Origin of the sequence: Empedobacter sp. UBA1574, from assembly GCF_002322895.1 — a bacterium.
GTDB lineage: Bacteria > Bacteroidota > Bacteroidia > Flavobacteriales > Weeksellaceae > Empedobacter > Empedobacter falsenii_B.
Genome location: NZ_DCOI01000005.1, coordinates 1 through 57,671, shown reverse-complemented (window position 1 = coordinate 57,671; position 57,671 = coordinate 1). Strand labels below are relative to the sequence as shown.

Annotated in this window: 49 protein-coding genes (1 of these 49 running past the window's edge); 27 read left to right on the top strand and 22 right to left on the bottom strand. The window is 31.0% G+C overall.

Features of this window, described 5'->3' with window-relative positions; translation table 11 throughout:
* Window positions 1–134, bottom strand: the 5' portion of a protein-coding gene (locus B3578_RS01595) for a hypothetical protein (RefSeq protein ID WP_291046641.1). 106 nt of this gene lie to the left of the window's left edge; 134 of the gene's 240 nt are visible here — the first part of the coding sequence; the start codon lies at window positions 132–134; its stop codon lies off the left edge, out of view.
* 346 nt (window positions 135–480) lie between these two features.
* On the opposite strand from B3578_RS01595, the gene B3578_RS01590 reads away from it, so the two are divergent.
* The 3 genes from B3578_RS01590 to B3578_RS01580 all read left to right on the top strand — a co-directional run bounded on the left by B3578_RS01590 (window position 481) and on the right by B3578_RS01580 (window position 5,954).
* Window positions 481–2,118 carry a helix-turn-helix domain-containing protein gene (locus B3578_RS01590; RefSeq protein WP_291046638.1) on the top strand — a complete coding sequence of 546 codons (1,638 nt, stop codon included), beginning with the start codon at window positions 481–483 and terminating at the stop codon, window positions 2,116–2,118.
* Window positions 2,119–4,385: 2,267 nt separating this feature from the next.
* Window positions 4,386–4,778, top strand: coding sequence for a DoxX family protein (locus B3578_RS01585; protein ID WP_038330750.1), 393 nt, complete (start codon window positions 4,386–4,388; stop codon window positions 4,776–4,778).
* A gap of 183 nt (window positions 4,779–4,961) precedes the next feature.
* Window positions 4,962–5,954, top strand: a complete 993-nt coding sequence (locus B3578_RS01580) for an OmpA family protein (RefSeq protein ID WP_291046633.1) — start codon at window positions 4,962–4,964, stop codon at window positions 5,952–5,954.
* 209 nt (window positions 5,955–6,163) lie between these two features.
* Here the strand turns inward: B3578_RS01580 and B3578_RS01575 are convergent, their stop codons facing one another.
* Both B3578_RS01575 and B3578_RS01570 read right to left on the bottom strand, forming a co-directional pair.
* Window positions 6,164–8,359: a B12-binding domain-containing radical SAM protein gene (locus B3578_RS01575; RefSeq protein ID WP_291046630.1), complete on the bottom strand. Its 2,196-nt coding sequence runs from the start codon at window positions 8,357–8,359 to the stop codon at window positions 6,164–6,166.
* Window positions 8,360–8,418: 59 nt separating this feature from the next.
* Window positions 8,419–9,369, bottom strand: coding sequence for a M20/M25/M40 family metallo-hydrolase (locus tag B3578_RS01570; protein WP_291046627.1), 951 nt, complete (start codon window positions 9,367–9,369; stop codon window positions 8,419–8,421).
* 176 nt (window positions 9,370–9,545) lie between these two features.
* On the opposite strand from B3578_RS01570, the gene B3578_RS01565 reads away from it, so the two are divergent.
* The 5 genes from B3578_RS01565 (at window position 9,546) to B3578_RS01545 (ending at window position 13,089) form a co-directional block, all read left to right on the top strand.
* A complete protein-coding gene (locus B3578_RS01565) occupies window positions 9,546–10,154 on the top strand; it encodes an RNA polymerase sigma factor (RefSeq protein ID WP_038330645.1) in 609 nt (202 codons plus the stop codon).
* Window positions 10,147–10,974, top strand: coding sequence for a hypothetical protein (locus B3578_RS01560; protein ID WP_219034596.1), 828 nt, complete (start codon window positions 10,147–10,149; stop codon window positions 10,972–10,974). The genes B3578_RS01565 and B3578_RS01560 overlap by 8 nt, the downstream gene beginning before the upstream one ends.
* A 22-nt stretch (window positions 10,975–10,996) precedes the next feature.
* Window positions 10,997–11,806, top strand: coding sequence for a hypothetical protein (locus tag B3578_RS01555; protein ID WP_038330640.1), 810 nt, complete (start codon window positions 10,997–10,999; stop codon window positions 11,804–11,806).
* Entirely contained in the window at window positions 11,803–12,528 is a 726-nt protein-coding gene (locus B3578_RS01550) for a hypothetical protein (RefSeq protein WP_291046617.1), read from the top strand. Before B3578_RS01555 ends, B3578_RS01550 begins: the two co-directional genes overlap by 4 nt.
* A 96-nt stretch (window positions 12,529–12,624) precedes the next feature.
* Window positions 12,625–13,089 carry an OsmC family protein gene (locus B3578_RS01545; protein WP_291046614.1) on the top strand — a complete coding sequence of 155 codons (465 nt, stop codon included), beginning with the start codon at window positions 12,625–12,627 and terminating at the stop codon, window positions 13,087–13,089.
* A 41-nt stretch (window positions 13,090–13,130) separates the two neighbouring features.
* On the opposite strand, the gene uvrA is transcribed toward B3578_RS01545, so the two are convergent.
* On the bottom strand, window positions 13,131–15,932 hold the full coding sequence (uvrA, locus tag B3578_RS01540) for an excinuclease ABC subunit UvrA (RefSeq protein WP_291046611.1): 2,802 nt from the start codon (window positions 15,930–15,932) through the stop codon (window positions 13,131–13,133).
* 151 nt (window positions 15,933–16,083) lie between these two features.
* On the bottom strand, window positions 16,084–16,422 hold the full coding sequence (locus B3578_RS01535; RefSeq protein WP_291046608.1) for a hypothetical protein: 339 nt from the start codon (window positions 16,420–16,422) through the stop codon (window positions 16,084–16,086).
* A 158-nt stretch (window positions 16,423–16,580) separates the two neighbouring features.
* Between B3578_RS01535 and B3578_RS01530 the strand changes: the two genes are divergently transcribed.
* Both B3578_RS01530 and B3578_RS01525 read left to right on the top strand, forming a co-directional pair.
* Window positions 16,581–17,555: a bile acid:sodium symporter family protein gene (locus tag B3578_RS01530; protein WP_291046605.1), complete on the top strand. Its 975-nt coding sequence runs from the start codon at window positions 16,581–16,583 to the stop codon at window positions 17,553–17,555.
* Window positions 17,536–18,627 (top strand): DUF3810 family protein, encoded by a 1,092-nt coding sequence (locus B3578_RS01525; RefSeq protein WP_291046602.1) that lies wholly within the window; start codon window positions 17,536–17,538, stop codon window positions 18,625–18,627. The genes B3578_RS01530 and B3578_RS01525 overlap by 20 nt, the downstream gene beginning before the upstream one ends.
* A 32-nt stretch (window positions 18,628–18,659) precedes the next feature.
* On the opposite strand, the gene B3578_RS01520 is transcribed toward B3578_RS01525, so the two are convergent.
* A complete protein-coding gene (locus B3578_RS01520; RefSeq protein ID WP_280061376.1) occupies window positions 18,660–19,328 on the bottom strand; it encodes a head GIN domain-containing protein in 669 nt (222 codons plus the stop codon).
* Between the two features lie 87 nt (window positions 19,329–19,415).
* Window positions 19,416–20,657 (bottom strand): peptidase T, encoded by a 1,242-nt coding sequence (gene pepT, locus B3578_RS01515; protein ID WP_291046595.1) that lies wholly within the window; start codon window positions 20,655–20,657, stop codon window positions 19,416–19,418.
* 64 nt (window positions 20,658–20,721) lie between these two features.
* Here pepT and B3578_RS01510 point away from each other — a divergent pair, with 64 nt between their 5' ends.
* On the top strand, window positions 20,722–21,588 hold the full coding sequence (locus B3578_RS01510; protein WP_125350348.1) for a hydroxymethylglutaryl-CoA lyase: 867 nt from the start codon (window positions 20,722–20,724) through the stop codon (window positions 21,586–21,588).
* A 136-nt stretch (window positions 21,589–21,724) separates the two neighbouring features.
* Window positions 21,725–23,095 carry a peptidylprolyl isomerase gene (locus B3578_RS01505; protein ID WP_291046591.1) on the top strand — a complete coding sequence of 457 codons (1,371 nt, stop codon included), beginning with the start codon at window positions 21,725–21,727 and terminating at the stop codon, window positions 23,093–23,095.
* Window positions 23,096–23,155: 60 nt separating this feature from the next.
* On the opposite strand, the gene B3578_RS01500 is transcribed toward B3578_RS01505, so the two are convergent.
* Window positions 23,156–23,698, bottom strand: coding sequence for a lipocalin family protein (locus B3578_RS01500; protein WP_291046588.1), 543 nt, complete (start codon window positions 23,696–23,698; stop codon window positions 23,156–23,158).
* Window positions 23,699–23,823: 125 nt separating this feature from the next.
* Between B3578_RS01500 and B3578_RS01495 the strand changes: the two genes are divergently transcribed.
* The 4 genes from B3578_RS01495 to B3578_RS01480 are packed head-to-tail and all read left to right on the top strand — an operon-like array spanning window position 23,824 to window position 26,068.
* Window positions 23,824–24,096 (top strand): DUF2089 family protein, encoded by a 273-nt coding sequence (locus B3578_RS01495; RefSeq protein WP_038331614.1) that lies wholly within the window; start codon window positions 23,824–23,826, stop codon window positions 24,094–24,096.
* Window positions 24,089–24,568 carry a PH domain-containing protein gene (locus B3578_RS01490; RefSeq protein ID WP_291046578.1) on the top strand — a complete coding sequence of 160 codons (480 nt, stop codon included), beginning with the start codon at window positions 24,089–24,091 and terminating at the stop codon, window positions 24,566–24,568. The genes B3578_RS01495 and B3578_RS01490 overlap by 8 nt, the downstream gene beginning before the upstream one ends.
* Window positions 24,549–25,145, top strand: coding sequence for a hypothetical protein (locus B3578_RS01485; RefSeq protein WP_291046575.1), 597 nt, complete (start codon window positions 24,549–24,551; stop codon window positions 25,143–25,145). The genes B3578_RS01490 and B3578_RS01485 overlap by 20 nt, the downstream gene beginning before the upstream one ends.
* Window positions 25,142–26,068, top strand: coding sequence for an alpha/beta hydrolase (locus tag B3578_RS01480; RefSeq protein ID WP_291046572.1), 927 nt, complete (start codon window positions 25,142–25,144; stop codon window positions 26,066–26,068). Before B3578_RS01485 ends, B3578_RS01480 begins: the two co-directional genes overlap by 4 nt.
* 373 nt (window positions 26,069–26,441) lie before the next feature.
* On the opposite strand, the gene B3578_RS01475 is transcribed toward B3578_RS01480, so the two are convergent.
* The 10 genes from B3578_RS01475 to lipB form a co-directional block, all read right to left on the bottom strand.
* Complete coding sequence (locus B3578_RS01475; RefSeq protein ID WP_219034585.1) at window positions 26,442–27,293, bottom strand: carboxylesterase family protein; 852 nt, start codon at window positions 27,291–27,293, stop codon at window positions 26,442–26,444.
* A gap of 103 nt (window positions 27,294–27,396) precedes the next feature.
* Entirely contained in the window at window positions 27,397–28,851 is a 1,455-nt protein-coding gene (locus B3578_RS01470) for a glycoside hydrolase family 30 protein (protein ID WP_219034584.1), read from the bottom strand.
* Between the two features lie 5 nt (window positions 28,852–28,856).
* Window positions 28,857–29,213 (bottom strand): endonuclease/exonuclease/phosphatase family protein, encoded by a 357-nt coding sequence (locus tag B3578_RS01465; protein ID WP_349676192.1) that lies wholly within the window; start codon window positions 29,211–29,213, stop codon window positions 28,857–28,859.
* A gap of 29 nt (window positions 29,214–29,242) precedes the next feature.
* A complete protein-coding gene (locus B3578_RS01460; protein WP_219034582.1) occupies window positions 29,243–29,695 on the bottom strand; it encodes an endonuclease/exonuclease/phosphatase family protein in 453 nt (150 codons plus the stop codon).
* Window positions 29,696–29,788: 93 nt separating this feature from the next.
* Entirely contained in the window at window positions 29,789–32,035 is a 2,247-nt protein-coding gene (locus B3578_RS01455) for a glycoside hydrolase family 3 N-terminal domain-containing protein (protein WP_291046564.1), read from the bottom strand.
* Window positions 32,036–32,045: 10 nt separating this feature from the next.
* Window positions 32,046–33,386, bottom strand: a complete 1,341-nt coding sequence (locus B3578_RS01450) for a glucoamylase family protein (protein ID WP_221855170.1) — start codon at window positions 33,384–33,386, stop codon at window positions 32,046–32,048.
* Complete coding sequence (locus tag B3578_RS01445; protein ID WP_286495499.1) at window positions 33,386–34,819, bottom strand: RagB/SusD family nutrient uptake outer membrane protein; 1,434 nt, start codon at window positions 34,817–34,819, stop codon at window positions 33,386–33,388. The genes B3578_RS01450 and B3578_RS01445 overlap by 1 nt, the downstream gene beginning before the upstream one ends.
* Window positions 34,820–34,838: 19 nt before the next feature.
* Window positions 34,839–37,769, bottom strand: coding sequence for a SusC/RagA family TonB-linked outer membrane protein (locus B3578_RS01440; protein WP_291046557.1), 2,931 nt, complete (start codon window positions 37,767–37,769; stop codon window positions 34,839–34,841).
* 178 nt (window positions 37,770–37,947) lie between these two features.
* Window positions 37,948–40,665, bottom strand: a complete 2,718-nt coding sequence (locus B3578_RS01435) for a helix-turn-helix and ligand-binding sensor domain-containing protein (RefSeq protein WP_291046554.1) — start codon at window positions 40,663–40,665, stop codon at window positions 37,948–37,950.
* A 60-nt stretch (window positions 40,666–40,725) separates the two neighbouring features.
* On the bottom strand, window positions 40,726–41,439 hold the full coding sequence (gene lipB / locus B3578_RS01430) for a lipoyl(octanoyl) transferase LipB (protein WP_125350693.1): 714 nt from the start codon (window positions 41,437–41,439) through the stop codon (window positions 40,726–40,728).
* Window positions 41,440–41,586: 147 nt separating this feature from the next.
* Here lipB and B3578_RS01425 point away from each other — a divergent pair, with 147 nt between their 5' ends.
* From B3578_RS01425 to B3578_RS01410, 4 genes are all read left to right on the top strand, one after another.
* Entirely contained in the window at window positions 41,587–42,207 is a 621-nt protein-coding gene (locus B3578_RS01425) for a hypothetical protein (protein WP_125350692.1), read from the top strand.
* 196 nt (window positions 42,208–42,403) lie between these two features.
* Window positions 42,404–44,572 (top strand): S46 family peptidase, encoded by a 2,169-nt coding sequence (locus B3578_RS01420; RefSeq protein ID WP_181816304.1) that lies wholly within the window; start codon window positions 42,404–42,406, stop codon window positions 44,570–44,572.
* A gap of 145 nt (window positions 44,573–44,717) precedes the next feature.
* Window positions 44,718–45,866: an AI-2E family transporter gene (locus B3578_RS01415; protein ID WP_291046547.1), complete on the top strand. Its 1,149-nt coding sequence runs from the start codon at window positions 44,718–44,720 to the stop codon at window positions 45,864–45,866.
* 33 nt (window positions 45,867–45,899) lie between these two features.
* Complete coding sequence (locus B3578_RS01410; protein WP_219034573.1) at window positions 45,900–46,331, top strand: hypothetical protein; 432 nt, start codon at window positions 45,900–45,902, stop codon at window positions 46,329–46,331.
* A gap of 108 nt (window positions 46,332–46,439) precedes the next feature.
* On the opposite strand, the gene B3578_RS01405 is transcribed toward B3578_RS01410, so the two are convergent.
* From B3578_RS01405 to B3578_RS01390, 4 genes are all read right to left on the bottom strand, one after another.
* Window positions 46,440–47,015 carry a phosphatase PAP2 family protein gene (locus tag B3578_RS01405; RefSeq protein WP_125350689.1) on the bottom strand — a complete coding sequence of 192 codons (576 nt, stop codon included), beginning with the start codon at window positions 47,013–47,015 and terminating at the stop codon, window positions 46,440–46,442.
* A complete protein-coding gene (locus B3578_RS01400) occupies window positions 47,015–47,569 on the bottom strand; it encodes a twin-arginine translocase TatA/TatE family subunit (RefSeq protein WP_236688155.1) in 555 nt (184 codons plus the stop codon). The genes B3578_RS01405 and B3578_RS01400 overlap by 1 nt, the downstream gene beginning before the upstream one ends.
* A gap of 92 nt (window positions 47,570–47,661) precedes the next feature.
* Entirely contained in the window at window positions 47,662–50,577 is a 2,916-nt protein-coding gene (secD, locus tag B3578_RS01395) for a protein translocase subunit SecD (RefSeq protein ID WP_280051391.1), read from the bottom strand.
* Between the two features lie 121 nt (window positions 50,578–50,698).
* The gene (locus B3578_RS01390; RefSeq protein WP_291046538.1) at window positions 50,699–51,547 is read right to left on the bottom strand and encodes a DUF6929 family protein; all 849 of its coding nucleotides are present in this window, start codon (window positions 51,545–51,547) and stop codon (window positions 50,699–50,701) included.
* A 123-nt stretch (window positions 51,548–51,670) separates the two neighbouring features.
* Here B3578_RS01390 and B3578_RS01385 point away from each other — a divergent pair, with 123 nt between their 5' ends.
* From B3578_RS01385 to B3578_RS01355, 7 genes are all read left to right on the top strand, one after another.
* Window positions 51,671–52,888 carry an MDR family MFS transporter gene (locus B3578_RS01385; RefSeq protein ID WP_219034569.1) on the top strand — a complete coding sequence of 406 codons (1,218 nt, stop codon included), beginning with the start codon at window positions 51,671–51,673 and terminating at the stop codon, window positions 52,886–52,888.
* Between the two features lie 37 nt (window positions 52,889–52,925).
* A complete protein-coding gene (locus B3578_RS01380) occupies window positions 52,926–53,492 on the top strand; it encodes a cob(I)yrinic acid a,c-diamide adenosyltransferase (RefSeq protein WP_125350685.1) in 567 nt (188 codons plus the stop codon).
* Complete coding sequence (locus B3578_RS01375) at window positions 53,485–54,117, top strand: thiamine diphosphokinase (RefSeq protein WP_280049982.1); 633 nt, start codon at window positions 53,485–53,487, stop codon at window positions 54,115–54,117. The genes B3578_RS01380 and B3578_RS01375 overlap by 8 nt, the downstream gene beginning before the upstream one ends.
* 65 nt (window positions 54,118–54,182) lie before the next feature.
* Window positions 54,183–54,917, top strand: coding sequence for an SIMPL domain-containing protein (locus B3578_RS01370; RefSeq protein ID WP_115000467.1), 735 nt, complete (start codon window positions 54,183–54,185; stop codon window positions 54,915–54,917).
* 461 nt (window positions 54,918–55,378) lie between these two features.
* Window positions 55,379–56,776, top strand: coding sequence for a tRNA uridine-5-carboxymethylaminomethyl(34) synthesis GTPase MnmE (gene mnmE / locus B3578_RS01365; protein ID WP_291046529.1), 1,398 nt, complete (start codon window positions 55,379–55,381; stop codon window positions 56,774–56,776).
* Window positions 56,777–57,044: 268 nt separating this feature from the next.
* Window positions 57,045–57,425, top strand: a complete 381-nt coding sequence (locus tag B3578_RS01360; RefSeq protein ID WP_291046526.1) for a helix-turn-helix domain-containing protein — start codon at window positions 57,045–57,047, stop codon at window positions 57,423–57,425.
* Between the two features lie 44 nt (window positions 57,426–57,469).
* A partial coding sequence (locus B3578_RS01355; RefSeq protein WP_291046522.1) for an Arm DNA-binding domain-containing protein occupies window positions 57,470–57,671 on the top strand: 202 nt, incomplete at its 3' end.

Below are 57,671 nucleotides of genomic sequence, written 5' to 3'. Positions count from 1 at the left end.
TGTAAATCTGATTCGCGTTTTTGTTCTACAACAGATAAACCATCTGATCTTAATTGTTCTTTTTCTTCCTGTTCTATACATTGATAAAATAGGAAACTAATGATGCTAATGAATAAATAAGTTTTTGTTTTCATAGTCGTGTTTTTTAGGATTATTTATATTCTTAGCTTAAAATTAGAAGGCATAATGATTAAAACAATAAAGAAGCACGTCAAAAACATAAACACTATGTTGATTTTATAAAAGTGTTACTTGTAATCGTTTATATTATTAATAATTAGCAAATTACCAAATGTTAATTTTTTAATTTACTATGAAAATAATATCCTACAACGCTGTATAAATGTGTGAAATTTATAAATTCATACATTTCATGGTGTAATCGATTAGTGATTTGTGGTAATTTACAAGCCTTATTCGATTAAAATAAGTAACTTACATGGAAATCTACTACTGTTTTCATCTAAAAAAACAATGCTTATGAAAACATCTGTACCCCTTCTAATTGGATTTTTATGGCTTATTTTCAACATCGAAAATGTCTATGCAATTGATCAACTAAGCACAGAAACAAATGATTTTCTGGTTCAGAGAATTGATTCATTTCAAACCGATAAGAACAATTCCGAAGTTTGGAAGTACATTAATGCTTATATCTTAAAGGCTAAGATTAGCAATGATGGCGAAACTTTATTCTATGGCTATAAAGAAGCTATTTACTATTCACAGGATTATTCAACCAAATTAAAATATGCTGATAGTGCAATAGTTGTTGCTCAACAGACAAGGAATAATGATTTGATTGTTCAAAGTTTTCTTTCGAAAGGATTGGTTCATTATCAGTTCAAGAAATTTCAACCAGCCTTAAAAAATTATTTATTAGCTGAAAAGAAATTGAATAAGAAATCATCCAACTACTTAACATATAAAGTCCTTTTTAATGTTGCTTTAATTAAATTTCAATTAAAACAGTTTGAGGAGTCTCATGATCTATTTGCGAAATGCTCTTCTTATTTTGAAAAAAATAGTTCGGATATCAATCACCAAGCTTATTATTTAAATAGCCTTTATTATTCCGTTCAAATCTTACAGGCTCAACATAAATACAAAGAAGCTAATCAGCTTAATAATAAAGGCTTGAAATTGAGTCAAGATTCGCAAAACGACTATTTTATTCATTATTTTACTTATTTAAAAGGAATTCAGTTCTATTTAGAAAAAGAGTATCAACAGTCTATAACCACGCTAAAAAATGAATTAGATCATTTGAAAAGTCACCACGATTCTAATACACTGAGTTTGGCTTATTTTTATATTGGTAAAACTTACGAGGCAATAAATGAAGTACAAAAAGCAATTATATATTTTGAAAAAATAGATCAACTTTTTAATGAATATGATTTTTTGGATAGCGATGTTCGTGCTGCTTACGATGCCTTAATCCATAATTCTGAAAATAATCGTAATTACCCAAATCAATTGTATTATATCAATCAGTTACTAAAACTAGATCATTTGACTCAGCAAAATACAGTAAAGCTATCTCCCGTTCTCCAAAAAGAATATGATGAAAAAGAACTATTGAAGTTGAAGAAAAATGTTGAATTCAAAATCATCTTCTACCCTATTTTGATAGGTTTTGTGATCATTTTATGTTCAATCGGGGTATTGTATAGTTACAAACGTTTTTTCAAACAGCTTACGATAGATAAAAAGAAAGTAAAAGAACCTCCTGTTATTGAGATTCCGACTGAAGTTGTAAATCATATTTTGAATCAGTTGAATGATTTTGAAATGAATCACTTATTTGTACAGAAAACTTTAACCTTGGCTCAATTAGCAAAATCATTTAAAACCAATTCTGCATATTTATCAAAGATTATTAACTCAGAAAAAGGAACTAATTTTTCAAATTACATCAATCAACTTCGAATAAATTATGTTCTTCATCTCCTAAAGGATTCAGATCAGTTTCATCAACATTCAATTGGTGATTTAGCAGAATTAGTAGGTTTTTCATCTTCTCGTCAATTTTCGAATGTATTCTTTCAAGTGACTTCATTTCGCCCTTATGAATATATAAAACAATTGAAATTCAATCTAAACAAAAACAATTAAAAAGAAAAGACATCTCGATACTTCGGTAGACTCTCAAACCGAGGTTCATTGCCCCTATTCAAAAAGATAGTAAATACCGTCACTTCGAGTGATTTTCAAAATGTAATGTAGAAAATTGTATCGAGAAGTTAGACGTTTTAAAACAATTTTCGTCTTATTCTTCGACATAATCAATGTGACAAAATTCCTTATCAAAAGTGAATTTGAATATTGAAAAAGGATGAAAAAACCGACGATTTAGAATCGAAATGATAACGAATTTTAATAATGAAAAAGGGCGTAGAAACTGGCATTAAAACTCACACGTTAAGAAAATGGTTGAATGCAACGTTAAAAAGATTTTAGCCCGTAGGGTTTGTAAAATCTTTAGTGGAATGAAAACATTTTTAGTAGAGAGGTTTACGGCCTTGACTTTTTGGTTACTTTTTAGTCAAGTAAAAAGTGACATCAAAGAAAATGAATACCTGAGCCACTCCGTGGCTCCTCCTCTTAATATCAAATTTTTAATTTCAAATGTTTTTTTGGATGAGTTTCCCCGAAGGACATATGAATACCAATAATTAAAATAAACAGGAAATGAATAAAAAAATGAAAGGAAGATATGACAAAAAAGAATATTCACCACATAGGTACATAGAACTGACATAGAAAAGACATTTCGATACAATTTTCTTTTTTTATGAAACGAAAATTTACTCAATGTGACAACAAGAAAGAAAAAAACGTAAAACGTTAACCGTAGAACATTGACAATTCCAAATGGCAGGATACTCCCAACATCAAGGCAAGATGAAGGCAACATAGTTGCAGTAGAATGTATGTAAACGATTTTAGAATTACAATTTTAGAATTGAGATATGAGAATTGTAGTATGTAAAAAGTAGTATGTATTTAAGATTAAGAATGAGGTTCTGATCATAATTTACGATAATAAGAAGATAATTATTTTATTACGTTCATTTTTATTCATGAGTTATTATTGTTTTCAAATGAATTCATATGCCCTTCGGGGAAGTCTTGACACAAAAACGAACCAAAAAAGTCAAGACCGCGATTTTCGACGTTCAATTACCATCTCACGCACTAAAAAGATTAAATGATTCGCATACGCTCACTAATCTTTTTTACGCTTGTTTCAATGGATTGAAGCTCGTCTGCAAATCGTATGTCGACTTTAATACTCTTATTTACAACAATCTCGACTTTTCAGCAATGACGATTTATAAATTCATTGTAAAAAAAGGATTTTGAATATTGAAAAAGGATGAAGAAACCGGCATTAAAACTCTCACGTTAAGAAAATGTTTGAATGCAGCGTTAAAAAGATTTTAGCCCGTAGGGTTTGTAAAATCTTTAGTGGAATGATAACATTTTTAGTAGAGAGTTTTACAGCCAAGCGTTTTTTGTTTCGTTTTTTGCGCTTAAAAAATGAAAGAATGATAATGATTTAAAACATTGAATGGCTGAAACTAATTTTGACCGTCGAAAATCAAAGACAAGTCTTGCTTTTGCTGAGCCTGCCGAAGTATTCGTTAGTTTTTTTGATTGTTCCCCGAAGGGCATATGTATACCGATAATTAAAATATATAAGCTATGAATAAAAAAGTGACAAAAGATTTCTCGATACCTCGAAATGACAGATAGAAATTGTCATTCAGAATGTAGCTTTAGCGAAATGAAGAATCTCTTAACCCTTCTCATCCAATAGATTGAAGCTCGTCTGCAAATCGTATGTCGACTTTTCAGCAATGACGATTTATAAATTCATTGTAAAAAAAGGATTTTGAATATTGAAAAAGGAGTTAAAAATCCGACGATTTAGAATCGAAATGTTTTAATCATAGTAAATAAATCGATATTTTTCAGTTTACTGAACTATACAATTTCTAAAATAAAAAAAACTATGTTTCTATTGTGGTTAGAAAATTAGAGGATTCGGTTCGACACTTCGACACTTCGTAAACTCAGTAACAAGTTTCAATACTCACATCAAATACCGTCACTTCGAGTGATTTTCGAAATGTAATGTAGAAAATTATATCAAGAAGTTAAACGTTTTAAAACAATTTTCATCTTATTCTTCAACATAATAAATGTGACAGCAAGAAAGAAAAAAACGTAAAAAGTTAAGCGTAAAACATAATAAATTAATTCCCTATAAATTTCAAATAAAAAATCTTGATTTTTCACCTATTCAAAACCCATTAAGTGTTAGTTGTACGATTTTTGATTCATTATTGAATAATAACATTCTAAAAATGAATACCATGAAAAATAACACGACACAAAACATCGCACGATATACCTTAGGAGCTTTTTTGATTGGAGCAGGAATTGCTCACTTAACTATAGCTAGAAAAGAATTCAAGGCACAAGTACCAAATTGGGTTCCTTTACCCAAAGATGACACAGTTGTGTATTCGGGAATTGCAGAAATAGCCTTGGGTAGTACGATTGTTTTAGCTCCAGATAGTAAAAAAGAAATAGTTGGAAAAATAGCAGCTTGTTTTTTTGGGGCTGTTTTTCCTGGAAACTGGGCTCAATATAAAAACAAAAGAGATGGTTTTGGATTGGATACAGATCAAAAAAGATTAGCACGATTATTCATGCAACCTTTACTAATTATATGGGCTTTGAAATCGACTAAAAATACTAAATAACTTGTTTGAAGTAACCAACTTACGACAATTGAATTATATTAAACAAATTTGAATGAAAGAGGATGACTTTTAATAAAGATCTAAATAAAAGATTAAAAAAATTACGCAAATAAATAACTGTATGATAATAATTTATAGTATTTTTATCTCAAATAATACTATAAAATTAATATTTGAACAGCGATGAATAAACTATTTATTGTAGCGATTGCAGCTACTTTGATTGTTTCTTGTAACAACAAAACAGAAGAAAAGAAAACGGATAATGTTATAGTAGATACTAATCAAAAACAAGAAAATACGGTTGCTGATAATGGATTTGACATCAGCAAAATTCCATTTTCAACAGCTGACATTGGAGATTTTCCTTTCATAAATCTTCCGCAAGGTTTAAAAGAAATGAACAAACCTTTGGTAAAACAATTTGACATATGTTTTTTTCCTATTAACGGTGTTATGACACCTTTTGAAGGAAAGTTGTATAAAACTTTTGTTTCACCTAAACAAGGAGAAAAATTTTCGCAACATTTCTTTGAAAAAAGTATGGCTGATTATTTACAATCTATCGGGGCTGTTAAAGTGTTTGATGGTGAAATAACCAAAGAAGAATATGAGCGTTACAATAAACAAGATCCGAATAAAGGAGGCGAAGGTGATATGGGATACGCTGGACAAAATATGAAGTTTTGGGTATTACGTACAAAAGATAAAGGAAATGTATATATACAATACCTTTCTAACAATGCTGGTGCTTCGCTTAATGTACTACAAGAAACAGACTTTAAGCAAACTATCACCAAAGTAACAGCAGACGAAATTGCTGAGGATTTGACTAAGAATGGAAAATCTATTTTATATATTAATTTTGATGTTGATCAAGCAAAAATCACGCAAGAAGGTGATGAGATTGTGACTGAAATTGCAAATGCCTTAAAGAAAGATAACACATTAAAAATATCAATTGAAGGGCATACTGATAATTCTGGCGACGCTAAGCATAACAAAAAACTATCTAATGATCGTGCAAATGCTGTAATGCAAAAACTAATTGCTTTAGGTATTGATAAAACACGTTTATCTGCTATAGGATACGGAGCTGAAAAACCATTGGTAGCAAATGATACAGAAGAAAATAAAGCTAAAAATAGACGTGTAGAGTTGGTTAAAGTAAAGTAAAATCTATATATGTTTTAATTTTATTAAACATGAAAAATATTGATACTAATCCGTAGTACATTATTAAAAAAAGTTGCTCCAAACATTATAGAAACTAAAGAACTAGATTCTATACTAAAGAATGTTTAATTCTGATGGTTCTTTAAAATCATTAAATACAAATTCATATCTACCAAAAAAACCTTGAATAATTCAAGTTTTTTTTATGTTTAAACAATCAGTAAAACTGTTTCTTTTAATTTTTCGGCTTGTTTTGAATAAATAAAAATCTCAAAATCGGTTTGTATTTTTTCTTCAAAACTTTGTTTCATTTGTTGATAAGAAACTGCTTTTGGACTTTCTTTCAAGTATTGAACAAAATCAACCAACCATTCACCAATCTCTTTGTCTACAATAATTTCAAGATAATCTTGTTTGGTATGAAATTGTAAAACAGCATTCTCAAAAATCTTCCCTTTTTTGGTTTTCGTAACAAATTCTATTTGCGGCTTCTCTCCTAACCAAACTACTTTTTGCGTTGGTTTATGCGTTAAGAAAGTTTCATTATTCAAAACTGTTTCGATATAATTTGGTTGAATTGACGTTCTCGGAACTTTAAAATCAAACCATTCATTCAGTGATAATTCAAAACCAACACCGTGCATATAATTAAACAATGACTTCTTTAATCCATACGAAAACTGTTCATGAATTAAGCCTGATTTTTCTTCGTGAATCATATCATTATTCGCAAAAGTTCCTAATTCGGTGCTATGATTAATCACTTGATACTTCTCTGGATTCAACCCAACTGGACTATGTGCAGTCATCGCAAATTGATGCCAAAATCCTGATTGAAGAATTCCCAATTCGAACATTTGACGCACCATTTCCAAACTATCAATCGTTTCTTGCTTTGTTTGTGTCGGAAAACCATACATCAAATATGCATGCACCATAATTCCAGCTTCGGTAAAATTTCGATTTACAACGGCAACTTGCTCCACTGTTACACCTTTATCAATCAATTTCAACAATCGATCCGAAGCCACTTCCAAACCTCCAGAAACCGCAATACAGCCCGAAGCTTTCAATAATCGACACAAATCGTATGTAAAACTTTTCTCGAATCTTATATTTGTCCACCATGTTACAGTTAATTTTCTTCGAAGAATTTCTAACGCAACTTCTCGCATTAATGCTGGCGGAGCAGCTTCGTCCACAAAATGAAAACCTGTATTTTGAGTTGTTTCAATCAACTCTTCCATTCGGTCAACAATTTGTTTCGCCGCAATTGGTTCATAAATTTTGATATAATCTAACGAAATATCACAAAACGTACATTTTCCCCAATAACAACCATGCGCCATCGTTAATTTATTCCAACGCCCATCACTCCACAAACGATGCATTGGATTAACCACTTCGATGACAGAAATATATTGATCTAATTTGATATCCGTATAATCTGGTGTTCCCACTTCACTAAATTTATAATCGCGAACAGTTTGATTATTGATATAAGAAACTTGATTATTTTGAAGAGCAAAAGTTCTTTTTAACTCAGAAACTTCAACTTCATTGTTGATATATTTTAACAATTGCTCAGTTGGTGCTTCACCATCATCTAATGTAATAAAATCGAAGAACTCAAATACTCGTGAATCGCTTAAAGAGCGTAATTCTGTATTTGGAAAACCTCCACCCATGTCCACAACAATTTCAGGATAATTTGCTTTAATATATTGCGCACAACGGAAAGCCGAATATAAATTTCCTGGAAAAGGAACCGAAAAACCAATCATTTTTGGATTCGTTTTCTGAATTAATTTCTCTAATTCCGAAAGTGTAATTTTATCAATATAAGTTGGGTCTTTCTGTAATTCTTGATACAATTCATCAAAAGAATTTGCCGATCTTCCTAAACGTTCAGCATAACGAGAAAAACCAAAATTTTCATCAACAGCCTCAATGATTAAATCCGATAAATCTTCTAAATATAGCGTTGCCAAATGCTTCGCTTTATCTTGAAAAGACATCGAACCAAAAGCCCATTCCAAATCTTCAACTTCTGCAAAACGAGAAGCTTCTGGTAAATATCCATCTTGAATAATTGAATCAGCTAAGGTCGAATTTTTTCCTTGTAAAAATCGGATAACAGGATCAATAGTTGCGATATATTCGTCGCTTAACATCACCATTCTTTTACTATTATCACCTAATTCAATCTCTTGATTTTGAATAAATTCAAATAAATCAATTAAACCTTTTCTTGAAAATAATTGTAAGATAACATCTAAACCTAAATCAGCTTGAAAAGTTGAATATGAAAGTGTGTTTAGAAATCCTTTTAAATAAACTGTTCCAGGATATGGTGTATTTAATTGCGTAAAAGGTGGTGTGATTAATAAAAGATCCGTTTTCAATCGTTGAAATTTGTTGCAAAAATACGGATTGAAAAAAAATAATTTTAGATTTTTATCAATTATTTTTCAGTTTTATCAGTGCTTCTAAACGGCATCGTTTCAATTTTAAAACTTTCCTCAATCACAGCTTTTTCGAGATTAAGAATTCCTTTCAACGATTTATAATCTACTTTATCTGCATCATCAGTTGGTTTGTGATAATCGTCGTGACCGCCTGTATGGAAAAATAAAACTGGAATATCTTTCTCATAAAACGAAGTTTGATCCGAACCGCCTCTACCTTCATAACCTGTATAAAATTTAACAAAATCAGTCGGATTAATTTCATTAAAAATTGTTTCGAAAGTTGGAGAAGTTCCATAACCTATAATTGAAACGCCAGATTCTTTGTTCAAACGACCAATCATATCCATGTTTAACATCCAATGCACTTTCGATAAATCATACGTTGGATGTTTCACAAAATAACGTGACCCTACCAAACCTAATTCCTCTGCACCAAAAGCAATGAATAGAAAATTAACAGGTTCTGTCATTTTATTTTTACTGTAAAATCTTGCCAATTCTAACAAACCAGCAACGCCAGAAGCGTTATCATCAGCACCATTGTGAATCATTCCATAACTATCTTTCGCCAAAGAACTTCCTTGCTTTCCTTCTCCCAAATGGTCGTAATGTGCACCAATCACAATCGTTTTCTCCGCTTTATTATCTAAAAAAGCAATCACATTTTTTGCAGAACGAATACTGTCAACAACTTTTACTTTTTTTACCTTCGCCTCAAATCCTTGAAAATATCCATCTTCTCCTAAAGGTTGAAGTTTATATTTTTTGAATTCTTTTGCAATATATTTTGCAGCTTTCAAATTTTCTTCACTTCCAGTTCCTCTTCCTTTCATTTTGTCATCAGCCAAAAAATAAACGTGTTTTTTAAGATTTTTGACTTCAATTTCTTGCGCAAAAGACTTGGCTCCTACAACCAAAGATAAGATGATAACTATTTTTTTCATATTCAATTTCGACTAACTATGTGTCTAACAAAAATAGAAAAATAATCAAGAATATAGATGAATAGGATAATTTTAGAAATTTAATTTTACTTATTATCACTGAAAATCAGGGTGAATAATTCAATAATTGTTAAATTTCAAAAACTTTTTTAAAAATTGATGCAACATTCAAAAACTTGCTGCGTCTATACAATAGAAACAACAATGAAACCTTGAAAATTTTGGAGAAAGAAAATTTTTCAATAAATGATAAACAACTATTAGATTGGTGCGAATCTGGTGTAGAGGCTGGCTATACTCAGCTCTATCATCGCTATTCGAAATCAGTTTACAATTCTGTTTATCGTTTGGTCACAGAAGTTTCTGATGCGGAAGATTTGACACAAGAAATTTTTATTTCACTTTTCTCTGATATTCAAAAGTTGAAAAACATCGAAAATTTGGGTGCTTGGTTCAGTAGAGTTGCGATTAATAAATCAATTTCACATTTACGAAAAAACAAAGTTTATTTTTCTGATGTTGCTGGAGCAAATATTATTGATGACAGCGAAGAAAGCATGGAAGAAAAACAAATGTTGGATGGTAAAATTGAAGAATTGCAACAAGCAATTGAAGAATTACCAACGGATACAAGAACAATTGTGAATCTATTTCTGTTCGAAGACATGCCGCAAGAAGACATTGCTCAACTTTTGGGATTGAGCCACAACACGGTGAGAAGTAAATATCATCGTGCAAAAAAGAAAATTTACGAAACCTTACAACAAACCGTTTGCAATGAATGATTCTTTAAAAAAACATATCGAAAAAAACAGAGAAGCCTTTGAAAACAAAGAACCTTCTGCAGAATTATGGAAAAGAATTCAGGCTGAGATTCCTAAACAGGAAGAAAAAACTTTGGTAATTGAACAGCCTAAGAAATGGAGAATTCAAAATTGGAGTATTGCTGCTTCTGCGCTTGTTTTATTGAGTGTTGGTGGATATTTTTTATTAAAAAATGATCAAGTAAATTCACCAAAAACAATTGAAATTGTAAAAGAAAAGCAGGTTAAAAAAGTAGAAGAAATTCAACCAGAAATTGTTCATCCAACTGAAATTAAAACTGAACAAAATAAAAAAGAAATTCAGTTTGTAACAATTCAGAAAGAGAAAAAAGTTGAAAAAATTGTTCAACCAAAAGAAGAACTAATTGGTATAGATGAAGCACTTAAAAATGAAATTTTAAGTTCATTAAATGATCAAGAATCAACAAGTAATCGTATTGATGCAATTGCAAAAATAACTGATTTACCAAGTATTGATCACAATTTGAAAGAGAGTTTATACCACTTAGCTTTAAATGACAACAATACAATTGTGCGACTAAATGCACTCGAAGCGCTTGCTTCAAAATTACCTAAATCGGACGTTTCAAAAGAGTTAACAGACATTTTTATGAAACAAGATGATCCGATGGTACAAATGGAATTAATAGGAATGATTGCGCATATCAATAACGATCAAATCGATTTGAAATTAACAAATAAATTACAAGAAATGGTGTTGGATCCTACAACAAAACCGTTTGTGAAAGACGAAGCGTACGCGGTTCTTTTTAGAAAATAATAATTAACAAAAAAATCAAAAAATGATAAGAAAAATATTTTTGGTAGCTGCATCTTTTATGATGATGTCTACGTACACTTTTGCACAAAATGAATCGAAAAGTGCGAATGAAGATAATTCGAAAACGTACAAATTAGCTGTAAGTAAAGGAAAAATGAACCTTGATCTTGGACGAGTAACAGTAGAAGGTTACAACGGAAACGAAATTGTTTTTTCTACAAAAACAAGATCGCGAGATAATGACGAAAGAGCAAAAGGATTGCGCTCGATCAACTCATTAGGACTTGAGGACAACACTGATTTAGGAATAAATGTTGTAGAAAAAAATGGTATAATCGAGGTAAAACAACTACAACAAATGACACCTCCAAATATCAAAATTTTAGTTCCAAAAGGTGTAACAATTTCATTTAATCATCAATCTCAATTTGGAAGTACCATTACATTCAAAAATATCGAAAACGAAGTTGAAGCAACTGCAAGTTACAACAATGTAGTGTTAGAAAATGTAACAGGACCTGCAACAATCAACACGATTTATGGTTCTATCGATGCTAAATTTAGTCAAAATGTAAAAGGTCCTTTGTCGCTTGTATCTATCTATGGTCACGTGGATGCTTCAATTCCGAAATCATCAAAAGCAAATGTAAAATTAACAACTTCGTTTGGTGATATTTTGATTGCACCTGAATTATCGTTAAAATTAGAAACAGTTGATAAATCATCTGAAATGATAAAAATTAACAATCAAGCAACAGGAACATTAAATGGCGGAGGAACAAGTTTCCTTTTCAGATCAGATTATAGTAAAATATATTTGAGAGCGTTATGAGAACAGTAATTTTATCTTTAGCAGTGGGCTTATTGGCAAATTTATCAATCGCTCAAACAAAAATTCAGAAGAATTTTTCAGTTGAAAAAGGTCAAGAATTAACATTAAAATTTGATTATCCACAAATCGTTAAAATCACAACATGGAAACAAAACGAAGTGAGTATCTCTGGAAATGTTAATATCAATAATGGTAAAAATGACTCGAATTTCAACTTAACTGAAAGCAAAAACAGTCAAGGAAAAACCATCGAAGGTAAAATTGTAAAACTAGAAGATATTCCACATCAGGTGACAGCGACTTTTGGTAATGAGAAAAAACAATTTCAAACCAAAGAGGACTATCAAAAATATATTGATGCAAATGACATTAAATCCTCTTCGGTTTCTACAGGTGTACAAATGGATATTACATTGGAAATCAAAGTTCCTGAACATATGAAAACGACTATCGAATCAACGTATGGAACAATTGAAGTTATCAATTTTGATGCACCGATTATTGCACAATCAACATATGGAAGTGTAGATGCAACAATGAATGCAAAACAAATTGGAGAAATAAAAGTGGAAACTTTTTTTGGGAAGATGTACACGAATCTAGATTTTGGAATCAAAACTATAAAATCAGATAATTTTCATTCTGTAATTGCAGCAAACGTAGGTAAACAGCCATTGCAAGAATTTTCTTCGAAATATGGAAATGTCTATTTAAGAAAGTAAATAGTAGATAAATTATAACATTTTTTGAAAACACAATTGAGGATTCTCAGTTGTGTTTTTCTTTTAGAAAAGATTATTTTTGATAAAAATTAAGCCTTGAATCATTTATTTAAAGTTGCCCTAAATTGGATTAAGAAAGAGCCTCAAACAGATTCTTCAACCAGAATTTATACAAAAAGTCATCACATTTCGATTGAAGGAAAACCTGATTTAGAAGTTTCTGCTGCGAAAACTTTCAAAGGTGATCCAAACTTATACAATCCCGAAGATTTGCTTTTGAGTAGTTTGACCTCTTGTCACATGATGTCGTATTTATATTGTTGTACACAACATAAAATCGAAGTAATTTCTTACCAAGATCATTCGGAGGCCACATTGCAAGTGAATCCTGATGGAAGTGGAAAAATTATAAAAGTAGATTTATTTCCTGAAATCATTATTTCTAATTCATCACAAATCGAGTTGGCGCTTTCACTTCATAAAAAAGCAAACGAATTGTGTTTTATTGCGAATTCGTGCAATTTCCCTGTTTATCATCACCCAAAATGTAACGCAAAATAAAACCGAACTAAACTCGGTTTTAATAATTTATTTTATTTCTGTTATAATTTCTCTTTTAAGAATTGAGCTGTGTAGGACTCTTTTACTTTGACAATCTCTTCTGGCGTACCTTCGGCAACCAAATAACCGCCTTTCTTCCCTCCTTCTGGACCAAGATCAATCACCCAATCGGCAACTTTGATAATATCCATATTATGTTCGATTACAAAAACCGAATGTCCCAAATCAATCAAAGCACGTAATGCTTTAATCAACTTCTGAATATCATGGAAATGCAGACCTGTAGAAGGCTCATCAAAAATAAACAAGGTTTTATTTGTCGTTTCTCCTTTCGTCAAGAAAAAAGCCAGCTTCACACGTTGTGCCTCTCCACCAGAAAGCGTATTCGACGATTGCCCAAGTTTTACATAACCCAAACCAACATCTTGTAATGGTTTCAGCTTTTCGACAATTTTATTTTGTTGATGCGTTGCAAAAAAGTCAATTGCTTCATCAATTGTTAGATTTAAAATATCTGAAATCGATTTTCCTTCGAATTTAACTTCTAAGATTTCTTTCTTGAAACGTTCGCCATGGCAATCTTCACAAACCAGCTCTACATCAGCCATAAACTGCATTTCGATGGTAATTGTCCCTTCTCCTTTACATGCATCACAACGTCCGCCATCTACATTAAACGAAAAATGTTTTGGTTGAAATCCCATCACTTTACTTGCTTTCTGATTGGCAAATAAATTTCGGATATCATCGTAAGCTTTTACATACGTCACAGGATTAGAACGCGAAGATTTCCCGATTGGATTTTGATCGATTAACTCAATTCCTTCCAATTGTTTCAGATCTCCAACTAACTCATCAAAATCACCGATTTTATTTCCAAAAATCTCGAAATGACGCTGAACAGCTGGTGCTAAAATATCTTTCATTAAGGTAGATTTCCCTGAACCCGAAACACCTGTAATAACGGTTAATTCGTTCAGAGGAAATTTAACATCAATATTTTTTAGATTATTTTCTCTTGCTCCAATAATTTTCAAATAATTAGGAGATTTTAGACGTTTTTTAGGAACTTCAATTTCTAATTTTCCGTTCAAATATTTAGATGTTAATGTATCACCTTTTAATAATTCATCATAGGTTCCTTCAAAAACTACTTCACCTCCATTTGTTCCTGCTTCTGGACCAATATCGATGATATAATCAGCAGCTTTCATAATGTCTTCATCATGTTCTACCACAATCACTGTATTGCCTAAATCGCGTAAACGATGTAAAATCGTAATAAATTTAGCTGTATCACGCGAATGTAAACCAATCGAAGGCTCGTCTAACACATACATCGAACCAACCAAACTACTTCCCAAAGAAGTTGCTAAATTGATACGTTGTGATTCTCCTCCAGACAAGGTATTCGAAGCACGATTTAGCGTTAAATATTCTAAACCAACATCTAACAAAAACGTTAAACGCGACTTAATTTCGTATATAATTCGACCCGCAATTTGCTGATCATATTCGTTAAATGAAATACTTGTAAAGAAATCATTCAACTCATTCAAAGGTAAATCAACCAAATCATTAATCGATTTATCTGCAATTTTCACGTAATTCGTTTCCTTACGTAAACGCTTTCCTTTACAAGTTGGACAAGTTGTTTTACCACGATAACGAGACAACATTACACGATATTGAATTTTGTATGTATTCTCCTCAACCATTTTAAAAAAACCATCCAATCCTTCCCAGTCGTTATCTCCGTGCCACAAATAGTCTTTTTGTTCTTCGGATAATTCAAAATAAGGTTTATGAATTGGAAAATCTACTTTTTGAGAAAGTTTGATAAAATGATTTTTCCACTCGCCCATTTTCTCGCCTTTCCAAGCTACAACCGCATCTTCGTAGATAGACAACGATTTATTTGGAACGACAAGATTCTCCTCAACTCCAATTACTTTCCCGTAACCTTCGCAAGTTGGACAAGCTCCATAAGGATTATTGAAACTAAAGAAATGGATAGTTGGTTCATTAAAAATCAAACCATCTGATTCGAATTTATTTGAGAAATATTTTACCGAATTATCTTCTACATTTACAATCGCTATTTCTCCTTTTCCTTCGAAAAAAGCCGTCTCGATAGAATCTGCCAAACGATGATAAAAAGATTCTTCGTCCTCTGTTGGCAAAGCGATACGATCAATAACAAGATGAATATCATTTTCGGGTTGAGGTTCGAAATTAAATGAAATTAGATCTTCAATTTTCACTTGATTTCCATCTACACTCAAACGTGTAAACCCTTGTTGTTGAAGAATGTTTAAATGTTCAACAAACGAACGTTCCTCTGGCACAACTAATTTTATTTGAAGAATAAATTTAGTTTCAGCCGCAAAAGTTTTTAGATAATCAATTACATCCGTCACCGAATCTTTTTGAACTAATTCTCCTGTAATTGGCGAATATGTTTTCCCAATTCGTGCGTACAACAACTTTAGATAATCGTAAACTTCTGTCGTTGTCCCAACTGTAGAACGCGGATTCGTAGAATTTACTTTTTGCTGAATCGCTATTGCTGGCGCTATTCCTTTGATATAATCAACTTGAGGTTTATCCAATTTTCCTAAAAACTGACGTGCATAAGACGATAAACTTTCGACATAACGACGCTGACCTTCCGCATACAACGTATCAAAAGCCAAAGTAGATTTCCCAGAACCAGACATCCCAGTAATCACGACTAATTTATTTTTTGGAATCGCTAAATCAATGTTTTTTAAGTTGTGCAATTTTGCACCTTTAATCAGAATAAATTCTTTCGGATCAAGTTGATTGATATCTTTTTTCATCTTGGCACAAAGTTAAGTTATTTTAGAAAGTTAAACTTAATCGCAACAAAAATTAGTCATAAAATATAACGTATAAAAAAGAACAGATTTAGTTAAAATATAAAAGCGCATCAACATGTTGACGCGCTTTTTTCAATAAAAAAATAAAAATTTATTCCTGAAATAATAAATAATTTTCTTCGTTTAACTCTTGATATCCAACATCGTACACATAAAAAACCGTGCCATTTTTTGATTCATCTACATTTGTAATGTACTTAAAATCAAAGTTTCTCAAACTCAATTCGTTTTTATTTACCGAACGAGCTCCTTCTTCTAATAAAGTTTTTAAGATACGATTATTTTTTCTTAATCTGTTGTTAATATTTCGTACAATTTCTACTTTATCACGATTAAGATTATTATTATAAGAATTTCGACAAAAATCGTTACAAAACTTTTTGTCTTTTCGACCAAATAAAGTTTGGTTACATTGAAGACACGTATTCATAAGATAGATTTTAGGTTATTTAAATACAAATATAAAAAAAAGTTAATCAATTTACAAATACTTAACATTATACCCTTTTCTACTTTAAAACGAAAGTATTAAATATTTAGTAAATGTTTATCATCTTATTTATTATTTTTGTTTAAATTTTATTGATTTTGAAAATTCTAAATAAATTACCCGACCCTTTTATTCTGTTTTTATTCGTTGCCATTGTTGTCGCATATTTTTTCCCAGATATTAGTTTGTGGTCTTACAAGGATTTCAATCTGAATACAATAATTGATATTGGAGTTATCTTAGTATTCTTTTTTTATGGATTAAAACTTAATTGGAAAGAAGTTTTTAAAGATTTAGCAAATTGGAAAATGCATGTCTTGATTCAATCCATCACATTTATATTTTTTCCATTATTAGTCTTGTGTTTCTATCCTTTCATAAAAAATTACCCAATTTATTTTACTCTGTATGTCGCAATATTTTATTTAGCCGCGTTACCAAGTACAGTTTCTTCGTCAGTTGTAATGGTTTCTATTGCGAAAGGAAATATACCAAGTGCTATCTTTAACGCAAGTATTTCTGGACTAATAGGTATTGTTGTTACACCGCTTTGGATGAGTTTGTTTTTATCAAAAAGTAATGGTGAATTTGATTTATTAGGAACTTTTTTGGATTTAGTTCTTAAAATTATTTTACCTGTTTTTATCGGAGCTCTTCTTCAACCTTATTTAGGGTTCTTTTACAATAAATATAAAAAGCAATTCGGTAATTTAGATAAACTAACCATTGTACTTATTGTTTACAACAGTTTTAGTCATACTTTTTTGGATGGATTATTTATAAAATTAGGCGTTCTTCCGTTGTTGGCAGTTTTCATAATTGTAGTTGCGTTATTCTTTTTCTTTTTCAAACTTTCAAAATGGATTGGTAAGAAAATGAATTTTAATCGAGAAGATGATATCACAATTCAATTTTGTTCGACTAAAAAATCATTGGTTCATGGCTCGGTAATTGCAGCAGTTATTTTTACGGGAGATATCGGTATTTATTTGATTCCGGTTATGCTTTACCACACTTTTCAGTTAATTTATATCAGTTATATCGCTAATCAATATGCTAAAGAAGTTGAATAAAACTTATCGAAGTATCCTTATTTTTCTATTTCAAATTATTTTATTTTCGATACTATTTTCAATCGAAAGCGTTGATGATTTCATCGTCAATCATCTTACATTTCCAATTTCAGGATTTATTGCAAAAATTACGAATTCAGTTCATTTTCCTGTTGGAGAATTGTTTTATTTAATCATTGGAATAATCGGTTTTGTATTGATTTTTAAATTGATTCGAAGTTTTTTCAAATCGAAAGAAAAAGTTTCGCATTCAATTTATTGCATTATGATTTTTGTAAACTGTATCTATTTTATTTACACGTTTGCTTGGAGCGTGATGTACAAAAAACAAACATTAACTATTGACAAAGAAAAAATCGTTATTCAACCTAAAATTCTGAAAGAAATCTATTGCTACGAACTTGATAAAGCAATATCAGCAAGAAATTTAATCGAACACAATGATTCAACAACAACGATAAAATTCAAATCTAATTTAAAAGATTATAATCAAGAATTTTTTGCTTTACAACACCAAGTAAATAATGTAAAATGGTTAAAAAATTATCGATTATTAAAAGATACACAATACAAATTATCTTGGATTTCGGAAATGCAAAATTATATGGGTATTTTGGGATACTATAACCCTTTTACGGCAGAAGCAAATCTGAACAGATACAATACAAATTTGAAACAACCTGCAACACTTTTCCACGAATATGGACACCAAATGGGATTTGCATCAGAAAGTGAAGCTAATTTTTTAGCTTATTATTTAGGTACAAAATCTAAAAATCCTGAAATTAATTATTCTGTTTATTACAAAAGTATTTACACACTGTTAGGCGCTATTTACAAATCTGATCCGTATTTTGTGAAAATGGAATTGGATAATATGCATTCTAAAATAAAGCAAGACAGAAAAGCCGAATTAAAACATTATTTGAAATATGAAGGCGCTACGAGCGATACTTTTTCTGAATTAAATAATCAGTTTTTGAAGGCAAATAATCAAGAAGGAACGATAAGTTATAGCAAATATGTCGAATTGATTTACTTGTTGTATCAAACAAAAAAAGCAACGAATTAATCGTTGCTTTTCTATTATTGTTAAAGTTTTAATTATTTAAAATTAATTTTTCCGCCAGCTAATTTTTTCTGATTACGCTGCGTTGGATTACCATAAATATCAATCACTCCACCTGCTCTAGTTTTTGCTTCTACAGATTTCTCTGCTCTCGCTTCTATTACACCACCAGCATTTGTTGTTAAACTTGCTGTATCAGAATTTAATGTTTTCGAATAATATTTTCCTCCAGAATTTGCAATTACAGTCTGAAATTCTGTATCACCAGTTAAAATTACTTCTGCACCAGAATTTATTTTGACTTCTAATTTTGATGTTTCGATTGGTAATTTGATAGATGAACCTTCGTTAGACGTCAAATACAATGCTTGCGATTTTACGACATCATCAGAATAAATGCGAGAACCTTGACTTGCCTGAATTTCGTATAACGATTTGTAATAAACCTTAACCGTTGCTTCTCCTCCTTGCATCAATTTGGTTCCTGTCATTTTCAATTTCAGTTCACCTTTATTATTCTCAACTTGAACATCACTTGCATTAACTCCATCTATTTTTACTAAGTTTTCATTTGAAGAAATTAATTCAACCGGAATTTTATCATAAACTTTTAAGATATTAAAATCTCCAACATTTATCTCTTCTTGCGCAAATGCAAAAGTTGAACAAAATATAGCGGCTGCTGACAATACGATATTTTTCATAAAAAAGTTTTCTAATTTGATTTGAAATTACACAAAATTTAAACCAAAAAAGAAAACTTAAGTTATTTTTAAGATATATTGTAAGAATTATTTCGCTCCTTCAGCTGTTAATTCTGCAATACGTACAATAATTTCTGTTGCTTTTTCCATAGATTCTACTGGTACATATTCGTAAGGTCCGTGGAAATTGTGACCTCCAGCAAAGATATTAGGACAAGGTAATCCCATAAAAGATAAACGAGCACCGTCTGTACCACCACGAATTGGTTTGATATTTGGTGTAACTCCACAGTCTTTCAAAGCTTGTTCTGCGATTTCAACTGATTGAAATTTCTCTTTTACTTTTTCAATCATATTAAAATATTGATCAGAAACTTCTGCTGTAATTACTTCATGATCAAAGTGCTCTTGAATATCAGCAGCAATTTGTAAGAATAAAGCTTTACGCGCTTCATATTGCTCCATATCGTGATCACGGATAATGTACACCATTTTTGCTTCAGATACATTTCCTGTGATTTTAGCTAAATGGAAGAATCCTTCACGACCATCAGTTAATTCAGGAACTTCGTCGTTTGGTAATTGTGCAGCAAACTCCATCGCAATATTAGATGCATTAATCATCTTATCTTTTGCATAACCTGGGTGAACAGATTTACCTTTGATTGTAACAATTCCAGATGCAGCATTAAAGTTTTCGTACTCTAATTCTCCAATTTCAGAACCATCCATTGTGTAACCCCATTCAGCACCAAATTTCTCTACATTAAAGAAATCTGCACCGCGACCAACCTCTTCGTCAGGTGTAAATCCAATAGCAATACGTCCATGTTTAATTTCTGGATGAGCAATCAAATATTCTGCAGCTGTTACAATTTCAGCAACACCAGCTTTATCATCAGCACCTAATAATGTTGTACCATCAGTTGTAATGATTGTTTGACCTTTATATTGAGATAATTCAGGGAACTCGTTTGGTGATAAAATCATTGATTCGTTCAATTTGATATCTCCACCATCGTAATTTTCCCAAATTTGAGGTTGTACATTTTCTCCAGAAAAATCTGGCGATGTATCCATATGAGAAACAAAACCAATAGTAGGCACTTCGTGATCAACTGTAGAAGGAACATATCCAAAAACATACCCGTTTTCATCTATTGAAACATCTTCTAAACCGATTTGTTTTAACTCTTCAACCAAATAATTTGCTAAATCCCATTGACGGTCTGTACTTGGAAATTTATCTAAAAAAGCTTCACTTTCAGTGTAAGTTTTAACATATTTCAAAAAGCGTGTTACCAACTTTTCTCTCCATTCTGTTTGCATTGCGTTTTAATTTTTGTCAAAATTACTAAATTATCTACCTTTAAGGCGCAAATAAACCAAAAAAATGAGTGAGCTAACTTTTAAAATTATTGAATGTCCTCGTGATGCAATGCAAGGACGCAAAGATTTTATTCCAACTGATAAGAAAATCGATTACTTAAATCGTTTATTGACTGTTGGTTTTGAAGCGATAGATTGTGGAAGTTTTGTTTCGCCAAAAGCGATTCCACAGATGGCGGACACAAAAGAAGTTTTAGATAATATTGATAAAACCAATTCAAAATCGAAATTATCTGTTGTTGTTGCCAATAAAAGTGGCGCAATGAAAGCTGCTGAGCACGAAAAAGTGGATATTATTGGATTTCCTTTTTCTATTTCAGAGAATTTTCAACAATTCAACACGAATAAAAGTCGTGAAGAAGCGTTTGAAATGGTGAAAGAAATCAACCAAATCTCAAATGATAATGGTAAACATATGTTAATTTATCTTTCGATGGCGTTTGGAAACCCTTATGGAGAAACTTGGAATGAAGAAATCGTAAAAGAATGGTCTAAAAAAATGGCGGATATCGGAATTTCTTCAATCAATCTATCAGATACAATTGGTGTTGCAGACGAAAAAACAATTGTTGATTTGTTCCAAAATTTGATTCCTCATTATCCAGAAATTGAATTTGGCGCACATTTTCATACCGTTTATACCGAATGGCATTCCAAAGTACAAGCCGCTTATGATAATGGTTGTCGTCGTTTTGATGGCGCTATAAAAGGTTTGGGCGGATGTCCAATGTCAAAAAGTGATATGGTCGGAAATATGCCAACCGAGAAATTAATTAGTTTCGCAAATGAGCACAAAGAAAAACATGGTTTGAATCTTTTTGATTTCGAATCTGCTTGGAATGTTTCTTTGCGTACATTTGGCTTAGTTTAATCTTAACAATAAACTAAAAAATCAATTCTTTTGTTAAAGGAAATTAAAATATGTTGGACTTTAACAAAAAAAGTTAAATTTGCTCATCGGTAAGTTTTTTTATCGAGCTTAGAATATTAAAATGAAATTAAAGTATATGAAATTTAAATCGAGTATGATGTTGCTAATTGCAGCATTATTTACGGTAAATACTTTTGCACAAACAGCAAAACCAACACCAAAACGTCTTGCTAAAGTAGATGGTATAGCTGCTGTTGTCGGAGATCAGATTGTTTTAGAGTCTGATGTAGATCGTGACTATTTAATGTCGAAACAACAAGGGATGAAAGTCGAAGACAAATGTGATTTCCTAAATGACATTATGTTAGACAAAATGTTGGTTGATCGTGCAAAACAAGATACTTTAATCAAAGTGACACAAGACGAGGTAACTCGTCAATTAAACAACCAAATCGAAGGTTTGATTGCTCAAGCTGGAGGAGAAAAACAAATTTTAGACTATTTCGGATTCCGTACAATGGCGGAAATGAAAAACGAAACTAAATATATCGTAGAAGATAATATTTATGCACGTAACAAAAGAGAAATGGTTGTAAAAGGTGCTGATGCTACGCCAGAAGAAGTTCGTTTGTTTTTCGAAAAACACCAAGGTGAGTTACCAGACGTAAAAGACGAAGTTTCGATTAGCCATATTGTAACTTATCCTGAAGTTTCGCAAGAAAATCAACAAAAGATTATTGATCAATTAAAAGAAATCAAAAAAGAAATTGAAGAAGGTGCTTCTTTTGCAACGAAAGCAATTTTATATTCAGAAGATCCAGGTTCTGCAAGTAACGGAGGTGAATACAAAAAAGTTTCTCGTGGTAAAATGGTAAAAGAGTTTGATGCGGTGGCGTTTAACTTACAAGAAGGTGAAATTTCTGATCCATTCAAAACTGATTTTGGATATCATATTATTAAGTTAGAAAAACGTCGTGGACAAGAATTAGATTTGCGCCATATCTTGATTACGTTGAAACCAACAGAAGAAGAAATAAAAAAGGCTTATAATAAATTAGATTCGATTCGAGTTTTAATTAACGACGGAAAAATGACATTTAAAGATGCTGCATTAAGATTTTCTGATGATAAATACACAAAATTTAACTCAGGAAATATCATGAACCAAAATTCTGGTGACGATCGTTTCGAGAAAATGGCTTTGCCTCTACCAATGTTTACAGCGATTGCAACATTGAATGAAGGAGATATTTCTCAAGTTTTCGAAGATGATTTTGATAACAGAAAAGCTTTAAGAATCTTAAAAATCAATAAATTTTATCCAGAGCATAAAATCAATTACCAAGATGATTATTATAGAATTCAGAAATTTGCAGTTCAAGATAAAGAACGAACATTGTTGATGGATTGGGTAAAACGTCAAGTTGGTGATGCTTACATTAAAATTGGAAAAGAGTACCAAAGTTGTAATTTCCCGATCGATTGGGAAAAGAAAAACCAAAAATAATAAAACAAAAAACCTCGAGAAATTCTCGAGGCTTTTTTTATGTTTTAAAAATAAATAATCTTATTTCGCAATTGGAACTTGAGAAGGCCAAATTAACTTACTTGGATCAAATCCTACTTTCTTTGCCGAATCAAAAAATCTGTCTTTTACCTTATCCGAAATCTCTTTCTTACGCGATAGAATCCATAACTTTTTATAATCTTCACTTGCAACTAATACATTATTGTAATCTTTATCAAAATCAATTACATATAATTTTTTTGCTAAAATTGGTAAAAACGTTGTCGAGAACAACCCAACATTTTCAATATCTTGCGTAGCAATTCCTTCAATCTTTTCCCATCCTTTTTTCTTCGCATTATATCCGCGTACAATCACTTCCAATTGCCCATTTTCTTCGTTCAAATTAAAACGATGTGTCACATTTGTTTGTCCTTTTTGTGCTTTATTTTCCAAACGTGCAATCTCGTACCAACGTCCTAAAAATCCACCTAAATCAAAATTTTGAGCTGGTTTATATTTTACCTTTTTCCTATTGTGATTAACGATATATGCTGTTGTCCCTAGCGCCAATGCTGCAAGGGCTAATTTCTTAAAATTCATTTTACTAAAACTTAGGTTGCAAATGTATCAATAATATTAAAGTTGAAAAAATATGATTTCAAATTTTGAATTAATTAAAATTTCATTTAACTTTATTAAAATTAATTTTAATATTATTTAACCAAATGAAAAAACTTCCTGTTATATGTCCCAGCTGTGCCGAAGAATTAGCAGTCGAAAAATTAATTTGCAACCATTGCGAAACACAAGTTGTAGGAAACTATGAACTTCCTTTATTTCTGAAACTTACAAATGAAGAACAAGCATTTATTATGCAATTCTTTGTCAACTCAGGAAGTTTAAAAGACATGGCGAAAGAATTTGAAGTCAGCTATCCAACCATGCGAAATAAAGTAGATGATTTGATTAATAAAATAAAAACAATGTCCGATGAATAAAGAATTTTCAGTATCGATGTCGCTATTTTTTAAGGTTACAACTGCTATTTTAATTGTATTATTAATCTTAATTGGAGGAATATTGTTTAAAGAAACAGAAGTATATGTTGCGGTGATTTATGCAATCATTATTTATCCATTGTTTGCGTATTATTATTTAATCTCTTTAAATAAAATTAAAGTTGATTTGAATAATATTTATCTTATTTCAAAAATAAAAACGAATATTATTCCGATAAATGAAGTGAAAATTATTACAAGAAAATCTCAAAATAATTTGATAATCGTTGGATGCAGAGGATTTATAGGTTTGATAGGAAGATCTATGGACAATTATCGATGCAATATAAAAAATCGTACAAAACTTGTTGCTATTGAATTAGAAAATGTAAAATATTTGGTGAGCTGCGATCAGCCAGATGAATTTGTTAACACAATAAATACACTAAAAAATGATAAAAAAACTCCTTAATCCATTTGCATATTTCGATGAAAAAATACTATTCATTATTGGGCTATTTTCGCATTTCTTTTTCACTTATATCGCCAAAATTACTGAATCTTTTTTCCCTGATTTTTTAAGCATCAAGAAAAATGGAATTCCTTATTCTTATCTCGATTTGTTGTATCAAAATACGAGAAATCTAGCGATTGCTATTCTCCTATTTTATATTTTAGGAAAAATCATCAATAACAGAACACGAATTATAGACATTGTAAACGTTGTTTTAATCTCAAGAATCGCTTATTACATTGTATTCATAACGGATTTTACTCCAATTGTAAACAAAAGTATGAACAAAGTTCTAAAAGGAATTACAACAAATAATCTCGAAGTTTTACATGAAGCCCCAACAATGATTGTACTTGTAATTGTAGCTTTTATTGCGATATTTTTCTTGTGTATAATGCTCTATTTTTTATACATAGGTTTCAAAACTGTTACAAACATGAAAAATACAAAACAAGTTTTTGCTTTCATTGCTACCTTGTTATTTATCATTGTTTTAACCACAATATTATCATTATTAATACCACAAAAAATATGAAAAAAGTTTTATTTTTCTTTATACTTATTTGTTCTACAGTTTTTGGTCAATCAAAAAATGATTTCACAGAATCAGATATTCAACTTAACGAAAATCAAGTTAAATTATTTGGAACATTATGTTTACCTCAAAATGCAAAATCTAAAATACCAATTGTTTTATTAATTTCTGGTTCTGGACCAACAGATAGAAATGGAAACAATAATATGATGATTAATAACTCTTTGAAATATTTAGCTCATAGTTTAGCTGAAAAAGGAATTGCATCTATTCGCTATGACAAAAGAGGAATCGGAGAAAGTTCTATTGCTAATTTGGACGAGTCTAAACTTACATTTGATGATTACGTTGAGGACGCAAGGAATTGGATAACTTTCTTAAAAAAAGATAAAAGATTTGGTTCTATTTCAATAGCTGGACACAGCGAAGGTTCATTAATTGGAATGCTTGCATCTTCAAAAAATGTCGACAAATTCATCTCGATTTCTGGTGCAGGAGAATCTATTGACCAAATACTTAAAAAACAATTAAATCTACTTCCTGAACAATTAAAAACCGAATCGTATGCTATTATAGATTCTTTGAAAAATGGAAATACTGTAAATAATATTAATCCTAATTTATCTTCATTATTTCGTAAAAGTGTACAACCTTATTTAATTTCTTGGATTAAATATAATCCTGTAAATGAAATCAATAAATTAACTATTCCTTTTTTAGTGATTCAAGGGGGTATGGATATTCAAGTTGATACGGAGAACGCTAAAAACCTATCTCCTAAATCTGCTGTTATTATCAAAGGGATGAATCACGTTTTAAAAAATGTTACTTCAAAAGATGATTTATCTTCTTACAACAACCCAGAACTTCCAATAAATATAGAATTAGTAGAAGTCATTTCTAATTTTATCCTCAAAAACTAACTATAAAAGACAAAGCAAATTGCTTTGTCTTTTTATTTAAGAATTAACAAGCTGTTCCTCCTTCAAAATTTATCACTGTAGTTTTTTTTATCAGATTTTCGAGTGATTGTCATTGTTCCATTAGCTAAAACTGAATCAGATTCTACATTTTGTTTAATTATTATTTCTTGATCTACATCAATTTAAAACAATAATTGTATTTCTAAATTTACAATTCTTATTTGTGATTCGTAACAAAGGAGTTTAAAGATTATACAGATTTTTCATAGTATAAAGTTGGTTAGGTTATTTAACAAAGAGCAGAAGAAATTTTGCTCTTTGTTTGTTTTATATTTATAATCATTAAATAATTTATCATGTACTTATATTTTTATTAGTCAACAATTATTCGATTATTTACTTTTTTATTTCCAATTATTGATTGATTAATAAAATTGAAAACTTCGTCTAAATATTGCTTTCTTAATCCAGACCATTCATGTTTTCCTGAATTAGAGAAAATAGCAAAAGATGCCTGACTATATTTTCTATTCAAATCTTCTAAAGTAGCAGAACCATTTAAAGGAAAAAACCCTTGTTGATTATCCAAACAACTTCTGTGTGGCGCATTGTAAGCTGGTACAACATCATCGCTTAAACCATGTACATAAACTGTTGGCAAAACACTCGATTTTGTAACATAACGATTGTCTACAATCGCTCCTGCATAACTTACTAATCCATCAATTTTAACTTGATTGAATTGATTTCCGTACCATAAATCTCTCAAATAATAAGCATTTAGAATAGTCTCCGCTCCTGCACTACTTCCTCCTAAAATTAATTTATTAATCGAGAATTTAAGTTCTTTTGAATTATTTTGAATAAAATTTAGCGCAGTTAAAACATCAAAAGAGGCTTCTTTAAAAATCATCAACTTTTCTTGTTTTGGCAAATCACACCCAAAACCAGCCGAAGAATTTGCCAATAATCTATACGAGATAGAAACAGCTACGAAACCTCTTTCTTGAGCATCTTTCATTCGTTCAATTTCTTCTTTATCCGCTCTTGTTCCTCCTGAAAATCCGCCTCCGTGTACCCAAGCAAATACATTATAGGTTTGATTCTCTTTATAGTTTTTCGGATAATAAATATCAAACGCTAAATTATTTTTTTTATCATATACTATCGTTTTCTGCGCATATGTATAACTTATCATTAAAAATAAGGCAACTAAATATTTCATTTTCTTCTATTTTAAATAAAAATTGCTTGACTTTAACTTCTTACGTTGTCAATTTGTCAAGCAATTTACTATAAATAATTTTCCCTTTAATTATTCTATTTTTTTACGAAATAATGATTGTGCTAATCGAATGTTCTTGCGAATTCACCTCAACAGCTTCTCCTTCTATCCATAAATTATATTGATAAGGTTTATCTGTTTGATTCATCACAACCACCACAACTTTTCCGTCTTTGTTTACAAAAGAAGTCGTCATTAAATCTGAACGATTAGACGATGCTGCAATTCTTTGCGCACCTGGACGAATAAATTTTGAGAATTGACCAATGTAGTAAAACGAATTTGTATACGTAACTTGTCCATTTCTAGTATCACCATGAATTGGTGCAAAACAGAAATTTCCTACGTGATTTGGTCCTCCTTTTTCATCCAACAAAACATTCCAATCTGTCCAAGCAACTGTTCCGGAGTTAAAATCGTTGATCATATTGTAACCATATTTTTCACCCAATGCCCAATTTCCCATTTGATTGTAATCAAATTGTTCTTTACAACCTTCTGTAAAAATTAGATTAACATTCGGGAAAGCTTCGTGAGTTAACGCTACATTATTGAATAAATTCACGCTTCCGTTCCATGTTTCGTACCAGTGAAAACCAACTCCCCAAACATATTTAGCAGCTTCAGGATCATTCAAAATAGTTGAAGCACGCTGGTAAATTAAATCACGGTTATGATCCCACACAATAATTTTTTTGTCTTTTAATCCTTTTTGGTGAAAAGTCGGACCTAAATTATTTTTCAAGAAATCACGTTCTTCTTCAGCTGTATAAATACACGATTCCCATGTTTGCGTTGCCATTGGTTCGTTCTGAATAGAAACTCCCCAAATTGGTAAACCAATTTTCTCATAATTCTCGATAAATTTCACAAAATAGTTAGCCCAAGTTTGGTAATATTCAGGTTTCAAAGAACCTCCTTTTAACATACTGTTATTCGTTTTCATCCAAGCTGGCGGACTCCAAGGACTTGCATATAAACGATAAGCATCTTTCATTTCTGCTTTTGCCATTTTAATCATCGGAATTTTATAATTCAAATCATGTGCAATGTCAAAAGTTTTTAACTCATTATCATTATCTTTTACATACGTGTAACTATCGCTCGAAAAATCACTCGAATTTATTGTTGTTCTAATCAACGAATAACCAATTCCTTCTTTTTCGCTATAATAAGCTTTGATAATTTCTTGTTGCGCTTTCTTTGGCAATTTTGCTAAAACTTCTGCTGAAGCATCTGTGATAGCTCCTCCAATTCCTTCAAATTTTTGGAATTTACGTTTTGGATCAATAAAAATTGCAATATCTGTTTCTTTTGGTTGTGGAAACTTTTTTACAGCTAACTTATCTGTCCATTTTGCGATACGTTGATTCGTATTTTTAGCAGTTGTATATATTTCGATTTTCTTGTTCGAAAGTTTAAAATCTTGCGCATTTACGGCAAAATAATTTAACAATAAAGCTGCAATAAGAGGATATTTCAAATGTGATTTTGTCATAATTATTATTGAATTAAAAATTTGGCTAAAATTGGTAAATGATCTGATGGATATTTGAAATCGTAGAAATCATCAATCGTATTGAAACTTTTACACGTTACTTTTGAATTCTTTTTGTAAAAAATGTAATCTAAAATTTCTGTTCCTTTTACATTGAATTTAAAATCTTCCCATGTAAAATCTGGTCCATAAACCATTTGCGCATTTAGACGAGTATCTAAATATTTGTTTTGAATATATTTAACAGATTCATCGTTTTGATTCATATTAAAATCTCCCATAAAAAATGCTGGAACGTTTTTCTTTTCAGTTAACTTTTGAATTAAATTATCAATCATTTCTAACGATTTTTGACGCGCAATTTTTCCATCATTATCAAAATGTGTATTGATTATCCAAAATGTATTTTCGTTTTTTTATCTTGAAATAATCCGTAAGTGATAATTCTATAATAAGAAGCATCCCAACCTTTCGACATTTTTTCTGGCGTTTCTGATAACCAAAAAGTATGTTGTTCTAAAACTTTATATTGATCTTTTTTGTAGAAAATAGCAGAATATTCAGCATTTTTATCATCATTTCGAGGAGATCCAATAAAATCTAAACTCGAATTATTTTGTTTGATAAAATCTAACTGAGGAACTTGCGCTTCTTGTACACCAACAAAATCAGCATCATAATACTTGATTAAATCAACCAATTTTTGTTTGCGAATATTCCAATGATTTGCGCCATCATCAACAGACGCTAATCTAATATTGTAAGACATAATTGATAAATTTTGTTGTGCAAAACCTATCATTGTCATGATTAAAACTAAACTTAAACTAATATATTTTTTCATGTGTGTGATGTTAAAAAATTCCAAGTAAGCACAACAATACTTACTTGGATGAGAAATAAATTAAATTTCTAACTAAAACTATAAATGAGGAATTTAATCAACTAAAGTAAAACTTGTTTTAAGCGTTGCGTCTGAATTTCCTCCAACAAAAATGTCGAAATCTCCAGCTTCAGCAACATAATTCATATTGATATCGTGGAATTTTAAATCTTCTGGAGTTAATGTAAACGTAATTGTTTTTGTTTCTCCTTTCTTAATCATCACTTTATCAAAACCTTTCAATTCTCGAACTGGACGCGTCACACTTCCTACTAAATCGCGAACATATAATTGTACTACTTCTTCTCCATCGTAGTTTCCTGTATTTTTAACATTTACAGTGACTTTTATTTCATCTTTTCCATTCTTCATCGTTGATTTATTCACTTTTAAGTTACTATAATCAAACGTTGTATAACTTAAACCATAACCAAATGGATATAAAGGCGAATTCGGAGAATCTGTATAACGAGATTTATATTTTTGCTCTGCATCACTTTCTCCTAAATAAGGTCTACCTGTATTTTTTTGATTGTAATGAATTGGAATTTGACCTACAGAACGAGGAAATGTCATCGGTGTTTTGGCCGAAGGATTGTATTTTCCATACAACACATCTGTAATCGCTAAACCTCCCATTGTTCCTGGATACCATGCGTATAAAATTGCATCCATATTATCATTTTCCCACGAAATTGTCATTGGACGACCAGCCATTAAAACTAAAACAATTGGCTTACCAAGTTTCTTTAATTCTTTTAATAATTCTTTCTGATTTCCTGGTAAATCTATATTTGTTTGAGAAGCAGCTTCACCTGTTTGATTCTCGTTTTCTCCCATAACCGCAACAATTACATCCGAGTTTTTCGCTAAATTAATTGCTTCTTGAAAACCATCAGTTTTAGACGAATTAAGTTCTGTTCCTTGTGCGTAAGTAATTTTTGCATTTTTACCTAAAACATCGTTCAAACCTTCCCAAACAGACCACGCTTTTCCGTATCGATCTCCACGTGCAGCCCAGTTTCCGATGATGTTTTTTTCATCTTTAACTAAAGGTCCAATTACCGCAACTTTTTGAGATTCTTTTAATGGTAAAATTTGTTTCTCATTCTTTAATAAAACCATTGATTTACGCGCAACATCACGAGCTTCATTTAAAAACTCTTGTTTCATTACCGTTTCTTTCTCTCGTTTTGCATTTGAATAACGATATGGATCTTCAAAAAGTCCTAAGTCATATTTTGCTTCCAAAATTCTATGAACCGCAGTATCAATCACATCTTGCTTTACTTTTCCTTCTTTTACCAATTTTGATAAATGATTAAGAAAAGCACCACTCATCATATCCATTTCAATTCCTGCTTCAACCGATTTTAGAGTTGCTTCTTCCAAATCTTTTGCAATTCCATGAGGAACTAATTCCTGAATCGCCGTATAATCTGTTACAACAAACCCTTTATAATTCCACTCTTTACGCAAAATTTGATCGTACAAATATTTACTTGCTGTAGAAGGAACTCCTCCAATTTCGTTGAAAGACGTCATGAAAGATCCAGCACCTGCATCAACAGTCGCTTTGAAAGGCGGCAAAATATAATCTCTTAAGAAACGATCAGAAATTTCTACCGAACCATAATCGCGACCAGCCTGCGCTAAAGCATATCCTGCAAAGTGTTTTGTACACGCTAAAACGGTATTTAAATCATATAAACTTTTACCTTGAAAACCATTAACACGCGCTATTGCAATTTTACTTCCTAAGAAAGTATCTTCACCTGCACCTTCAGAAACACGTCCCCAACGAGGATCAAAACCGATATCAACCATCGGAGCAAAAGTCCAATGAACTCCGCCAGCAGCTGTTTCTTCAGCAGCAATTCGAGCCGATTTTTCAATTGCTTTTAAATCCCAAGAAGAAGCTTCACCAAGTGGAATTGGAAAAATAGTTTCATAACCATGAATTACATCGTATCCAAAAATTAATGGAATTCCAAGACGTGTTTCTTCAACAGCAATTTTTTGTAATTTTTTGGTAATATCTGTTGTCGTAGCGTTAAATACAGACCCCATCATACCTTGTTTCGTGTATTTTATATAATTTTTATCAATTGCAGAGCCTGTAACATCACCTCCATCATAGGTATATTGTACCATCTGACCCACTTTGTCATCAATCGTCATTTGACTCATCACATAATCAATAAACTCTGATTTCGATTTCGATTTATCAAACTTTATTTTTTGCGCATAAGTATTGAATGCTAATCCTAAGAAAGCAATTGAATAAATTAGTTTTTTCATTTTTTTGATTTTAATTCGAGGCTGTTGTTTTGAATTTCAATTTGTCTAAACCTCTTTGTACATCTTCATTTTGCATAAACAATTTCCACAATAATCCAGAGCGATAATTCTCTATCATTGGTGTAATTGTTCCTTGATCTATCGCCAAATATTTCGTAATCACTCGATCATTTTTTACATCAACCGCATCATACGGACCTGCTACTCCAATCAAGCTTTTGTTTTGTTTTTCGTAAATAAACTTCAAGAAATCCATAGATTCTTTCGGTGCATATGGGAAAGACGATAACGCAGCTGTAGGCGTAATTACATTATTGTCATTTAATGGAGAGTGTGCTGTATAACCTTCTGTTCCATCTCGATTGAAGGTATAACTTGCCGTTAATCCCCACATATTTTTTTTGTACTTCTTGAAACTTTCCGTTTTTTGTTGATTGTAGATGTAATGAATCTTTGCTTGATTTTTCACTACTTTTCCATAATCAATACCAATTCCATCTATTAAATTGTTCGGATTAAGTCCAATAAATGAATATTGTGCCCAAAATAAAGGTCCAACATTTTTATTAGCTCCGTTATGCTTTACAATCAATGGAACTCCGTATGCAGAATCATTTGATTTTATATCACCATTTCTCGTCCAACCATTGTAATAAACTTCTGAATTGATAGAATGTTTTGGAGAAGCCGCAGCAATAACATACGTAATCATGGTTTCATCAAATCCTTTTAAAGGAAAATTGATTTTCCATTCGTAATTTGGAGACCAATGCCAGTACAACACATTTTCTCCTCGTGTATAAAAATTGAAATCGATTTCTTTCCAAAGTTGATCAGCTAATTGCGAAATCTCTATTTCTTTCTCATTTTTAGAATCTTTGAAATACTCTTTCAAACAAATTAAACCCTGAGCAAGAAATGCAGTTTCTACCAAATCACCTCCGTTATCGTATGTACTAAAAGCTTTTACTTTTCCTGTTTCGCCATTTAACCAATGTGGCCAAGCTCCATGAAAACGATTTGCATTTTGTAAAAATTTCAATCCTGTTAAAATTCGTTCAGTTGCTTCTTTTCTTGGAATAAATTCGCGATCAATACCAACAATTAAACTCATTAATCCAAATCCTGTTCCTCCTGTTGTAATGATATTTGAATCATTTTCTGGATAAAAACCATCAGGATGAAAACGTTCACGAGCTAATTTTGAATGAGGTTCAGCGTAATCCCAAAAATATTGAATCGTCTGTTTTTGAACTTTATCTAACAGCTTATTTTCTTGTTTTGTTTGAGCAAAAGCACTTGCGCCACATAAAAAAGCGCAAGTAACTATTGTTTTATTTAATTTAATCATTACCAACCTGGGTTTTGAGTCATTGTTGGAGTTTGAATAATTTGTCCATTTGGAATTGGGAACAATTCATGTTTTCCAGTAACGAAAGTTTTACCATTTTTCGCCATCATCTCTTTTGCTTGACCAGTACGAACTAAATCAAACCAACGATCATGCTCAAATGCTAACTCCAAACGTCTTTCATTCCAAATTTTTAATCGTAATTGATCTTTAGACATACTTGCTATTGGAGCTAATTTTACACGTGTTCTAACACGATTAAGAGGTGTTAAAGCATCTTGCCCAATTTCATTTGCTGCTTCAGCTTGAATTAATAAAACTTCAGAAAAACGAATTACACGAATGTTTTTGTCTCCATCCGCAGAACCAAGATTCGCACTTGAATACGCTTTTTCGTTATACATCGGGTTTTCTACAGAAGTTGGAACTAAACGACCGTCATATAAAGTTTCACCTCTAAAAATGATTGTTGCATCACGACGAATAGCATCTCCTTCAGCATTAAAAGCATCTAATAAATTTTGAGAAGGAACATTGAATCCCCATCCCCAACCTCCAGTACCACGAGCTCCTTGAGTTTCTGAATATTGTTGAACGCCATGCGCAACAGCATCTCCACGAGCTTGGATTTCAAATAAAGACTCTTTACCATTCTCAGTTTCTTTTCTCCAAGTTGTTGCGTAATCACTTTCTAAATCATAAATACCAGAATTAACAACGGTTGTAGCCATATCGTACGCTTGTTGATTTTTTCCTTGGTATAAATATACCTTTGCCAATAAAGCTTGAGCAGCTCCTTTTGTTGCACGTCCTAAATCTTTTGCAGCATATTCATTTTTAGTAGGAAGTTTTGATATTGCATCTAATAAATCTGCTTCAATGTATGCATAAACTTCTGCTTTTGGTTTACGTACTGAATAAGACGCCGGAACATCTAACTCCTGTATCACAGTATCTCCAAACATACGAACCAAATAGAAATAAGAAACAGCTCTCAAAAATTTTGCTTCCCCAATTAATCTATTTTTTTCTGCATCTGTGATTGATGATTCTGTCGTATATTTTATAGAATATGACGCTCTACCAATTGTTTTATAAAAACGTTTCCACATAGCTTCGATAGAACCAGTTGTAGAACTATGTAATAATTCGTCTAAATCTCTTTTATCTCCACCATTATCTGTAGAGGAACTTCCTTTATCTGCATTATCAGAAATCATTTCAGTAACTCCTAACCAAGAGAATGCATAATCCCAATCTGTAAACATTCCGTAAATACCATTCACATATTTTTCTGGAGATTGAGAAGCTTGATCATCAATAGCTATATTTTCTTGAGAATCTACATTCAAAAAATCACTTGTACATGAACTTAATGTTCCGATTGAAAGAATAGAAGCTAATGTTACTATTTTAAATATATTTTTTTTCATTTTTTTAAAATTTTCTAGATTAGAATTCTACGTTTAATCCAACTAAAAATGTTCTAACATTTGGATATGCAGAGAAATCCATACCTGTCGTTCCATAAGGACTTCCATCATAACGTTTTCCTTTTACATTATCTAAAGTTAATTCCGGTGTAAATCCTGAATACTTCGTAATCATGAATACATTTTGTGCACTAACATATAATCTTAGGTTTCTGATAAAATCAATTTTATCTCTAAAATTATATCCTATTGTCATGTTACTTAATTTGAAATAATTACCTTTTTCTAAATAGTAAGAAGAAGCAACTTGATCACGCTCCGCTCCTGGATGAGAATTTGTACTACCAGCTCCTGTCCAACGATCGTTAAACATATCAACTGTTATATTTTCCCCTCCTAAACGTGTATTTTTGATACCATTGTAAATCTTGTTACCTCCAGCTCCGTAACCGCTAATCGTTAAATCGAAATTTTTATATTCTAAACTAACATTGATTCCGTAGTTATATTTTGGAATATATGATCCCATGAATTTTTTATCACGATCATCAATAACTCCATCTCCATTTTGGTCTTTGTAGCGTAAATGTCCTGGACGAGCACTTGATAAATGAGCATTGCTATTTATTTCATCTTGTGTTTGCCAAACACCTTCTACTTCATATAACCAGAAAGAACCAAGTGGTTGACCAGCTTCTAAACGTTTTGCAATTTGTCCATTTCCTAAAGAACCTCCTGTCATTCCAGAATATCCTTCTTTCACAGACTTCACTTCATTTTCATTGTAGTTAAAGTTACCACCTATCGAATATCTAAATCCTCCAGCTGTTTCATTACGATAATTCAAAGCAATTTCAAAACCTTGATTTACTACTTTTGCAGCATGGTCATAAAAATCTTTTTCATAAGGAGACGATCCTATTTGTTTAATATTTAAGATGGCATTTTTCGTGGTCTTGTTGTAGTAATCTAAACTTCCTGATAATTTACCTTTCAATAACTCGAAATCTAGACCAGCACTCCATTCATCTACAATTTCCCATGAAATATCATAAGCTGGAGATCCGATATAAGCTCCATAAATTAAATCTTGACCTGGTCCAAAAACATAATTCGCATTATCACTACCTGTTGAAGTAGAAATTGTTGTATAATTGTATGGCACATCTGCATTACCTAAGCGTCCCCAACCTCCGCGAAGTTTTAAGAAAGAAATTACATTACTATCTTTTAAGAACTCTTCGTTAGAAATATTCCAAGCAGCAGAAACTGATGGGAAAGTTCCCCAATATTTTTCGTTTTGTTTAAATTGACTTGAGCCATCTCTACGAATAATTCCAGAAACGTAGTATTTATTTGCGTAATTATATTGTAAACGCGCAAAATAAGAAGCATAAGCAATTGGAGTGTAATTATTTTGATCCATTGCAGCCTTGTATTGTCCAGAAGCATGATGAGCTGACCAATATTGTTCTTTATCAGGAACATCATATACTGTGATATCTGAATATTGACCAATACCCATTTTTTCAGCAGAAACTCCCGCAACAACATTGAACGAATGATCTCCAAATTTGCGATCAAATGTTACAAAATTTTCCCATGACCATCTAAATGTTTCTACATTATTTAGATTTAGAGAGTTATTCATATAAGTTGAACTTGCTGGATTTTTCGCTTTTAAATCTTCAAATTCAGCAGCAGTTCTAATTGGATTACCTGCAATCCATCTTTCTTTAATTGGATTAAATTCTCTGTATTTGTACCAATATTTTGTTCCTCCAGCACGAGAAGTTACAGTTAAACCTTTTGCTAATTTTAGTTCAGCTTCAATATTTCCTTGAAGCGTAGTAGAATTAGCTTTTTGATTATCATAGAATAAAGTAGACATTGGATTACCATGAGAGTTCAAATTACTTGTCACCTCTCCTGGTTTTGCAACGTATGTTACTTCTCCTGTAGTTGTATTAAAAATAGGTAAACCCCATCTTCCGTTATCATATTTTACAGGAACTAATGGTGACTGACGGTAAGCTGTATCAAATGCTCCATATGGTTTAGGAACTTCTCTAGAAAATGTAGCGCTAACGTTTTGTTTAATCTTTAAAACTCCATCAAACAATTTGTAATCGTTGTTACTACGAACAGTTGTTCTTTTGAAGTTATTTCCTTCTAAAATTCCTTTCTCTTCGAAATTATTAATACTGAACATGTAATTAATATTTTCTCCAGCACCAGCCAACGAAACATTATTACTAACTAACTGTCCTGTGGTTAACATTTCATCAAACCAATTCGTGTTATATTGTTGATTTGTAGAAATCAAAGAACCTCCTGTTGCTTTTCTTTGCTCGTTAAAATAAGTTATGTACTGATTAGCATCAGCCATATCTACCATATTCATAGTATTTCTTACTCCAATATATGAATCATAGTTAACTCTTATCTTTCCTGTTTTACCACGTTTAGTTGTTACAACAACAACACCGTTTGCACCACGAACTCCATAAATAGCTGAAGATCCTGCATCTTTTAAAACATCAATTTTTTCAATGTCATTTGGATTAATATTATTAATATTTGGAACAATTAACCCATCCACAACATACAAAGGAGCTTTACCTCCCAAAGCTGTACCCATTCCACGAACCAAAACAGTTGGTGTACCTCCTGGAGTATCCGTATTAATAATATTAACACCAGCTAATTTACCCTGCAAAGACTGCATGGCAGTTGTACTTGCAATTTGCGTAATGTCTTTAGCATTAGCTGATGAAACAGCTGATGTAAGATCTGATTTCTTAACAGTACCATATCCAACCACAACGGCTTGATCTAGTATAATAGAATCACTTTCAAAAGGATCTCCTATCTGTATAGAATCGTTAGTAACTTGGGCATTTACACAGAAAGACCCGAGAATAAATAATGGAAGAAAATATTTTTTCATTCTATTTCAATAAATGGTTATTTCAAAAATAGAATGTTTTAACACTTGATTAACAAGTAATAATTTTAGTTAGAATAATTTTCTAAAAAAATAAAATATATAATACTAAATACCAAATAATTATAAATCATTACATTTACAACATGATGTAGTTATGATGTAATTTATTTTCCGATATTTAAAAATTAATCATATACTTATTTAGGTTTATTTCAGAAGGAATTTGCATTTTTTTGCGTAATCTATATCGTTGTAGTTCTACTGATCGATAATTAAGGTGCATTAAAGGAGCAATCTCTTTGGTTGATAAATTCATTCGAAGGAATACACACAGTTTTAAGTCTTTCGCAGTTAAATTAGAATACTTGTCAGCTAATCTCTTAATAAAATCTTGGTGAATTTCCTGAATATTTAATTCGAAATTTTGCCATTCATTTCTGTTGTAACTATATTCCGAAAACGTTTTCTCAAATTTCTTTTTTAACTTTTTATTGATTTCATTCATTTCCAATTGAGAAAACAATTGATTAATTTCTAGGATCATAGCACGTTGATTAGCTAATTTCAAAGCTTGTCCTGCCAATTCTGTAGATTTTGTTTGTAAAGAAGTTTCTAAATGTTGTTTTTCTTTATGATGATTCAATTCTTTCAACTCTTGTTGATGTTTCATTTCCATCAAATTCAATTCATATTCAAATTGCTTTTGTTTAATTCTGAAACTTTGTTTCAACTTCATTCTGTTATACTTATAAATAGCCAAAATCGATCCAACAATTAATAAAATATAAAATAATATCATCAAATTTGATAAATACCAAATCTTTTTAACCCGAAAATCAAAATGATTCAACTCAACAAAATTTCCATCTTTTAAAGCATAAATTGACAATTGATATGAACCACTTTCTAATTGTTTATAATTAATTATTGGCTGATTAAGTGGTTGAATTTTAGAGTTATTTAATTGATAATATAATTGATAATTCGCAAAATCATCATTCAAAATTGAAACATAAAAATCTATATAATTATTTGAATACTCTATATTAGGTTCATTATTCAAAACCGTTTGATTGATTTTTGCTTTAATTTTAATCTTTGGTAATTCACGACGTATAGATTTTAAATCATATTTCAATAATCCGTTTTCGAGGTTAATATATAAAAACTGATCGTTGATTTTAGCCGTTAAATCGTCATCAACCAATTTTCCATCATACAATTTTTTTGGAATTAAATAATGAATCAATTTATTCTGTTCCACTTTAGAATAATACAGAATATTATCCGCTTCAACTAAATAACGATTCTCCTTTAAATAACGAATTCGATTAATATTCTTTAATTTTGAATCTAAATTCTCATCAGAAAATAAATTTTTATTTATATCATAACGGACTAAATGTTGATCGTCAATCAGTACAAAAACCTTGTTATCTTCGAGAATAGTTTGCGGATTAACTAATTTTTTATGTTGGTAAAATATCTCCTTACCTGTTCTATTTTTAAGATCAAATAAATATAAACCACCATTTTTTCCAGTTCCTAAAATTTTATTTTCGACAATAACAAAATCAATAATAGGAATAGTTAAACTAGAAACTTTAGTAGATTCTTTATGAGAACCTTGTATATATTCATTGATTCCCGTAAAAGATGATTGATATAATTTATTTCCATTTTTGATCAATTTAAAACCTCCATTTGTAGAAGAAATCTTATTCAATAGTCCTGAATAAATGTAAGTTCCCCAACTATCCGAAACATAAATTGTATTATCAATATTTGTTATATTCCAAATTAAACCTTTTTCGAGAACTGAATTTGTTTGGTTTGAAGTATTTGAATAATTATAAAATCCATGATTTGTTCCCAGCAAAATATTATCCTTATAAAAGTCGAACGAAAAAACATTTCCTAAATGACCATTGTAATCATATAAAAGTTGAGTTTTGTTTTTCAATTCTATTTTCGAAATACCTTTGTCCGTTCCAAGCCAAGCATTTCCTTTAGAATCTATTCTTATATTTTGGATTGTATTACTGATTAACCCAGAGTTTTGATTGTAATTTTTGTAAGAATTAGTTTTTAAATCATATACATAAATCCCATTATTTGATGTTCCAATGATTAATTTATCTTCTAATCGAATCATTTTTAACACTAAATAATTCTTTAGCATTTTATTGAATTCCACATTGAACTCTTGTAAACCAGCTGTTTTGTTGTACTTGAAAATTCCTTCTGTTAATGTACCAACTAAATAATCATTATCATATTTTTCTATTCCATGAATTACAATTGATTTACCTTTTTCAATTTCAAATAACGGCTCAAAATGTCCATTATTAAATTCGAAAATACCTTTAGAAATAGTCGCTACTAACATTTTACCTTTCACCAGATAAACGTAAGAAGAAAGCGCAGGTAATTTGTATCGTTTAACTGTTTTACCATCAAATTGAAAAAGATAATTGAACGATTGAAAATAAATAGAACGATTATGATAAAATATTTTCCAGATTTCTTCTTGTTCTAATCCTTCAAAACTTTTGAATTTATCTGAAATTGAAATGTAAACTTTCTTTCCTTCAATCGTTTTCCAATATCCAAAATTATTTAATGCACCTGAATACAATACATTATTCATTGTAAAAACAGAACGTATAATTGTTAAGCTATTTGGCGAATATTTTTCCCAAAAATTACCGTCATATTCTAAGATATTTCTATTGTTCGCAAAATATACTTTTCCTTGCTTGTTATTTTCTGTAATATCCCAAATAGGCGATTCGCCCAAATATTCGCTTTTAGAATAATTCGAAATAATTGGCGCAAACGATTGAGATTTGCTATAAGTGGAAACAAGTAAAAATAGAATAAATAAGCTTCTCATTGTGCAATAAAAAAGACCGTAAAAACGGTCTTTAAAAATAGATTATATTTTTGAATTATCTTATTTAAATTCTACATCAAAAACTTCTGCAAAATGTTTTTTTGTAAACGCTTTCACTTCGTTCATATCTACCTGATGTCCAAGTTCTCTTTCCAATGAAGCAACAGCTTTATCCTGAATTCCACATGGAACGATGTATTCAAAATAACGCAAATCTGTATTCACATTTAGTGCAAAACCATGCATCGTTACCCAACGTGAAGCCTTAACACCCATTGCACAAATTTTTCGAGCAAAAGGTCGACCTACATCCAACCAAACGCCAGTTTCTCCTTGAGAACGCTCACCTTTTAGTCCATATTCGGCAATAGTTTTGATAATCACTTCCTCCAAATTGCGCATATACAAATGAATATCTGGCTTGAAGTTATCCAAATCCATAATAGGATAACCAACTAATTGTTGCGGTCCATGATAGGTAATATCTCCACCACGATTCGTTTTCACAAAAGTTGCATTTATTTCGTTTAATTTATCACTCGAAGCTAACATATTTTCTAAATGTCCACTTTTTCCAAGTGTATAAACATGCGGATGTTCTACAAAAAGTAAATGATTTTTAGTGTTTTTAAAATCTGAACTTCCCTCCTTTTCTTGCGCTCTGTTATATTGTTTTACGGCTATATTTTCTGCTAAAAGACTTTCTTGATAATCCCAAATTTCTTGGTAATCTCTGTTAATTCCTAAATCTTGGAATTCGACAATTTGTTTCATTTCACAATGTGTTTCGAATGTCAAATTTACGAAAGAATCAGTTAATAATTAATTTTAGCTTAGCTATTCTTTAAATCGTTTCATCTAACAAAATTGCATATATAAATTGTTTAAAGTAATTTCGAATTCATAAATAATTTATTTTTTATGAAAACAATTCTATTAATCACACTAATGATTAGTTCTCTTGTTATAAACGCTCAAGAATATTCTTTTGCCAAAGATTTTGTTGCTGGAAAAGTTACATTAAATGATCTATCTGAATTAAATGGAGAGCTTAAATGGACTCCAAGTCATGATAGTGACTTAAAATTTAGAAAAACGAAAGATGATAAAGTGATAAAATACAATCCGAATGAAATTATTGGTTTTACAATTGATAAAATGAGTTTTGTCTCTTTAAAAAATCTTGTTGTTTACTCTGATAATTATGCTTTGATAGGACAAACTACGAAAATTAAAGAATCTTTTGCGCAAGTCGTTTCTAAAGGAAAATTTAATATTTACTTAATTACTATAGCAGGGTATAATCCAATTAGTAGAACTAGAGAAGATTATCTCAACTTTATTTTTCAGGATGCAAATAATCTAAACAATAAACTTATTGCTTATCCTTATTTAATCAGAATGAAAGACAAAAAATATGAAAAAGCGAAAGCGGATTTGTATATTTTATTTAAAGACTATCCTGAAGTAATAGAAAAAATCAAAAGTTTTAGTAAAGAAAATAGTTTTTTAGAAATAATAGAAATGATTGGTAAAATTTAATAAATAAAAACATTCAGTCACTTTTAATCACCTATATTGTTGGTTCAATTGATCTTAATAAAATCGAAGTTTATGAATAAATTATTCTTTAAAACCTCACTAATAATAATGGTTTTAAGCAATTCATTAACGATTGAATAAAAATCTTTATCTTTGGAATTCTAAGAAATCGGTAGAATAAAATAATCAAATAAAAATGAAGAAACTATTCGTTAAAGGATCTATTTTAATGGCTTTGTTTGCAAACTTTAGCGTTTTTGCACAACAAAGTGGTGGAATGTGGATTCCGACAGAATTGAATGAAAAGGAAATGAAAGACATGGGATTGAAAATCTCATCAAAAGACATTTTCAGTACAGGAGATAAAAGTATCAACAATGCAGTTGCTCACTTTGGTGGCGGTTGTACTTCTGAAGTTATTTCTCCAAATGGTTTATTATTAACGAATCATCACTGTGGTTATGGAGAAATCCAAGCACATTCATCTTTAGAAAATGATTATTTAACAGATGGTTTTTGGGCTAAAGAGTTGAAAGACGAATTACCAAACGAAGGTTTAACAGCGACTTTTATTGTAGACATTAAAGATGTAACTACTGCAATTTTAGCTGGTGTTAACGATAATATGTCGGAGGAAGATCGTAACAAAATCATCAAGAAAAATATTGAAGATTTTAATGCAAAAACTAAAACAGAAGCTTATCGTTCAGTATTTATCAAACCTTTTTACAAAGGAAATAAATATTACCAATTTACGACAGAAACATACAAAGATGTTCGTTTAGTTGGTGCGCCACCTTCTGCAATTGGAAAATATGGAAATGATACAGACAACTGGGTTTGGCCACGTCATACAGGAGATTTCTCGATGTTTAGAATTTATGCAGATAAAAATAACAAACCTGCAGATTATTCACCAGACAATGTTCCGTACAAACCAAAACATTTCTTACCTATTAATATTTCGGGAATTAGCGAGGACGATTTCACGTTTGTATATGGTTTCCCAGGTACGACGGACGAATATTTACCAGCTTCTTCTATCCAGCAAATAAAAGATGTAATTGATCCTGCGCGTATCAATGTGCGTACAATTGCATTATCTCATATTGATAAAAAAATGCGTGAAGACGATGCAACTCGTATCGCTTATGCGTCTAAACAAGCGCGTATTTCGAATGCACATAAAAAATGGATTGGCGAAGTTTTAGGATTAAACCGTTCGAAAGCTGTAGAAAAACGTCAACAATATGAACAAGAATTCATGAATCGTATTGCGAAAAATCCGAAATTAAAAGGTGAATATTCGAATATTATTTCTGAATTAAATCAAGTTAATAAAGCAAATCAAGATTACAATTTAGCGTACACAATGTATTCTGAAACGTTTTTCTCAAATTCAGAAACATTCAGAATGGCGTTAACATTGAACAATATTTTGAATGCGGTTGGACAAAAAAATTACGCAGAAACAAAAGCTAAAGCGTTGAATACAGTTGCGTCTATGCACAAGGATTATAATCCAGAATTGGATAAAACAATTTCTTCTGATTTAGCAGATAATTATTTCAAAGTTGTTCCTCAAAATTTATTACCAACTACAACTGCTGCAAATATCAAAACAGCTTTAGGAAATTCGGTAATCAACGGAACGAAAAAAATTAATGGTCAATCTGTTTTAGGAAATATCAAAACTTTGGCTGAAAATGATGCTGAGTTTATCAAAGCCTTAAAAGAAGATGCCTTAATTGCTCAAATTCGTTTAATTTTAGATGCAAATCAAACGAAAGTAACGCCTACATATTTAGCGAATCAAGATAAAATCAACAAGTTGATGCGTACGTATATGAAAGCGCAAATGGATGTATTTACAGACAAGAAAATCTTCCCAGATGCAAATTCAACTTTACGTGTAACTTACGGAAAAGTTGATGGTTACCAACCTCGCGATGCGGTTTATTACGAACCTGTAACGCACATGGAAGGTGTAATGGAAAAATATATTCCGGGAGATTATGAGTATGATTTACCAAAACAAATGTTAAGTTTATACGATAAAAAAGATTACGGAAAATACGCCGATAAAAACGGAAAATTACCTGTAAACTTTATTGCAACAAACCATACAACTGGTGGTAATTCTGGTTCTCCTGCATTGAATGCAAAAGGAGAATTAATCGGATTGAATTTTGACCGTGTTTGGGAAGGAACAATGTCAGATTTAAATTATGATCCAGAGATTTGTCGTAATATTATGGTGGACTCTCGTTATATTTTGTGGGTAGTTGACAAGTATGCTAATGCGCAACGTTTGATTGATGAAATGACTATCGTTGACGAAAGCAAAAATGCAAAGAAAAAATAATATTTTTCACTATATTCTGAAAACCACGTTTTTATAACGTGGTTTTTTTATTGAAATAAACGTAAGATTCAAATAAAGTCTTAAGAAATAAAACTATATTTATACAACTTATCTAAAAAATTGTCAAAATAAAACACTCATAATTATGGAAGTCATTAGAAAATGGCCTTTTTATTTAAAACTAACTTGCACATTATTGTCAATCATTTGTTTAACATTTATTTCAATAATAGGTAAAGGAATTTTAGTTCCATTAATATTAGGCTTCTTAATTTCAATATTATTAGCACCCGTTTGTTCATTTTTCGAAAGATATTTACGCATTCCACGTGTTATTTCAAGTATCATTACCACCTTGCTTTTTGCAGCATTTATCTTAGGAATTTTCTATTTGATTGCTATACAAATGGCTGAAATAGCAAATGAATGGCCTACGTTTCAGAAACAAATCATAGAAGCTTTTATGAATTTGCAAGATTGGATTCACCATACCTTTGGTGTTAATTCGCATGCGCAAATGGAATATTTGACAAAGAATGTCAAAACCACTATCGAAACGAGTACAATTGTAATCGAAAAAGTAATTTCTATTGTTTCATCGATGGCTGTTACAGTCTTGTTCACTTTTTTATACATTGTTTTCTTGTTGATTTATCGTCGTCATTTAGTAAAATTCTTATATTACGCATTCAATTCAAATACACACGACCAGGTTTATAACGTCATTACATCTATTCAAAAAATGGTCAAACAATATTTGATTGGCTTATTTTTACAAATGTTAGTCGTATCAATTTTATCTTTTATTGCATTTTCTATCCTTGGACTTAAATACAAATTTGTTTTAGCTATTTTAACTGGTGTTCTAAATGTTGTTCCCTATGTAGGAATTGTTATTTCATTAATTATAACGCTAATAATCACATTTGCCACAATGTCAGCTTCAAAATTGTTCTTTGTTTTAATTGCATTTATTGCAATTCATGCAATTGATGGAAATGTAGTGATGCCAAAAATTGTAGGTTCTAAAGTAAAAATTAATTCTTTGATTGTGATTATTGGATTAGTAATTGGAGAAATGACGTGGGGAATTATGGGCATGCTATTATCGATTCCAATACTTGCGTTGATGAAAATTGTTTTTGATAATGTGACTGAATTAAAACCTTGGGGTTATCTTTTGGGTGATGAAGATTCTACAGAAATTGATGATGATTTAAATACATTTTTAGCCAAAAAGAAAGCTAAAAAATCAAAGAAAAAAACAAAGATGTTGGACGAGAATTTGGAATAGTCTGATTTCTATTTTACATAATTATCGCTATTTATGAAATATAATTTATTGTTCATTTTTAGTTTATTGATTTTCAGTATTTCTTGCGAAAAGAAGTTAGAAAAAGAAGTAAATAAAAAATATATGTATAATACGATGTCAATTGATGATAGAAATTTATCTATAAGAATTTATGATTACTCTGATTCAATAGAATTTATAACATGGAAGAATATCAATGATTACACAACAAAATCATTCAAAATTTCTAAGAACGATAAAAAAGCATTGGAAGAGAATATTTATAAAATAGTTACAACTCCATATGAAAATGAAATATTTTGCACAGACTATGTGGGGAAAATAAATATTAGTATGTCCAATCATAATAGCACTTATTCTATTAATCTAAATTCTGTTTGTGATTGGAAAACATTTAATGAAGAAACTAAGAATATTTCTAAAATAATAGATCGTTATAAATAAAATTTTATTTTATCAAATAGGATGAGAAACTGAAATAAATTCAGTTTGACAATACAAAAAAAGTCTATAACNNGTTATAGACTTTTTTTGTATTTATTTATTATGAATCTAATTCTTCTTCAAATATTTTTTTTCTAAGAAATAATACAATTTCAAGAAAAGAATCGAGAAAAATATTCCGATTAGTGTTCCGAAAAATATATCTCCTGTGAAATGTACCCCGACATAAACTCTACTGTAAGCAACCATTAACGCCCAAACAATTAAGATATAAAGTAACCATTTGTAATAGCGTCTCAAAAGTATTCCAATAAAAATTGCAATCGCCATATGATTAGATGCATGCGCCGAAGTAAAACCGTATCTACCTCTACCCTCGCAATCTATCGGGCGAAATAATCCTTGAATCGACTCGGTGTAACATGGACGAAAACGTTGAAAAGAATTTTTCAAGATATTTGTAAATTGATCTGCACACGCTATCATCAGTGCAATACAAACTCCAGCCAATAAGGTTTTTTTCCAACCAAGTTTTACATAAAGTAAGATGAGAAAGATGACATACAACGGAATCCATGTTTTTTTATCGGTTACTAATAACCAAAACCAATCCCATTTTTCATTCCCTAAATTATTGAAATACAAAAATATTTGTACGTCCCAATCAAAATAATCTTGTATCATTACCTACTTACTGATCCGCCTAAACCTAATGCTTCGTCTACAGATTTTGGTTCTACAACAACCGCAGGTTCTTCCACAATTGGCTCAACCACATTTTCTATAACGGGTTCTGTTGTTTCTTGCACATCCAATTCCAAATCCTGTACAGGATCTACAGCTTTCATAGTTGGTGCATCATCTTTCAACGCTGCATTTACTGTATTGTCTTGATGAATAGCTTGATGCATTTCATCTACTGGATTACGAACTTCATCAAATGATTTCTGAAAATCTTCCATTGGATTAATTTTCGCAAAAGAATCTTTGACTTCATTCATTGGATTTAACTCTTTTATGGTATTCTGAATCTCTTTTGTAGGATCAACATCCTGAACAGGATTCATAATCTCTTGCTTGATATCTTCAGATGCTTCTTTTAATTTGCGCACAGCAGTTCCCAAACCACGAGCAATTTCTGGAATTTTATCTGGTCCAAAAATCACTACAGCAACCACCATAATAATCACGACTTCCTGGAAGTCTAAAAACGCTGGGTATATTACTAAACTATTCACTAAACAAATGTATAAAATCTAAATTTAGTAGAAGAAAAAAAGCCATCAAATTTCTTTGATGGCTTTCTTAAAATTTATTTAAAATTTGAATCTTATTTATTCATTTGACCTTTTTTAGTAAAGTCGTACAATAAAGGAGATGCAACGAAAATAGACGAGAATGTACCAATTACGATACCGATTAATTTCGCAAACATAAATCCTTTGATTGATTCTCCACCAAATGCAAAAATGATTAATACGATTAAGAACGTTGATAAAGACGTATTAATTGTACGTGATAATGTTTCTGAAGTAGAAATATTAATAATATCGTACAAGTTGTGGTTTTTCTCAACTGTTAAATTCTCACGAATACGATCCAAGATAATAATCGAGTCATTCATCGAATAACCAATTACCGTCAAAATCGCCGCGATAAACGCTTGGTCGATCTCCATGTTGAAAGGTAAAATTCCTTTGAATAAAGAGAAAACTCCTAACACAATAACCACGTCATGCGCTAAAGCAATGATAGTTGATAATGAGAATTGCCAACGTTTGAACATCACGATTAAGTAGAAGAAAATTGCAACTAATGCTAAAGAAACCGCTATGTAAGAAGCTCTTGTTGTATCATCGGCAATTGTAGGACCTACTTTTGCAGAAGACATTAAACCAATTGTAGCATTATCTTCAGAGAAATCTTTTTCAGACATATTCGCTGGTAAATAAGATTTAAGACCTGCATATAATTTGTCTTTAATCTCATCATCTACATTTGTTCCATCTTCGTCAGCCTTGTATGCTGTTGTAATTTTTACTTGATTTTGACCACCATACGTTTTCACCTGTGGTATCATTTTTTCACCATCTAACACGAAAACATCACCCAAACTTTCAGAAATTTGTTGAGGATCTACATGTTTATCAAAACGAACTGTATATGTACGTCCACCTTGGAATTCGATACCCATATCAAATCCTTTTGTGAAAATAGAAATTAAAGCAACTACTGTTAAAACAATTGAAATCGCATAAGAGATTTTTCTTGTTTTTAATAAGTCAACTTTAATGTTTTGTAACCAGTGCGCTGTAAATGATGTATAAAAAGGAACAGATTTTCCTTTTGCTAAACGTCCTTCTACAAAGTAACGTGTAATAAAAATCGCTGTAAATGTTGATGTAAAAATACCAATCATAAACGTTGTTGCGAAACCTACAACAGGACCTTTACCAAAGAAGAATAAAATTAATGCTGTGATAAATGATGTCGAGTTGGCATCGATAATTGCAGAGAAAGCTCCTTTCCATGAATAAGCGAAATCTACTGCTTGACGTAATGATTTTCCTTTTCTTAATTCTTCTTTTACACGTTCGTAAATCAAGATATTCGCGTCCATTCCTGTTACCAATGTCAAGATAATCCCGGCAATACCTGGTAAAGATAATGTAGCTTTTAGCGATACTAAAAATCCTAATAAGAATAATAAGTTAATGATTAAAGCAACGTTAGCATAGATACCTGCACGGCTGTAGTAAAATACCATCCAGATTAATACCAATGCAAATGCACAACCGAAAGCGATTAACGAACTGTTAATTGCTTCTTGTCCTAATGATGGACCAACAACCTCAGCAGAAACGATCTTAGATGAAGCTGGTAAAGAACCTGCTTGTAAAATGTTTGCTAAATCTTTTGCTTCGTCAATTGTAAAGTTTCCAGAAATAACAGAGTTACCTCCTGTAATTTGATTACTGATGTTTGGTGCAGAATATACCATATTGTCTAACACAATTGCAACACCTTGACCTGGTTGTCCAGGACCTGCAGGTTTCAACTCGTCTGTAATACGAGACCACTCTTGTGCTCCGACTTGATTCATTTGCATTGTAACAACAGGCTCATTTGTAATAGAACCAGGATTACGTTCACCAGCAGCAGAAACTACTTTATCTCCTTCGATTAATGGTTCTTGCGTTCCATTTTTACCTTTTAAGACATAAAACTCTAATAATTTAGGAGCAGATTTATCATTTGCTTGTTTACCTAAATTCATTGGCTTATTCGCCCAAGAGTATTTATATCCTCTAATGTTTGCTGGTAATCCAGGTACAAAACCTTTGTCTTGCATCACACGATTTACAACAGCTGTATCTTTTACATTAACAACAAAACTTGCGTTAGAACCAGCCGGTTGCATAACTTCTGCTAAAGTTTTGATTGTTTGTCCTTTCTCATTTTTTACATTATATTTTTCTGTATTAACGCTAGAAAAGTATTGTAAAACAGTAGGATCTTGACGAACAACTTGCCAAAACTCTAATTTTGCTGTAGATTGTAATAATTTTTTTACACGGTCAGTGTCAGAAACACCTGGTAATTCTACCAAGATACGTCCATCACCTTTATCACCTAAACGTTGAATTACTGGCTCAACAACACCAAATTGATTAATACGAGAGCTAATTACATCATAAGCTGTTGCAACTTTAGCTTCGATATCTTTACGGATTACTTCTTTTACCTGATCGTCAGAAGCATTGTACGCAATTTTATCCGCATTGTTTTTGTTTCCAAACAAATCTGCAGCTGCGTATTTTGTTCCTCCTTTTATTTTATCAAATTCTTGAAAAAATAATTCGACATAAGGTACGTTACCGTTTGTTTTTTGAGCTTTATCTGTAGCATCCAAAGCCGTTGCCAACATAGGGTTTTGACTTTTCGCTGATAAATTCTCGATTAAATCTCTTTCAGAAACTTGTAAAATTACGTTGATACCACCTTTCAAATCTAATCCTAAATTGATTTCATTGTTTTTGGCATACCCATAATCGTACTTAATAATTCCCAAATCAAGAGGATGCTGAGCCAAGCTATCTAAAATTCTTGGTTCGTCTTCTGGCTTACTCGCCAAGCGCGCCGCCTCATGCTCCACTTTAGTTGTGTACCAAGTATAACTTAGTTGTCTGATACACAAGAGACTTAAAATAATTGCAAATGCTGCAATGAGCCATCTTCCTCGCATAATGTTTAATTGATAAATAAATTTTGACGGACAAATATAATAGTCTTGAAAATACTTTCACAATTTTTTAAGAATAAATCGAAAATCGATGTCCGTATTTCGAAATTCTTTATTCAAAAAATTAGATTTCCTTTTGGTATTTGTAGATGTAAATTGACGCTTTATTGGAGTCATCATCATTATCTTCGGACAAATACAAGGTATAATTCTTTCCAGATTCTTTATACAACGCTAAACCTTCGATTTTCTTATCATCAGAAATTTTTTGCCAACGCGTAACTTCCATCGCAACCAAATCTAATTCGCCAATAATAGAACCTTTTATTTCTCCATTAAACTGAGTTGTACTTTTAGATTCCACAGTTGCTGTAAACAAAACTTTTCCATCTACCAAAATAGCATCAGAAAAAGTAGTCGTTTCATTGTTGATTTTAGGTAAAGTTATTGGAAAAAAGTCAATTGATTTTCCTCTCAAATCATTTATCTTGCCTCCCACTCTATAAATTCCGTTTATGCCAGCAGGACCATTTCCTCTGTTGAAAAAATATGTACAATGTCCATCTGTAATAATTCCTTCGATGTTAAGATCTTTTTTAGATAAATTTGAAACCTTTAAAAATTCATCCAAAAGAAAACTATAATTATCGTTATGTACCTCTTTAGTTTTGATGTTATATGAAATCAAATCGAAACGATTTTCTTTAGAGCCCGATCCAAGAATGTACAAATGATTGTCAAATTTTGTAATCGCTTCAAAATCTGGTTTATCTTTTTTGGTGATATGTTTTGATTTTACTTCTGGATTCAAATCAACTTTATCCACTTCTTTTTTCTTTTTATTGTAAACGTACAAATGTGCTTTATCATCGGAAATCGTGTAAACATGGTGTTTATCAACCACTAATCCAGACGCCGCTCCAAGCCCATTTATGACAATTAAAACCTTAAGAATGAAATTGTAAAACAACATAGATGTAAGATTTATTTTTAAGAGGTTTCAAAAGTAATCAAAGAATATCAGAAACCTTGATAAATAACCATTTTTTTGAAAAAAAAGAACTTAAATTTGTAGCACTTAAAAGAAAATTGAGAGATGAAAAAAATTCTAAAAATTTACATTGACGCTTACAGCGGACTTTCGAAAGAATCTTGGATGTTAGCCATCGTAATGTTGTTGAACCGAATGGGTTCGATGGTTTTACCATTTTTAGGAATTTATATGATCTCCGAATTAGGATTTTCTTTAGAAAACTCGGGAATAGTTTTGAGTTGTTTTGGAGTTGGTTCTGTAATTGGTTCTTGGCTTGGAGGTTGGATAACAGATAAAATCGGAAACTTTAAAGTACAAGCCATCAGTTTATTTCTGAGTGCTCCGATGTTTTTGATTTTACCTTATTTTAAAACGGTAGAATCTTTTGCTGTTATTATGCTTGTTTTGAGTATTATTAGCGAAATGTTTCGTCCTGCAAACTCAGTTGCCATCACGCGTTATGCAAAGAAAGAAAATATCACTCGTGCTTTTTCGTTGAATAGAATGGCGGTTAATTTAGGTTTCTCAATTGGTCCATCAATGGGAGGTTTTTTATCTAATTATTCGTACGATTTATTATTCTATTGCAATGCAGGAGCTGCTTTGGTTGCTGGAATTGTATTCTTTGTCTTTTTCAATGGACGAAAAGAACGAAATGCTGCTACAGAAAATATTTCTGATAAAACAGTTGTCGAAAAAGAACGTAATGCATACACTGATACACCTTTCTTAGTATTCAATCTGTTTTGTGTATTATTCTCTATTGCATTTTTCCAAATCCTAAATACACTTCCATTATTTTACAAAGATGTAGTTCATTTAACACAAACAGAAATTGGATTATTAATGGGATTCAGTGGAATAATCATTGTTGTATTCGAAATGTTATTGATCCATTACACCGAAAAACGATTTTCAGTTACTCAACTTTTAGTTTTTGGTTCATTTGTCACAGCAATTAGTTATTTTATCTTCACATTTAGTCACACATTAGGTATGTTATATTTAGCAATTGGACTAATGTCTATTGGAGAAATGCTTGTTTTACCTTTGATGTCAACGGTAACAGCTTTTCGTTCGCAAAAAAATAACCGAGGAGCTTATATGGGATTGAACGGAATGACAGCTGCAATTGCCTTTATTGTTTCGCCATTTTTAGGAACTCACATTGCTACCGATTATGGTTTTAATATACTTTGGATAATCACCACAGTTATTTTAGTTATCGTAGCTATCGGATATCACTTTTTTACTAAACCACTTTTACCAAAAAATATTTAAGATTTTCTTATCTTCGATAATTATAAGTTGAAATCACATGAAAGTATATACAAAAACAGGAGACAAAGGAACAACAGGTTTATATGGAGGAACACGTGTCTCTAAAAATAGTTTAAAGATTGATTCTTACGGAACAGTTGACGAATTAAATTCTTATTTAGGATTAATTCGTTCATATGAAATTGATCCAGCATTAGAGGAAGAAATTATCATCATCCAAAAAGGTTTATTCAATCTTGGTGCTGAATTAGCAACGCCAGTCGATAAATTATACTTGGCAAATGGTAAACCTCGTATTCCGAAAACCGTTACTGAAGAAGATATTGTTCAATTGGAAGAATGGATTGATGATTTGGAAGGACAATTAGAACAATTGACACATTTTATTCTTCCAGGTGGAAATCAAGCAGCTTCTCATGCACATGTTGCGCGTTGTATTTGTCGTCGTGCAGAACGCTTAACAGTTGGTTTAGCTGAAGAAGAAGAAATCCGTCCAGAATTACAAAAATACTTGAATCGTCTTTCTGATTATCTGTTCGTTTTAGGGCGAAAAATTGCCACAGACAATAATCACGAAGAAGTAAAATGGATTCCAGGTGAATAAAAAAGCGCTTTTATTTTTGAATGGCGAAGTTCCAACTATTCTGCCTGATACATCAAATTATGATATGATTTTTTGTACAGATGGTGCATTTCGTTATTTACAAAAATTACATATAACGCCCGATGTTATTTCGGGCGATTTTGATTCTTTTGAAATCAGTCAGTTTCCTCCTGAAACAGAAGTTATTTCTACTCCAGATCAAAATGACACAGATTTTGCAAAAGCCTTACAAATCATTTTGGATAAAGATTTTGAACAGGTTGATGTTTTTGGAGCAAGTGGTCGTCAACAAGATCATTTTATTGGAAATTTGAATGCGGCTTATCGTTTCAAAGATCAAATCAATATTTTATTTTACGATAATTATAGTCAATATTTTTTCGCAGAAAAAGAAACAAAGTTAGAAGGCTATTTTGGACGAACAATTTCGCTACTCCCCTTTCCTGAATGTAAAAACATTGTCACAAAAGGCTTGGAATATCCGTTGAATAACGAAGATTTAAATTTACTTTCTCGTATAGGAACTCGCAACAAAGCCAATGAAGATGTGGTTACAATTGATTATTCAGAAGGTAATTTAATCATCTTTATCATCGATCAAGAATTTCCTATTTTGATTGCTTAATTTCACTATTTTCAGTGAAATACATCTTTAGTATTTTTTGTACATTTACTGAAAACCAAATTACTATGAATAAATTTTCAGTTATTGTAGCATCTATTTTAGCCGTTGGGTTAATTGCTGCAACATGTATATTAGGAAACGCTTACAAATACAAATTCAGAAGTTCTGAATCGATCAATGTTACTGGAAATGCTTTGAAAGATTTTAATGCTGATTTAGTCAAATGGCGTGCAACTTTTAGTCGCAAAGATTATGATTTGCGCATTGCTTCGGATCAATTAAAAGCTGATCAAACGGTTGTCAAAAACTTTTTGATTTCGCAAGGAATCAATCCAAAAGAAATTGTTTTTGAAGCGGTAAATATTTCAAAAGATTTTCAGTACGGAACAGATGCAAACGGAAATTCGATTAGTCAATTTACTGGTTATAATCTATCTCAAGACGCAACAATCGAATCGAAAGAATTGGATAAAATAGAAAAAGCTTCGCGCGAAATCTCTACATTAATTAGCCAAGGCATCGAATTGAGTTCATCTAATCCAAATTATTATTACTCGAAATTAGAAGATTTAAAACTTGAATTGATTGCACAAGCTTCTGAAAATGCAAAACAACGTGCAGAAAATATTGCTACAAAATCTGGCACTAGTTTAGGAAAATTAAAACAAGCCGATTTGGGTATTTTTCAGATAACAGGTAAAAATGATAATGAAGAGTATTCTGCTGGTGGATCATTTAATACAACATCACGTCAGAAAACGGCTCAAATTACAGTGAGAGCAAGTTATAACTCAAATTAAAAAATAAAAAAAAGCTTCTTAATTTATAAGAAGCTTTTTTTTTATTTAAATACTACTACAAGTAATACCAAAATAGATATTACAATAAGTACATCTACAAATTTAATTCTAAAATTACCAATTCCAAAACCTCTTTTTGTAGCATAATTTTTCTTTGATGACATTATAAATTCCAATTTCTAAAAGAAATACTAAAAGTGTGCCAATTATCTATCAAAATCTAATTTTTTATAAGTTGATGATAATTTAGAATCATAGGATTAAAACCATTTGACTAAAAATTTTAATTTCATGATCCTCAAATTCTTTCCCAATAGCATCAGATGTAGCAGTAATTAGTTCAGGTTAAAAAACATCCCTTTTTAAGTATTAATATATTAACAGTAAATATTTTTACATTTTAAAAAATTATCATATAAATTATAATTTTCCAACAACTTATTATGTTGTAAATTTGCCTTATGCTAAACAACGATACAATTTGTGCATTGGCCACTGCCAATGGAATGGGCGCTATAGCGGTTATTCGTATTTCTGGACCAGAAGCAATTTCTAAAGTTGCTCAGATTTATCAATCAAAATTTAATACCACTAAATCTTTGAATGATGCTGAATCTCATACCATACATTTGGGTTATGTGATGGATGGAGATACCATTGTTGACGAGGCGCTTTTCTCTATTTTCAAAAATCCGCATTCTTATACAGGTGAAGATGTTGTTGAGATTTCTACACATGGATCGATTTATATTCAACAAAAAGTGTTGGAATTATTGAACAAAATAGGCATCAGAAATGCTGATCCGGGTGAATATACTTTCCGTGCATTTTGGAATGGCAAAATGGATTTAACACAGGCAGAAGCTGTTGCAGATTTAATTGCATCGGATTCGAAAGCATCACATGAAATTGCAATTAAACAAATGCGAGGAGGATTCTCTAATCAAATCAAAGATTTAAGAGAACAAATGATCAATTTTGCAGCTTTGATGGAATTAGAATTGGATTTTTCTGAAGAAGATGTTGAATTTGCAGATCGTACACAATTTTATGATTTATTGAATAAATTACAATCCATCTTAAAACGTTTAGCTGATTCTTTTGCTTTTGGAAATGTTATCAAGAATGGAGTACCAGTAGCTATTGTTGGTGCGCCAAATGCAGGAAAATCTACTTTATTAAATGCCTTATTAAACGAAGAACGTGCCATTGTTTCAGATATCGAAGGAACAACACGTGATACGATAGAAGAAACAATTTACATCGATGGCGTTGGGTTCCGTTTTATTGACACAGCTGGTATTCGTGAAGCTGGAGATACAATAGAGCGTATTGGAATCGAAAAAACGTTCGAAAAAATTGACAATGCTTCTATTATCATCTATTTATATGATGCTAATATTACTGCTGATAATCAAATCGCCAATCAGTTAGATGATCTACAACGTAGAGGAAAAATCTTGTTTAATGTTGCCAATAAAATTGATGTAACGAATAATGAATCGGCTATCTCAGCTGCTATCAAACAAGAATTTAAAGATGTTGTTCATTTAGAAATTTCAGCCAAAGATCAATTTAATATTGATGCATTGAAAGAAAATCTGATTCATCAAATCAAATTGAAAGGAACAAATCAGGATGACACAATCGTTACGAACTCTCGTCACTTAGAAGCATTACAAAACACACTTTCTCAAATTGGAAAGATCAAACAAGGAATGGACATGGGACTTCCTGGGGATTTGTTAGCAATGGATATCCGTGAAGCTTTAACGTATTTGGGACATATTACAGGTGAAATAGATGTGGATCAAGATATATTAGGGACGATATTTGGCAAGTTTTGCATCGGAAAGTAACCTCATCAATACAAACATAGTAGAAACATATACAAAACCTCTTAAAACATTGATTTTAGGAGGTTTTTTAATACTTCAAAGATACAAAAGAATAAATATGTTATATGTTTATTATAGTTATTTGTATCAAAAATTTGTACCTTATTTGTACCTTTGATAAAATCAGCAGAAAAATTTGAGTAAAAATTGGCATTTTGGGCGAAATAAAGTCCCTTAAATACTCTTATTTCTCCTTAATGGATTTTATATACTTTTAAAAATAGGCTAAATGAGTAGTACAAATATTAAGATTTTAAAACAATGCTTGAATTGTGGAAATATGTTTGAAGCACAAAAAACCACAACTAAATATTGTTCTCATAAATGCAATTCTCAACATTATAAATTAAGAAAGAGATTAGAGCTGAAAAAAGAAATTGAAGTTGATACTAAAGAGAAAATCAATAAAAATTTCAAAGCTAAAACAACTCAAATTGATTTATTGAATATAAAGGATAAAGACTATCTTTCTGTTAGAGAAGTTGCTTATCTTATGAATTGCAATACAAAGACTATTTACAGATTAATAAAATCTAAAAAAATTAAATCAACCAATCTAAATGAAAGGTTAACAAGAATTAAAAAATCAGAAGTAGAAAAACTTTTTTAAAAGTTTTATAAAATCATACATAATCAACATTATCTACATAAACTATGGCAATAAAAGTAACTTTAAGAAAGAAACCCTTAAAAAATGGAAAACTTTCTTTGTATTTAGACTTCTATCCTCCTATTATTAGAAATGGAAAGTCAACAAGAAGAGAGTTTTTAGGTTTATCTATTTATGAGAATCCAAAAGGACAAATAGAAAAACAACATAATAAAAACATAGGAGCTGTATGTTGTCAAAATAAAT

Excerpts from the sequence above, each read along its gene's own strand:
- B3578_RS01360 (WP_291046526.1), top strand. The coding sequence starts at position 57,045 with ATGAGTAGTACAAATATTAAGATTTTAAAACAATGCTTGAATTGTGGA.
- B3578_RS01405 (WP_125350689.1), bottom strand. The coding sequence starts at position 47,015 with ATGATACAAGATTATTTTGATTGGGACGTACAAATATTTTTGTATTTC.
- B3578_RS01555 (WP_038330640.1), top strand. The coding sequence starts at position 10,997 with ATGATAAGAAAAATATTTTTGGTAGCTGCATCTTTTATGATGATGTCT.
- mnmE (WP_291046529.1), top strand. The coding sequence starts at position 55,379 with ATGCTAAACAACGATACAATTTGTGCATTGGCCACTGCCAATGGAATG.
- B3578_RS01510 (WP_125350348.1), top strand. The coding sequence starts at position 20,722 with ATGAGTGAGCTAACTTTTAAAATTATTGAATGTCCTCGTGATGCAATG.
- B3578_RS01490 (WP_291046578.1), top strand. The coding sequence starts at position 24,089 with ATGAATAAAGAATTTTCAGTATCGATGTCGCTATTTTTTAAGGTTACA.
- B3578_RS01500 (WP_291046588.1), bottom strand. The coding sequence starts at position 23,698 with ATGAATTTTAAGAAATTAGCCCTTGCAGCATTGGCGCTAGGGACAACA.
- B3578_RS01380 (WP_125350685.1), top strand. The coding sequence starts at position 52,926 with ATGAAAGTATATACAAAAACAGGAGACAAAGGAACAACAGGTTTATAT.
- B3578_RS01450 (WP_221855170.1), bottom strand. The coding sequence starts at position 33,386 with ATGATTAAATTAAATAAAACAATAGTTACTTGCGCTTTTTTATGTGGC.
- lipB (WP_125350693.1), bottom strand. The coding sequence starts at position 41,439 with ATGAAACAAATTGTCGAATTCCAAGATTTAGGAATTAACAGAGATTAC.
- B3578_RS01525 (WP_291046602.1), top strand. The coding sequence starts at position 17,536 with ATGCTAAAGAAGTTGAATAAAACTTATCGAAGTATCCTTATTTTTCTA.
- B3578_RS01585 (WP_038330750.1), top strand. The coding sequence starts at position 4,386 with ATGAAAAATAACACGACACAAAACATCGCACGATATACCTTAGGAGCT.
- B3578_RS01480 (WP_291046572.1), top strand. The coding sequence starts at position 25,142 with ATGAAAAAAGTTTTATTTTTCTTTATACTTATTTGTTCTACAGTTTTT.
- secD (WP_280051391.1), bottom strand. The coding sequence starts at position 50,577 with ATGCGAGGAAGATGGCTCATTGCAGCATTTGCAATTATTTTAAGTCTC.
- B3578_RS01390 (WP_291046538.1), bottom strand. The coding sequence starts at position 51,547 with ATGTTGTTTTACAATTTCATTCTTAAGGTTTTAATTGTCATAAATGGG.
- B3578_RS01580 (WP_291046633.1), top strand. The coding sequence starts at position 4,962 with ATGAATAAACTATTTATTGTAGCGATTGCAGCTACTTTGATTGTTTCT.
- B3578_RS01420 (WP_181816304.1), top strand. The coding sequence starts at position 42,404 with ATGAAGAAACTATTCGTTAAAGGATCTATTTTAATGGCTTTGTTTGCA.
- B3578_RS01505 (WP_291046591.1), top strand. The coding sequence starts at position 21,725 with ATGAAATTTAAATCGAGTATGATGTTGCTAATTGCAGCATTATTTACG.
- B3578_RS01470 (WP_219034584.1), bottom strand. The coding sequence starts at position 28,851 with ATGACAAAATCACATTTGAAATATCCTCTTATTGCAGCTTTATTGTTA.
- B3578_RS01475 (WP_219034585.1), bottom strand. The coding sequence starts at position 27,293 with ATGAAATATTTAGTTGCCTTATTTTTAATGATAAGTTATACATATGCG.
- B3578_RS01485 (WP_291046575.1), top strand. The coding sequence starts at position 24,549 with ATGATAAAAAAACTCCTTAATCCATTTGCATATTTCGATGAAAAAATA.
- B3578_RS01435 (WP_291046554.1), bottom strand. The coding sequence starts at position 40,665 with ATGAGAAGCTTATTTATTCTATTTTTACTTGTTTCCACTTATAGCAAA.
- B3578_RS01460 (WP_219034582.1), bottom strand. The coding sequence starts at position 29,695 with ATGAAAAAATATATTAGTTTAAGTTTAGTTTTAATCATGACAATGATA.
- B3578_RS01440 (WP_291046557.1), bottom strand. The coding sequence starts at position 37,769 with ATGAAAAAATATTTTCTTCCATTATTTATTCTCGGGTCTTTCTGTGTA.
- B3578_RS01570 (WP_291046627.1), bottom strand. The coding sequence starts at position 9,369 with ATGAAAAAAATAGTTATCATCTTATCTTTGGTTGTAGGAGCCAAGTCT.
- B3578_RS01385 (WP_219034569.1), top strand. The coding sequence starts at position 51,671 with ATGAAAAAAATTCTAAAAATTTACATTGACGCTTACAGCGGACTTTCG.
- B3578_RS01410 (WP_219034573.1), top strand. The coding sequence starts at position 45,900 with ATGAAATATAATTTATTGTTCATTTTTAGTTTATTGATTTTCAGTATT.
- B3578_RS01520 (WP_280061376.1), bottom strand. The coding sequence starts at position 19,328 with ATGAAAAATATCGTATTGTCAGCAGCCGCTATATTTTGTTCAACTTTT.
- B3578_RS01455 (WP_291046564.1), bottom strand. The coding sequence starts at position 32,035 with ATGAAAAAACTAATTTATTCAATTGCTTTCTTAGGATTAGCATTCAAT.
- B3578_RS01415 (WP_291046547.1), top strand. The coding sequence starts at position 44,718 with ATGGAAGTCATTAGAAAATGGCCTTTTTATTTAAAACTAACTTGCACA.
- pepT (WP_291046595.1), bottom strand. The coding sequence starts at position 20,657 with ATGCAAACAGAATGGAGAGAAAAGTTGGTAACACGCTTTTTGAAATAT.
- B3578_RS01370 (WP_115000467.1), top strand. The coding sequence starts at position 54,183 with ATGAATAAATTTTCAGTTATTGTAGCATCTATTTTAGCCGTTGGGTTA.
- uvrA (WP_291046611.1), bottom strand. The coding sequence starts at position 15,932 with ATGAAAAAAGATATCAATCAACTTGATCCGAAAGAATTTATTCTGATT.
- B3578_RS01445 (WP_286495499.1), bottom strand. The coding sequence starts at position 34,819 with ATGAAAAAAAATATATTTAAAATAGTAACATTAGCTTCTATTCTTTCA.
- B3578_RS01550 (WP_291046617.1), top strand. The coding sequence starts at position 11,803 with ATGAGAACAGTAATTTTATCTTTAGCAGTGGGCTTATTGGCAAATTTA.
- B3578_RS01425 (WP_125350692.1), top strand. The coding sequence starts at position 41,587 with ATGAAAACAATTCTATTAATCACACTAATGATTAGTTCTCTTGTTATA.
- B3578_RS01590 (WP_291046638.1), top strand. The coding sequence starts at position 481 with ATGAAAACATCTGTACCCCTTCTAATTGGATTTTTATGGCTTATTTTC.
- B3578_RS01535 (WP_291046608.1), bottom strand. The coding sequence starts at position 16,422 with ATGAATACGTGTCTTCAATGTAACCAAACTTTATTTGGTCGAAAAGAC.
- B3578_RS01560 (WP_219034596.1), top strand. The coding sequence starts at position 10,147 with ATGAATGATTCTTTAAAAAAACATATCGAAAAAAACAGAGAAGCCTTT.
- B3578_RS01495 (WP_038331614.1), top strand. The coding sequence starts at position 23,824 with ATGAAAAAACTTCCTGTTATATGTCCCAGCTGTGCCGAAGAATTAGCA.